This window comes from Algibacter pacificus (assembly GCF_008033385.1).
GTDB classification, from domain to species: domain Bacteria; phylum Bacteroidota; class Bacteroidia; order Flavobacteriales; family Flavobacteriaceae; genus Algibacter; species Algibacter pacificus.
On sequence record NZ_VOGY01000007.1, the window covers coordinates 57,672 to 115,342 of the forward strand.

The 57,671-nt window shown below is 34.0% G+C and carries 52 protein-coding genes and 3 tRNA genes (2 of these 55 cut by a window edge); 30 read left to right on the top strand and 25 right to left on the bottom strand.

The window, feature by feature from the left end; genetic code table 11:
- From fusA to rpsL, 3 genes are all read right to left on the bottom strand, one after another.
- A protein-coding gene (gene fusA / locus FQU21_RS11625; RefSeq protein WP_147678175.1) for an elongation factor G crosses the window boundary here: on the bottom strand, positions 1-377 show its 5' end (the start). It extends 1,750 nt beyond the left edge of the window; only the first 377 of its 2,127 coding nucleotides appear in the window; its start codon is at positions 375-377; its stop codon lies off the left edge, out of view.
- Between the two features lie 6 nt (positions 378-383).
- Positions 384-860 (bottom strand): 30S ribosomal protein S7, encoded by a 477-nt coding sequence (rpsG, locus tag FQU21_RS11630; protein WP_147678176.1) that lies wholly within the window; start codon positions 858-860, stop codon positions 384-386.
- A 97-nt stretch (positions 861-957) separates the two neighbouring features.
- Positions 958-1,332, bottom strand: coding sequence for a 30S ribosomal protein S12 (rpsL, locus tag FQU21_RS11635; protein WP_042499114.1), 375 nt, complete (start codon positions 1,330-1,332; stop codon positions 958-960).
- A 182-nt stretch (positions 1,333-1,514) separates the two neighbouring features.
- Here rpsL and FQU21_RS11640 point away from each other — a divergent pair, with 182 nt between their 5' ends.
- The 3 genes from FQU21_RS11640 to FQU21_RS11650 all read left to right on the top strand — a co-directional run bounded on the left by FQU21_RS11640 (position 1,515) and on the right by FQU21_RS11650 (position 8,093).
- The gene (locus FQU21_RS11640) at positions 1,515-3,209 is read left to right on the top strand and encodes a POTRA domain-containing protein (protein WP_147678177.1); all 1,695 of its coding nucleotides are present in this window, start codon (positions 1,515-1,517) and stop codon (positions 3,207-3,209) included.
- Positions 3,210-3,483: 274 nt separating this feature from the next.
- Positions 3,484-6,606, top strand: a complete 3,123-nt coding sequence (locus FQU21_RS11645) for a SusC/RagA family TonB-linked outer membrane protein (protein ID WP_147678178.1) — start codon at positions 3,484-3,486, stop codon at positions 6,604-6,606.
- A gap of 11 nt (positions 6,607-6,617) precedes the next feature.
- Positions 6,618-8,093, top strand: a complete 1,476-nt coding sequence (locus FQU21_RS11650) for a SusD/RagB family nutrient-binding outer membrane lipoprotein (RefSeq protein WP_147678179.1) — start codon at positions 6,618-6,620, stop codon at positions 8,091-8,093.
- Between the two features lie 171 nt (positions 8,094-8,264).
- On the opposite strand, the gene FQU21_RS11655 is transcribed toward FQU21_RS11650, so the two are convergent.
- From FQU21_RS11655 to FQU21_RS11670, 4 genes are all read right to left on the bottom strand, one after another.
- Positions 8,265-8,924, bottom strand: a complete 660-nt coding sequence (locus FQU21_RS11655; RefSeq protein ID WP_246124828.1) for a class I SAM-dependent methyltransferase — start codon at positions 8,922-8,924, stop codon at positions 8,265-8,267.
- 94 nt (positions 8,925-9,018) lie between these two features.
- Positions 9,019-9,846: a hypothetical protein gene (locus FQU21_RS11660; protein WP_147678180.1), complete on the bottom strand. Its 828-nt coding sequence runs from the start codon at positions 9,844-9,846 to the stop codon at positions 9,019-9,021.
- Position 9,847: 1 nt separating this feature from the next.
- Positions 9,848-10,387 carry a TrmH family RNA methyltransferase gene (locus tag FQU21_RS11665; protein WP_147678181.1) on the bottom strand — a complete coding sequence of 180 codons (540 nt, stop codon included), beginning with the start codon at positions 10,385-10,387 and terminating at the stop codon, positions 9,848-9,850.
- A gap of 74 nt (positions 10,388-10,461) precedes the next feature.
- On the bottom strand, positions 10,462-10,893 hold the full coding sequence (locus FQU21_RS11670) for a DUF1573 domain-containing protein (RefSeq protein ID WP_147678182.1): 432 nt from the start codon (positions 10,891-10,893) through the stop codon (positions 10,462-10,464).
- A gap of 155 nt (positions 10,894-11,048) precedes the next feature.
- Here FQU21_RS11670 and mutS point away from each other — a divergent pair, with 155 nt between their 5' ends.
- The 4 genes from mutS (at position 11,049) to FQU21_RS11690 (ending at position 16,925) form a co-directional block, all read left to right on the top strand.
- Positions 11,049-13,661: a DNA mismatch repair protein MutS gene (gene mutS, locus FQU21_RS11675; RefSeq protein WP_147678183.1), complete on the top strand. Its 2,613-nt coding sequence runs from the start codon at positions 11,049-11,051 to the stop codon at positions 13,659-13,661.
- Positions 13,662-13,759: 98 nt separating this feature from the next.
- Positions 13,760-13,831, top strand: a tRNA-Gly gene (locus tag FQU21_RS11680).
- Between the two features lie 29 nt (positions 13,832-13,860).
- Positions 13,861-13,944: transfer RNA gene (locus FQU21_RS11685), tRNA-Leu, on the top strand.
- Positions 13,945-14,303: 359 nt separating this feature from the next.
- On the top strand, positions 14,304-16,925 hold the full coding sequence (locus FQU21_RS11690; RefSeq protein WP_147678184.1) for an MGH1-like glycoside hydrolase domain-containing protein: 2,622 nt from the start codon (positions 14,304-14,306) through the stop codon (positions 16,923-16,925).
- Between the two features lie 75 nt (positions 16,926-17,000).
- Here the strand turns inward: FQU21_RS11690 and folK are convergent, their stop codons facing one another.
- Positions 17,001-18,131 carry a 2-amino-4-hydroxy-6-hydroxymethyldihydropteridine diphosphokinase gene (gene folK, locus FQU21_RS11695; RefSeq protein WP_147678185.1) on the bottom strand — a complete coding sequence of 377 codons (1,131 nt, stop codon included), beginning with the start codon at positions 18,129-18,131 and terminating at the stop codon, positions 17,001-17,003.
- Between the two features lie 73 nt (positions 18,132-18,204).
- On the opposite strand from folK, the gene FQU21_RS11700 reads away from it, so the two are divergent.
- Both FQU21_RS11700 and FQU21_RS11705 read left to right on the top strand, forming a co-directional pair.
- Positions 18,205-18,909, top strand: coding sequence for a queuosine precursor transporter (locus tag FQU21_RS11700; protein WP_147678353.1), 705 nt, complete (start codon positions 18,205-18,207; stop codon positions 18,907-18,909).
- A gap of 82 nt (positions 18,910-18,991) precedes the next feature.
- The gene (locus FQU21_RS11705; RefSeq protein ID WP_147678186.1) at positions 18,992-21,667 is read left to right on the top strand and encodes an AsmA-like C-terminal region-containing protein; all 2,676 of its coding nucleotides are present in this window, start codon (positions 18,992-18,994) and stop codon (positions 21,665-21,667) included.
- Between the two features lie 220 nt (positions 21,668-21,887).
- Here FQU21_RS11705 and FQU21_RS11710 read toward each other — a convergent pair whose 3' ends face one another.
- Positions 21,888-22,325, bottom strand: a complete 438-nt coding sequence (locus FQU21_RS11710; protein WP_147678187.1) for an exosortase F system-associated membrane protein — start codon at positions 22,323-22,325, stop codon at positions 21,888-21,890.
- Positions 22,318-22,869: an exosortase family protein XrtF gene (gene xrtF, locus FQU21_RS11715; RefSeq protein ID WP_147678188.1), complete on the bottom strand. Its 552-nt coding sequence runs from the start codon at positions 22,867-22,869 to the stop codon at positions 22,318-22,320. The genes FQU21_RS11710 and xrtF overlap by 8 nt, the downstream gene beginning before the upstream one ends.
- A gap of 72 nt (positions 22,870-22,941) precedes the next feature.
- Between xrtF and FQU21_RS11720 the strand changes: the two genes are divergently transcribed.
- The 10 genes from FQU21_RS11720 (at position 22,942) to rpe (ending at position 33,365) form a co-directional block, all read left to right on the top strand.
- Positions 22,942-23,397, top strand: a complete 456-nt coding sequence (locus FQU21_RS11720; RefSeq protein ID WP_147678189.1) for a GAF domain-containing protein — start codon at positions 22,942-22,944, stop codon at positions 23,395-23,397.
- Positions 23,398-23,651: 254 nt separating this feature from the next.
- Positions 23,652-25,184, top strand: coding sequence for a bifunctional phosphoribosylaminoimidazolecarboxamide formyltransferase/IMP cyclohydrolase (gene purH, locus FQU21_RS11725; RefSeq protein WP_147678190.1), 1,533 nt, complete (start codon positions 23,652-23,654; stop codon positions 25,182-25,184).
- A gap of 191 nt (positions 25,185-25,375) precedes the next feature.
- Positions 25,376-26,404, top strand: a complete 1,029-nt coding sequence (locus FQU21_RS11730) for a rod shape-determining protein (RefSeq protein ID WP_147678191.1) — start codon at positions 25,376-25,378, stop codon at positions 26,402-26,404.
- A 23-nt stretch (positions 26,405-26,427) separates the two neighbouring features.
- Positions 26,428-27,249: a rod shape-determining protein MreC gene (mreC, locus tag FQU21_RS11735; RefSeq protein ID WP_147678192.1), complete on the top strand. Its 822-nt coding sequence runs from the start codon at positions 26,428-26,430 to the stop codon at positions 27,247-27,249.
- A gap of 142 nt (positions 27,250-27,391) precedes the next feature.
- Complete coding sequence (locus tag FQU21_RS11740) at positions 27,392-27,748, top strand: rod shape-determining protein MreD (RefSeq protein ID WP_317130661.1); 357 nt, start codon at positions 27,392-27,394, stop codon at positions 27,746-27,748.
- A complete protein-coding gene (gene mrdA / locus FQU21_RS11745; protein ID WP_147678194.1) occupies positions 27,745-29,682 on the top strand; it encodes a penicillin-binding protein 2 in 1,938 nt (645 codons plus the stop codon). The genes FQU21_RS11740 and mrdA overlap by 4 nt, the downstream gene beginning before the upstream one ends.
- On the top strand, positions 29,682-30,959 hold the full coding sequence (gene rodA / locus FQU21_RS11750) for a rod shape-determining protein RodA (protein ID WP_147678195.1): 1,278 nt from the start codon (positions 29,682-29,684) through the stop codon (positions 30,957-30,959). Before mrdA ends, rodA begins: the two co-directional genes overlap by 1 nt.
- Positions 30,960-30,993: 34 nt before the next feature.
- Positions 30,994-31,629, top strand: a complete 636-nt coding sequence (gene def, locus FQU21_RS11755) for a peptide deformylase (protein WP_147678196.1) — start codon at positions 30,994-30,996, stop codon at positions 31,627-31,629.
- Between the two features lies 1 nt (position 31,630).
- The gene (gene murI, locus FQU21_RS11760; protein ID WP_147678197.1) at positions 31,631-32,410 is read left to right on the top strand and encodes a glutamate racemase; all 780 of its coding nucleotides are present in this window, start codon (positions 31,631-31,633) and stop codon (positions 32,408-32,410) included.
- Between the two features lie 292 nt (positions 32,411-32,702).
- A complete protein-coding gene (gene rpe / locus FQU21_RS11765; protein ID WP_147678198.1) occupies positions 32,703-33,365 on the top strand; it encodes a ribulose-phosphate 3-epimerase in 663 nt (220 codons plus the stop codon).
- Here the strand turns inward: rpe and FQU21_RS11770 are convergent.
- The 3 genes from FQU21_RS11770 to FQU21_RS11780 all read right to left on the bottom strand — a co-directional run bounded on the left by FQU21_RS11770 (position 33,362) and on the right by FQU21_RS11780 (position 34,474).
- Positions 33,362-33,781 carry a CBS domain-containing protein gene (locus tag FQU21_RS11770; protein ID WP_147678199.1) on the bottom strand — a complete coding sequence of 140 codons (420 nt, stop codon included), beginning with the start codon at positions 33,779-33,781 and terminating at the stop codon, positions 33,362-33,364. The two genes, rpe and FQU21_RS11770, sit on opposite strands and share 4 nt — an antisense overlap.
- Positions 33,782-33,927: 146 nt before the next feature.
- Positions 33,928-34,001 (bottom strand) — tRNA-Arg (locus tag FQU21_RS11775).
- Positions 34,002-34,024: 23 nt separating this feature from the next.
- On the bottom strand, positions 34,025-34,474 hold the full coding sequence (locus FQU21_RS11780) for a GatB/YqeY domain-containing protein (RefSeq protein WP_147678200.1): 450 nt from the start codon (positions 34,472-34,474) through the stop codon (positions 34,025-34,027).
- Positions 34,475-34,666: 192 nt separating this feature from the next.
- Between FQU21_RS11780 and FQU21_RS11785 the strand changes: the two genes are divergently transcribed.
- Positions 34,667-35,530: a sigma-70 family RNA polymerase sigma factor gene (locus FQU21_RS11785; protein ID WP_147678201.1), complete on the top strand. Its 864-nt coding sequence runs from the start codon at positions 34,667-34,669 to the stop codon at positions 35,528-35,530.
- A gap of 37 nt (positions 35,531-35,567) precedes the next feature.
- On the top strand, positions 35,568-35,762 hold the full coding sequence (gene rpsU / locus FQU21_RS11790; RefSeq protein ID WP_147678202.1) for a 30S ribosomal protein S21: 195 nt from the start codon (positions 35,568-35,570) through the stop codon (positions 35,760-35,762).
- A 61-nt stretch (positions 35,763-35,823) separates the two neighbouring features.
- On the opposite strand, the gene FQU21_RS11795 is transcribed toward rpsU, so the two are convergent.
- Positions 35,824-36,615 carry a DUF2797 domain-containing protein gene (locus tag FQU21_RS11795; RefSeq protein WP_147678203.1) on the bottom strand — a complete coding sequence of 264 codons (792 nt, stop codon included), beginning with the start codon at positions 36,613-36,615 and terminating at the stop codon, positions 35,824-35,826.
- A 45-nt stretch (positions 36,616-36,660) separates the two neighbouring features.
- On the opposite strand from FQU21_RS11795, the gene FQU21_RS11800 reads away from it, so the two are divergent.
- Positions 36,661-38,175, top strand: a complete 1,515-nt coding sequence (locus FQU21_RS11800; protein ID WP_147678204.1) for a GH3 auxin-responsive promoter family protein — start codon at positions 36,661-36,663, stop codon at positions 38,173-38,175.
- Positions 38,176-38,255: 80 nt separating this feature from the next.
- On the opposite strand, the gene clpX is transcribed toward FQU21_RS11800, so the two are convergent.
- The 6 genes from clpX to FQU21_RS11830 form a co-directional block, all read right to left on the bottom strand.
- The gene (gene clpX / locus FQU21_RS11805; RefSeq protein ID WP_147678205.1) at positions 38,256-39,488 is read right to left on the bottom strand and encodes an ATP-dependent Clp protease ATP-binding subunit ClpX; all 1,233 of its coding nucleotides are present in this window, start codon (positions 39,486-39,488) and stop codon (positions 38,256-38,258) included.
- Between the two features lie 72 nt (positions 39,489-39,560).
- A complete protein-coding gene (gene clpP / locus FQU21_RS11810; RefSeq protein WP_147678206.1) occupies positions 39,561-40,235 on the bottom strand; it encodes an ATP-dependent Clp endopeptidase proteolytic subunit ClpP in 675 nt (224 codons plus the stop codon).
- Between the two features lie 129 nt (positions 40,236-40,364).
- On the bottom strand, positions 40,365-41,693 hold the full coding sequence (gene tig, locus FQU21_RS11815) for a trigger factor (protein WP_147678207.1): 1,329 nt from the start codon (positions 41,691-41,693) through the stop codon (positions 40,365-40,367).
- 294 nt (positions 41,694-41,987) lie between these two features.
- Positions 41,988-42,341: a phage holin family protein gene (locus FQU21_RS11820; protein WP_147678208.1), complete on the bottom strand. Its 354-nt coding sequence runs from the start codon at positions 42,339-42,341 to the stop codon at positions 41,988-41,990.
- A gap of 12 nt (positions 42,342-42,353) precedes the next feature.
- On the bottom strand, positions 42,354-43,133 hold the full coding sequence (locus FQU21_RS11825; protein WP_147678209.1) for an alpha/beta fold hydrolase: 780 nt from the start codon (positions 43,131-43,133) through the stop codon (positions 42,354-42,356).
- A 117-nt stretch (positions 43,134-43,250) separates the two neighbouring features.
- Positions 43,251-43,964 (bottom strand): pyridoxine 5'-phosphate synthase, encoded by a 714-nt coding sequence (locus FQU21_RS11830; protein ID WP_147678210.1) that lies wholly within the window; start codon positions 43,962-43,964, stop codon positions 43,251-43,253.
- An 86-nt stretch (positions 43,965-44,050) separates the two neighbouring features.
- Between FQU21_RS11830 and FQU21_RS11835 the strand changes: the two genes are divergently transcribed.
- The 7 genes from FQU21_RS11835 (at position 44,051) to FQU21_RS11865 (ending at position 51,754) form a co-directional block, all read left to right on the top strand.
- On the top strand, positions 44,051-44,710 hold the full coding sequence (locus tag FQU21_RS11835) for a CBS domain-containing protein (RefSeq protein ID WP_147678211.1): 660 nt from the start codon (positions 44,051-44,053) through the stop codon (positions 44,708-44,710).
- A 2-nt stretch (positions 44,711-44,712) separates the two neighbouring features.
- Positions 44,713-45,600 (top strand): NAD kinase, encoded by an 888-nt coding sequence (locus FQU21_RS11840; protein ID WP_147678212.1) that lies wholly within the window; start codon positions 44,713-44,715, stop codon positions 45,598-45,600.
- A gap of 370 nt (positions 45,601-45,970) precedes the next feature.
- On the top strand, positions 45,971-46,657 hold the full coding sequence (porG, locus tag FQU21_RS11845) for a type IX secretion system protein PorG (protein WP_147678213.1): 687 nt from the start codon (positions 45,971-45,973) through the stop codon (positions 46,655-46,657).
- Positions 46,658-47,398 (top strand): isoprenyl transferase, encoded by a 741-nt coding sequence (locus FQU21_RS11850; RefSeq protein ID WP_147678214.1) that lies wholly within the window; start codon positions 46,658-46,660, stop codon positions 47,396-47,398.
- Complete coding sequence (bamA, locus tag FQU21_RS11855; protein WP_147678215.1) at positions 47,331-49,982, top strand: outer membrane protein assembly factor BamA; 2,652 nt, start codon at positions 47,331-47,333, stop codon at positions 49,980-49,982. Before FQU21_RS11850 ends, bamA begins: the two co-directional genes overlap by 68 nt.
- Positions 49,983-50,233: 251 nt before the next feature.
- Positions 50,234-51,217: an OmpH/Skp family outer membrane protein gene (locus FQU21_RS11860; RefSeq protein WP_147678216.1), complete on the top strand. Its 984-nt coding sequence runs from the start codon at positions 50,234-50,236 to the stop codon at positions 51,215-51,217.
- Between the two features lie 30 nt (positions 51,218-51,247).
- On the top strand, positions 51,248-51,754 hold the full coding sequence (locus FQU21_RS11865; RefSeq protein WP_147678217.1) for an OmpH/Skp family outer membrane protein: 507 nt from the start codon (positions 51,248-51,250) through the stop codon (positions 51,752-51,754).
- Positions 51,755-52,016: 262 nt separating this feature from the next.
- On the opposite strand, the gene FQU21_RS11870 is transcribed toward FQU21_RS11865, so the two are convergent.
- From FQU21_RS11870 to FQU21_RS11885, 4 genes are all read right to left on the bottom strand, one after another.
- Positions 52,017-52,394, bottom strand: a complete 378-nt coding sequence (locus tag FQU21_RS11870) for a heavy-metal-associated domain-containing protein (RefSeq protein WP_147678218.1) — start codon at positions 52,392-52,394, stop codon at positions 52,017-52,019.
- 24 nt (positions 52,395-52,418) lie between these two features.
- Positions 52,419-54,659, bottom strand: a complete 2,241-nt coding sequence (locus FQU21_RS11875) for a TonB-dependent receptor (RefSeq protein WP_147678219.1) — start codon at positions 54,657-54,659, stop codon at positions 52,419-52,421.
- A 35-nt stretch (positions 54,660-54,694) separates the two neighbouring features.
- Positions 54,695-55,408 (bottom strand): heavy-metal-associated domain-containing protein, encoded by a 714-nt coding sequence (locus FQU21_RS11880; protein ID WP_147678220.1) that lies wholly within the window; start codon positions 55,406-55,408, stop codon positions 54,695-54,697.
- A gap of 76 nt (positions 55,409-55,484) precedes the next feature.
- Complete coding sequence (locus FQU21_RS11885; protein WP_407921760.1) at positions 55,485-55,874, bottom strand: HYC_CC_PP family protein; 390 nt, start codon at positions 55,872-55,874, stop codon at positions 55,485-55,487.
- 153 nt (positions 55,875-56,027) lie between these two features.
- Here FQU21_RS11885 and rlmB point away from each other — a divergent pair, with 153 nt between their 5' ends.
- A complete protein-coding gene (gene rlmB, locus FQU21_RS11890) occupies positions 56,028-56,768 on the top strand; it encodes a 23S rRNA (guanosine(2251)-2'-O)-methyltransferase RlmB (RefSeq protein WP_147678221.1) in 741 nt (246 codons plus the stop codon).
- A gap of 218 nt (positions 56,769-56,986) precedes the next feature.
- On the opposite strand, the gene FQU21_RS11895 is transcribed toward rlmB, so the two are convergent.
- Positions 56,987-57,671: the 3' portion of a rhomboid family intramembrane serine protease gene (locus FQU21_RS11895; RefSeq protein WP_147678222.1), read on the bottom strand. Its footprint extends 53 nt past the window's final position; only the last 685 of its 738 coding nucleotides appear in the window; the start codon falls outside the window, past its right edge — the gene reads right to left on this strand; it ends in the stop codon at positions 56,987-56,989.

Sequence of the window (57,671 nt, forward strand, 5' to 3'; positions counted from 1 at the left end):
TGTGGTTCAACACCATCAACTGCACTAAATAAGAATACTAAACCATCAAGTACACGTAAAGATCTATTTACTTCAACAGTAAAATCTACGTGGCCCGGAGTATCAATAATATTAAAATGATAGCTTTGAGCTTCATCAGTTGGTTTTCCATTTTCTTGAGGAAATACCCAATCACAAGTTGTTGCAGCAGAAGTAATTGTAATACCTCTTTCAGCTTCTTGTTCCATCCAATCCATTGTAGAAGCACCATCGTGTACCTCACCAATTTTGTGTGAAACGCCTGTATAAAAAAGGATACGTTCGGTAGTTGTTGTTTTACCAGCATCAATATGAGCCGCAATCCCTATATTTCTAGTTAATTTTAAATCTCTTGCCATGTTTTATTAAAATCTAAAGTGAGAGAATGCTTTATTAGCCTCTGCCATTTTGTGAGTATCTACTCTTTTCTTAACTGCTGCACCTTCTTCTTTAGCTGCTGCTAAAATTTCAGAAGCTAAACGTAAGGCCATAGACTTTTCATTTCTTTTTCTTGAATAGCTAATTAGCCATTTCATTGCCGTAGATACTTTACGGTCTGGACGAATTTGCATTGGAATTTGGAATGTTGCTCCACCAACACGACGACTACGTACTTCTACGTGAGGCATAACGTTAGATAAGGCATCTTTCCATATTTCTAAAGCTGTTTTTTCTTCGTCTGTTTTCTTTTCTTCTACAATGGCAATCGCATCATAAAATACTTTGAAAGCTATCGACTTTTTTCCATCCCACATCATCATGTTAACGAAACGTGTTACTAACTGATCGTTAAACTTTGGATCTGGTAAAAGCGGTCTTTTTTTCGCTGCTCTTTTTCTCATGTCTTCTTTTTGAGTTTTTTGTTGTTTGTTTTTTGTGGGTTAGATTTCGTTTTATTTCACACCAAATACAAACCTACACGTTACTTACAACTTGTTTTTACTTCTTAGGGCGTTTTGCACCATACTTAGATCTACGTTGTGTTCTACCTGCAACACCTGCTGTGTCTAAGGCACCACGAACGATGTGATATCTAACTCCTGGTAAATCTTTTACCCTTCCACCTCTAACCAATACTATCGAGTGCTCTTGTAAATTGTGACCTTCACCACCGATGTATGCATTAACCTCGTTACCGTTTGTTAAACGAACCCTTGCTACCTTACGCATTGCTGAGTTAGGTTTTTTAGGTGTCGTTGTGTAAACACGAGTACACACACCACGTCTTTGCGGACACGAATTTAAAGCAGCCGATTTACTCTTCTTGGTTATTTTGGCTCTTCCTTTTCGTACTAATTGTGAAATTGTTGGCATATATTCCTATATAAATTTTATTAATCCTCTTCTTAGAGGGCTGCAAATGTAATGATTAAAATTAATTATTCAAATCGTAATTGGTTAATTTTTAAGAGTTTTAGAAAAAGATAACTTTTAAGATATTAAATCTGAGCTTTTTCCGTTAGATTTACACTAAGAAAAACTACTGAAAATCCATTTTGCAAAAAAAAATCACTTCCTTCCTTATTATATATGTATTCTTTTCTACGGAAGTATTTTGTCAAAACTTAACCTTAAATATCACGGGGAAAAACGAGACTGAAACTCAAGTTATAGACGCCTTAAATTATTTAAAAACGCACAAAGATGTTTTATCGATAACATCGGAAATTGCTTTTATTCAACAAATTATTTTCAAAAAAGGTTATATTGAGAATGAAGCCTCTGAATTGCTAAAAATTAACGACTCTCTTTTTTCGGTTAAAATGAGTTTAAATAAAAAATTTAACAGCATCCATATTTATTATGATAACGCGTTAATCCAAAAGCAAATTTTAAATAAAATTTCAGGACATGTTTTTAAGGATTATTTTGAATTATCTTTTTCTGAAATTGAAAACGCTCTAAATTTTATTAATTCTAAAATTTCTGAAGAAGGCCATCCGTTTTCAAAATTACAACTACAAAATATTAAAACTGAAAACGACACCATATTAAAAGCTAATTTAAGGATTGAATCTTCCGAAGAAAAAAGAAGGATAAACAACATCATCATTAAAGGGTATGAAAAATTCCCTCGTTCCTATTTAAAACATTATTTAAAAATTAAAAAAGGACAAATTTTCGATTTAGCCTCCATAAAAAATAAAACGGAACAACTGAAGGATTTACAATTTGCAAATCAAATAAAATCGCCCGAAGTTTTATTTTCTAAAGATTCCACGTCCTTATATATATACCTAAAAAAATCACAAAGCAATACATTCGATGGCTTTCTTGGTTTTGGAACCAACGAAAACACCAACAACATTGAATTTGATGGGTATTTAAACTTAAGCCTAACTAATAATTTGAATTTCGGAGAATCGTTTCGGTTATTATACAAAAGCGACGAAAACGATCAAAAAACATTCGATATCAATGCGACGCTCCCCTATTTATTTAAAACCCCCATTGGTGCCGATTTTCAATTACGTATTTTTAAACAAGATTCATCGTTTACAACGGTAAACCAATCGGTTAAACTTCATTATCAAATCAACTCAAAACACAAAGTTTACGCCGGCCTAACCAATTTAGAATCGAATAATTTACTATCCTTAAATAGCGTATCAAACATTAGCGATTACAAAACCGCCTTCTACACCTTAGCTTATCAATACATAAAACCACAAGCTTCCAATTTACTATTTCCAATTAACAGCCAATTCTATTTGGAAACTAATTTTGGGAACAGAAAACAAACCAATGCATCGCAAAAACAAACACAATTAACCATTAACGCTTTTAAAATATTCAATTTAAACCAGAGAAATAGTATTTATACGCGAATAAATGGCGCCGTATTATCATCGGACAACTATCTAGAAAACGAACTATATCGCTTTGGGGGTATAAACTCTATTCGAGGTTTTGAAGAAAATAGTCTTTATGCTTCTCTTTATGGATTAATAAATACGGAATACCGCTACCAAGTTAGTAATTCAATTTACATTCATTCTATTGCCGACGCTGCATACTATGAAAACCAACTAACAAAAACCAAAGAAAAACTATTTGGATACGGCTTTGGTTTTGGTTTAATAACAAAAGCGGGGCTATTTAAATTTAATTATGCCAATGGCAAATTGCAAAATCAAAAATTTAAATTATCAAATTCTAAGATTCATATTAGCATAACCACAACTTTATAGAATTTATTATCACAATTTAACAAAACACTAAATTTAAAACGCCTCCAAATTAATAGATTATATTACTCCATTCAACCGATAGTTATGCATGCATAATAAAATGTTATCAAATAAATAACTTTACAAGCAAAACTTTCACATAACTACAATTTTAAGCGCAAAAAGTGTTTTTTACATAAAAAAGGAAACAAAAAACAGGATTTTAACAATTATTTGTTGCTTATTTAACCTTTTATTAAGATTTTTGGCGTTGACTAATTCAAATAATTATAACATGAAAACAAAGTTTAGTGGAATACTAACGCTATTCCTAGCGTTTGTCGTGCAATTAACATTTGCACAAGAAAAGACAATTTCCGGTACAGTATCAGATAATTCTGGCTTACCTTTACCTGGAGCAACTGTCTTAGTTAAAGGAACCTCTTCTGGTACATCAACAGATTTCGATGGAAACTATGCTATTAAAGCTAGTCAAGGGGAAACCCTTGTATTTAGTTTTGTTGGATACGCAACAAAAGAAATTGTAGTTGGATCTTCAAGTACAATTAACCTAAAAATGGAAGAAGACGCTGAAGGTTTAGACGAGGTTGTAGTAACAGCTTTAGGTATTTCAAAAAAAGAAAGAAGCCTTGGGGTCTCTATTGGCGAAGTGGATAGCGAAAGTTTAACTAGAGCTAGAAGTGCCAGTCCAATAGATGCGCTATCAGGTAAAGTATCTGGTTTAAAAATCACGCAACAATCTGGAACACCAGGAGGTAGTTCTTCTATAATTATTAGAGGAGCAACATCATTATCAGGTAGCAATCAACCAATTTTCGTTATTGATGGTATGCCAATAAGTAACCAGTCCTTAAATCAAGATGGTATTACAGGTGGTGTAGATGGAGGAAATAGAGCTGGTGATTTAAATCCCGACGATATTGAATCTGTTTCTGTATTAAAAGGGGCTTCTGCTAGTGCTTTATATGGAGCTAGAGCCAAAAATGGAGCTATTGTTATTACCACTAAAAGAGGGAATAAAAATAGTGGGTTAAAAGTAGAAATAAACTCTTCGCTTCGCTTTGATTCAGCATTAAAACTTCCTGAATATCAAAATGAGTATGCCCAAGGGACTACAGGAACGTATGACAAAGATAGTTCTAACGGTTGGGGACCTAAAATTTCGGATGTTTCGGGTCAAACTTTTACAGATTTCAAAGGAGATGATGTTACGTTAACAGCTAAACCTAATAATGTAGAAGATTTTTTTGAAACAGGAATCACTAAGATAAACACCTTAGCACTTTCTGGTGGAGATGCAAAATCAGACTATAGACTTTCATACACTAATACAGATGTACAAGGAATTGTACCTAACAGTATTTACAAAAAGAACAATTTTGCGATAAATGCAGGAAGAAATTTTACAGATAAATTTTCTGTAAGAACAAACGTTAATTACATTAGTTCTTCATCTAATGGTAGAACTCAACAAGGATCTAATGATGGAAATGTAATTATTGATGATATTTTAGGTATGTCTAGAACCATTTCATTCGATGATTTGAAAAACAATTACATTAATGAAGCTGGAGATCAAATACCTCTAACAGAAAGAACAAACAACCCATATTGGGTTTTAAATCAAAACCCTTTCTCTATTGATGTAGAAAGATTTATTGGTAGTACTACATTTGATTATAAAATAACGGATAACCTGAAAATAGTAAATAGATTAGGTACAGATTTTTATAATGAATCTAGACAAAAAAAATATGCTGTTGGGAGTTTAGGAACCTTAGCTGGTAGTTTTACTAACTGGGATTACTATAACCAAATAATTAATAATGATTTATATTTAGCATATACAAAATCCAATACAGAAGGTGTTTCTGTAAACGCCATTCTTGGTCATAACGTGTATCAAACAAAATATGAACGTACAACATTAACTGGGGATAACTTAACAGTGCCAGGTCTTTATGTACTAGGTAATGCTGAGGCATTAACAGGAACAGACTATAGTTCTAAACAAGAATTATATGGTATTTATGCCGATATTAATTTAGATTATAAAAACACTTACTTTTTAAACATAACTGGTAGAAACGACTGGAGTTCTACTTTGCCAGCTGATAACAACTCTTACTTTTACCCATCGGTAAATGGAGCTGTTGTGTTTACTGAATTTATAGAAAATAAAGATATCTTTACATTTGGTAAAATTAGAGCTGGATATGCGGAAGTAGGATCAGACGCAAACCCTTACAGTCTTTTATTTGGTTTTATACCTTCTGACGACTACTACGTGCAATACAGTTTAAGTAACTCTTTACCACAAGGTGGGATTATCGGATTTGAAGCTCCAAGAGTACTTCCTAATGCCGATTTAAAACCACAAAGAAAAAAAGAGTATGAACTTGGTTTAGACCTTAAATTGTTTAGAAATATCGTTGGAATTGGATTTACATACTATAACTCTGATACATCAGACCAATTAATAAACATTGATGTCCCTGAAAGTACCGGATTTTTTAGCAAAACATTAAATGCAGGTAACGTTAATAATCAAGGTATAGAATTAGATGTTAACATATCACCATTCATCAACAGTTATGGTGACTTCCAATGGGACTTAGGAATTGTATTTAATAAGAATACACAAAAAATAACAAGTTTAACAGAAGGCTTAGAAGAATTTCAATTACAAAGTGGTTGGTCTGGCCTAACTATTAAAGCTGCTCCAGGTGAAGAATTTGGTTTATACGGTACAAAGTTTAAGAGAACTGATGATGGTGAATATATAATCAACGCAGGGACTGGCTTAAAGGAAATTGAAACCGGACAACGCTTAGGTGATACTGCTCCAGATTGGACAATGGGTATAAATAATACTTTCACTTATAAAAACTTCGGATTCGGATTTTTAATTGATATTAAACAAGGTGGGACTTTATATTCAGGAACTACAGCTGCTTTAAGATCTTCAGGTTTAGCTATAGAAACCTTAGCTAATAGAGGAGAAACATTCATAGATACAGGTGTTAATGAAGTAATTAATGCTGATGGAACTGTAACCTATACAGAAAACACAAAGTCTGTTGAATCTATGGAAGACTATTGGGCACATCAAAGTGCAACTTCAAATACAGAAGGTAATATTTTTGATGCCTCTTATGTTAAATTAAGAGAGGTTAGCTTTTCATATAGTGTACCAACTAAATTACTTGAAAATACAGGAATTTCAAAACTAAGATTTGGAGTAGAGGCACGTAATCTATGGATTATAGATGACCATGTACCACACATTGATCCTGAAGTAAACTTTTTTGGTACAGGGGGACCTGGTGCAACTGTAGAGTTTGCAAGTGTGCCTTCTGTAAAATCAATTGGTTTTAATGTAAACTTAACCTTTTAAAAAAAACACAGATGAAAATTAAAAATATAATTTTATGTATAAGCGGTATTTTACTCACACTAACATCTTGTGATAGTGAAGAACTGCTAAAGGTAAATGAAGATCCAAATGTTGCAACCTCAATCGACCCTGATTACCTTTTAGGTTTTGCAGCATATTCATGGACAGGAAACAGAACCGGAGGAGATTTATTTCTACCTGTAGGTTGGGCTAGTCAAGTCTTTTCAACAGGAGGAAACACAGGCTGGGGTTATGCCGAAGACAGATATGATATTAGCCCATACTCCACAGGAAACACATGGAAATCTTACTTTGTAAGTATTGGAAATAACTTAACCATTGCTATTGACCAAGCAGAATCTGCAGTCCCAGCAAATAACAATGGGGCAGCTCAATGTAAGCTCATGCTTGCTAATGCTATGTATGAAAACACAATGATCTTTGGAGATATTCCTTATAGAGAAGCTTGGAAAGCTAGTGAATTTACAAATCCTACTTTTGATTCTCAAGAACAAATATTGAATGATTTATTGCTACTGATTGATGAAGCAATAGCACAAATTGAACCAAATTCTTTAGTGAAAATTTCTAATAATGATCCTTTTTATAAAGGTGATATGGTGAAATGGCAAAAATACGGAACGTCATTAAAATTAAAAATTTTAATGACAATGGTGGACAAAGATCCGAGTAAAGCGAGTGATATAGGAACACTAGTTACCTCTTCAGATTTAATAACATCGTCTTCTGATAACTTCCAAATAGCTTATTATGATGAAACAAATTCTGAAAATCCAAAATTCAAAATATTCAAAAACTACTCAGGTGGTTTTAACGAATGGGTATTTGCTAACACTATAGGATTCACCTTTATGGATGATCGATCTGATCCAAGAATTCCAATATACTTTGACGCAAATGACAACGGTGACTACATCCCTGTTGATACTGCTACAGATGCACTGATTGATGCAGATGCAAACTTACTATCTTCGCCGATAAGTGTAGATAATTTATGGAAAGCAGACTCTCCTGACTTAATTTTAAGTGCTTCAGAAATACAATTATTAAGAGCAGAAGTATACGCAAGAGGACTTGGTGTTACTGCGGACTTAACTATGGCTAATACCATATACAAAGCAGGTGTAAAAGAATCTCTAATGTATTATGGTGTATCTGAATCTGATGCTACAACATATGTTAATACTGATTTACCAGACATTTCTACAATGGCTTCCAATGATGCTAAAAAAGAAATTCATGTACAACAATGGATCGATTTTCAAGATAGAACACTTGAAGCATGGGTAAACTGGCGTAGATCTGGATCTGAAGGTAATGAAGTACCGGATTTACAATTACCTGTAGGCGCACCTGCTGGAGGTTTATTTAGAAGATATCCTTATCCTCCAAATGAATTATCCGCTAATACAAGCGCTCCAACGGTAGAAGCTAAAATATACGATAATTTATGGTTTGACCTATAGTCACTCATAATTTGATATAATAAAAAAGCCTGGACAATTAACGTTGTTCAGGCTTTTTTCCTATATACTTTTAACTAAATTCTATTATTCTTACAACTACAAGCAGTTAGAAATTTCCACTACCCCAACCTTAAACTCATTATATTTCAAACTTATAGACGCACTTCTTATTTAGAACACCTCATATAACAAAGTCACAATCCTTCCTTTTCCATCTTTCAATACAAATTCCCCCAATACTATTTGCTCCTTAATTAATAAATTAAACGGTGCTTTCAACAAATCAACACCACTCCCCTGTTTCAGTCTAATACCTTGCCCAGAAATAATATCTTTATTCGGTATAAAGCCGCCTAAAGGCACATGTTCAGTTAAAATAATATATTTATAATGTGTAAGCTTTTTAACGACTGCTTGTATTTCTGCATTAGATAAATGCTGTAATACTTGCCTTAAAATAACACAGTCTGCCATTGGGAGATCATCTTTAGCAATATCCAAACATTGGAATTCTAAATTATCGGCTTGATACCATTTTTTATTTCTTTCAATAAGCTTTTCCACAATATCGATAGCCCAATATTTTTTAGTGTATTTGATAAGTTTACTGCCAACGTTAAAATCCCCACAACCCAAATCACAAACGGTCAAAGTACTATTATGTTTCTTCAAAAAAAACTGAATAACTTCTAAATACGGATTTACAATTTCGGCTTCGTGCGAGCCTGCTCCAGAATAAAAATCAAACGCCTTTCCTCCCCAAAGGTTTAGTTCATAAATCTGACTCATAGCATCTTTCGTTGGCCATGGTTTTTTATTTCTTTTAGTCACATTTTCAATTTTAAAAATCTATAAACACAAATTGCTAACTTAGTTTATGGGAACCAAAAGTTAGCAATTTATATTCTGTAATACAATTTTAAGATTATTCGTCGTTGGTATTATGAGTTTTCAACCATTCTTCCCCATCTTTATCAACAAAGAAATCCATCCAAACATAATACATTTCATTATTAGCATTTACACTCACAGAATGGCTAGATCCGCGTGGAATATGAAGTAGCGAATACTCGGGAAAATCAACCTGAGCCTCATCGGCATAAACAACACTATGGTTATCGGTAAGCCCTAAAAACAGTTGCTCTAGCATACCATGCACATGCGCACCAACTTTATCTGGCCCAATAGTTCTCACCGTTCCCATGGCAACTCTTGGAATATATTTATTAGGCAATATCGTTCTACTAGTAGTTTGCGGACTCTTTATTGGTTCCGTATACGATTCGCAATCTGCAAACTTCTTAAAGTAAATAGTATTTATGTTTTCTTTAGGAAATGTTTCAATATCCTCTAGATCTAATGCTGTTTGCAAGACCGTTATTTTAAGGTAATGTAATGTTTCATTGTTATTTGGTTTAAATTCAATATCATGAACATTGTTGGGCGACATAATAGTTTCCGGAACAATATCATAAGTTTTGCCGCCAGATGTTAGTGTGGCATTACCTGTAATAAATAAATAGATTGTTTTGTTCAACGTATCTACTTCTACTTTTTTAGTAATATCACTATTAATAGTAATGTGTTCGGTGGTTACCCCATCAATTTCATTATTTAAAATAGTTTTAGACTGCTCTTGCTGATTTGCTTTCAATTCCATATCGAGAATTTTGATTGGAATTTCTTGAGCATAAAGGGTTATAGCAGAAAAAAGAGTAACTGCTAAAATGGAAAAATTTAGTTTAGTTTTCATATTATTTAAATTGGTTAACCAATTTACTAAATAAATCCCAAACTACAACACCACAACTCACAGAAATATTTAAAGAATGCTTAGTCCCAAACTGAGGAATTTCAATAACTACATCACTAACACTTACAACATCTTGAGCTACTCCCTTAACTTCATTACCAAAAACCAGCGCATATTTAGTATCTGTTTCTGGTGTAAAATTGTTTAACATGGTTGCCTTTTCAGCCTGTTCTATTGCACAAATTCTAACATTTTCTGCTTTAAGATTCTCAACCAAGTCCATGGTATTTTCTACATATTCCCACGCCACTGTATCGGTACTTCCTAAGGCTGTTTTATGAATATCTTTATGCGGTGGCGTTGCTGTAATCCCGCAGAGATAAATTTTTTCAATTAAAAAAGCATCGCTCGTTCTAAATACAGAGCCTACATTATTTAAACTTCTAATATTATCAAGTACAATAATAATAGGTGTTTTTGCTGTTTTTTTAAAGTCCTCAACACTTAATCGGTCTAATTCGCTGTTTTTTAATTTTCTCATAACACAAATATTCAAAAAAAAAGCTTCCTTTTTAAGGAAGCTCTAAAATATTTTAAAACTGATAATTTAATAGTCTACTTTGCTACAGGTGGTTTTACTGTACCTTTAATTCTAACCACTTTCGTTGGAGCATTTACAGCATTAGAAGTTAAGGTTATAGATTTAGAAAAACTTCCTGTTCTGTTTGTTGCATAACGTACTTTAATAACCGAAGATTCTCCTGGTGCAATAGCTTCTTTAGGCCAAGTTGGCACGGTACACCCACAAGATCCTTTTGCGTTAGAAATTACTAAAGGCGTATTACCGGTATTAGTAAATTTAAATTCTCTATTGCCATCGGCATTATTTTCAATGGTTCCATAATCAATGATTTCCGTTTCAAACTCTATCTTTGCTCCATCCGCAGTAGTTTGAGTAGTTTCTACCTTTGCTGGTACTGAATTTTGAGCTATCCCTGTTGCTGTTATTGCAAATAAAGCAAAACTTAATAAAAATAATTTTCTCATTTTATATTATAATTTTTTTGAATAAATAAGATATCTCAAAATTACTAAAACAATACCCATTTAAACATCCATTTTTATTTTTAACATTATTTTATAACAACTTTTAATTTAGCTAAATTCGCATTCAAATATTTATACAAAAAAAACACTTTCCCTTGGCAAAAAAAGCAAAAAAAGTAACACCGTTAATGAAACAGTACAACGCCATCAAGGCTAAATACCCTGATGCTTTACTGCTCTTTAGAGTGGGCGATTTTTACGAAACCTTTGGGGCAGATGCCGTTAAAACCGCTGGTGTTTTAGGTATTATTTTAACCAAACGTGGTGCTGGAAGTGAAAGCGAAATTGAATTGGCAGGTTTTCCTCACCATTCACTTAACACGTATTTACCCAAATTGGTAAAGGCTGGCGAACGTGTTGCTATTTGCGACCAACTCGAAGACCCGAAACAAACCAAAAATATTGTAAAACGCGGGGTAACCGAATTGGTAACGCCAGGTGTTGCTTTAAACGACGAAGTTCTAATCTCTAAATCGAACAACTTTTTATGTTCGGTTTATTTCGATAAAAAGAATATTGGCATTTCCTTTTTAGATATTTCTACCGGTGAATTTTTAACCTCGCAAGGCAATGCGGAGTATATCGATAAGTTACTTCAAAATTTTTCTCCCAGTGAAGTTTTAGTTTCAAAACAGAAACGCGCGAAGTTCAACGAGACTTTTGGCGAAGATTTTCATACCTTTTATTTAGAAGATTGGGTCTATCAAACCGATTACGCCTACGAAACTTTAATAAAACATTTTAACACCAAAACACTAAAAGGTTTTGGGATTGAAGACTTAAGTGAAGGGATTATTGCTTCCGGCTCAATTCTTCATTATTTAGGTGAAACCCAACATCATAAATTACAACATATAACCTCCATTGCGCGAATAGCAGAAGATGATTATGTATGGATGGATCGTTTTACCATTAGAAATTTAGAACTCTATAATTCCACCAACAACAACGCGGTAACGCTTTTAAACGTTATCGATAAAACCACCTCACCCATGGGTGGTCGTTTGCTTAAACGTTGGTTAGCATTACCATTAAAAAGCGTTGATAAAATAAAACAGCGTCACGAGGTAGTGAAATTTTTAACTTCGGAAGATGTGACGCTTCAAACCATTCAAAACCATATAAAAAGCATTGGCGATTTAGAACGGTTAATATCGAAAGTAGCAACAACTAAGGTAAATCCGCGCGAAGTAATTCAGCTTAAAAACTCTTTAGAAGCTATTGTTCCTATAAAAACATTAGCGTCCGACTGTGATAACGAATCCTTAAAAATTATTGGAGACACATTGCAAAGTTGCGACGTACTTCGGGCGAAAATAAAAGAAACGTTAAATGAAGAAGCTCCGGTAAACGTATTAAAAGGTAACACGATTGCCTTAGGGTTTTCGAAGGAATTAGACGAATTACGCGCATTGTCAACCTCTGGAAAAGATTATTTAAATGATATGTTGGCCAGAGAAAGTGAACGTACTGGAATTACATCGCTAAAAATAGCATCCAACAATGTATTTGGTTATTATATTGAAGTTAGAAATACCCACAAAGACAAAGTACCAGAGGAGTGGATTAGAAAACAAACCTTAGTAAACGCCGAGCGTTATATTACTGAAGAATTAAAAGAATACGAAGCCAAAATTTTAGGTGCCGAAGATAAAATACAAGCCATAGAGCAAAAACTATTTGCCGAATTGGTAAGTTGGATGGCACAATATATAAAAGCGGTGCAGCAAAATGCCTATTTAATTGGACAAATAGATTGTTTGTGTGGTTTTGCTCAGTTGGCAAAAGACAATAATTACATCTATCCAATCATTGATAAATCGCACGATTTAGAAATTAAAGACGGGCGCCATCCGGTTATTGAAAAACAATTACCTATTGGTGATGCTTATATTGCTAACGATGTGTTTTTAGATAGAACCACCCAACAACTTATCATGATTACGGGACCTAACATGTCTGGTAAGTCGGCTATTTTACGCCAAACAGCCCTTATTGTACTTCTGGCACAAATGGGGAGTTTTGTACCTGCAAAAGAAGCCAGAATAGGTTTAGTGGATAAAATTTTTACACGTGTTGGTGCCAGTGATAATATTTCAATGGGCGAATCTACCTTTATGGTTGAAATGAATGAAACGGCTTCCATTCTAAATAACATCTCCGAACGCAGTTTAGTGCTTTTAGATGAAATTGGCCGTGGAACCAGTACTTACGATGGTATTTCGATTGCTTGGGCTATTAGTGAGTATTTGCACGAACATCCTGCAAAACCGAAAACACTGTTTGCAACCCATTACCATGAGCTGAATGAAATGACAGAAACTTTTGGGCGTATTAAAAACTTCAACGTTTCGGTAAAAGAATTAAAAGACAATGTTCTTTTCTTAAGAAAGCTAGTTGAAGGAGGTAGCGCACATAGTTTTGGTATCCATGTTGCAAAAATGGCGGGCATGCCACAGCAAGTTTTGCACCGAGCTAACAAAATTTTACAAAAATTAGAACAGTCGCATTCTAGTGAAGAACTCACAAATAAAGTAAAATCGTTGGAAGATGATATGCAACTCAGTTTTTTTAATTTAGACGATCCTTTATTAGAAAATATTAAAGAAGAAATTTTACACACTGATATTGACACACTTACACCAGTAGAAGCCCTCATGAAACTCAATGAAATTAAGCGTATGTTGGTTACTAAAAAACAGTCTTGAAAAAAAAATTAATATTTTTCTCAAAAAGGCTTTGCAAACTCAATAAAAGTCTTAAATTTGCAACCGCAATAGCAATATTGCTCGTTCTTTAAAAGACTGCGAAAGTAGCTCAGGGGTAGAGCATCACCTTGCCAAGGTGGGGGTCGCGGGTTCAAATCCCGTCTTTCGCTCTGAGATTTTTCCTTTAAAATATTCCAATGCTGAAGTGGTGGAATTGGTAGACACGTTGGACTTAAAATCCAATGTCCATTAGGACGTACGGGTTCAAGTCCCGTCTTCAGTACTAACCTCTTGTTAATCTTATGATTTTCAAGAGGTTTTTTTATTTATCTCCTTTATATAGGTCTCAAAAAATTTTGAAATAGATATAAACCTTCCATCTATAATCTATTTTGTACTTTCATAAATACGGTACACACCTAATACAACTTCCGCAATATATCTTTCATTTTTTAAAAACAAATCAATAGAAAACTCTAAAAACCTTTAAAAAAGAAATACTTCTCCATCAAACCTCAACTTAATTAAAAAAGTTTTATTTTTATTAAAAGGCAGACCCGTTATAACCTCTATTTTAATTCGCACTTAATAGGATTACTTTATTTAGGGTTTCTACTTTACTAACTATTATATTTAAAACTTATGGCTGATAAAAATCCAGAATCAGAGCGCTTAGCAACCCCTAACAATTACAGAAACTGGAAAAACTGGGGACCTTATTTAGCCGAAAGGCAATGGGGAACTGTGAGAGAAGATTATAGTGAACACGGAGAGTCTTGGGAGTTTATAGATCATGAAAAAGCCAGAAGCAATGCGTATAGATGGGGTGAAGAAGGTATTGGTGGCTTTTGCGATGCCAAAGAAATTTTGTGTATGGCTCCTGCTTTTTGGAACGGAAACGATACCATTTTAAAAGAACGCTTGTTCGGACTTACCAATAACCAAGGGAATCACGGCGAGGATGTTAAGGAACTCTATTTTCATCAAGTATCTACACCAACACATTCCTACAATAAATACCTCTATAAATATCCGCATAGTAAATTTCCTTACGGTGAATTAGTCGAAGGAAATAGAAAAAGTCGAGATGAAGATGAATACGAATTATTAGACACCGGCTGTTTTAAAGATAGTGCGTATTTCGATTGCTTTATTGAATACGCTAAAGGAGATATTAACGATATTCTTATGAAAGTTACCGTGATAAACCGAGGCTCGAAAGCAGCAGAAATTCACGTATTACCCCATGTTTGGTTTAGAAATTTTTGGAAACACAACAAAAAATTTCAACGCCCCATTATAAAATCGACCAAAACGGGTTACGCACACACAAGTAGTAGCCGAAATGGCAAATACCATTTATATTACGAAAATGGAACACCGCTATTTTGTGAAAACGAAACCAACAACGAACTTATTTATAACGTAAAAAACGAAGTACCTTTTGTTAAAGACGGCATCCATGAGCATGTTGTCAATCAAAAAGACACCGTAAACCCGAAGAAAGAGGGTTCTAAAATGGCGGTTTGGCACAAATTTAAATTGGAAGCAGGTGAAGAAAAAAGTGTTAAAATTCGACTTAGTCAAAATGAATTAGAGCATCCGTGGGAAGCCTTTGATACTATTTTTGACCAAAGAAAAGCCGAATGTGAAGATTTCTACGCAACCATTATAAATAAAGATTTACCCGAAGCACGACAAGATCTCGCTAAAAAAGCTTTTTCTGGATTGTTATGGACTAAACAATTCTATTATTTTGATGTTTTTAAATGGCTCTTTGGTGGGCCGGGAGAAGGCAAACCCAACAGAACCAATATGCGAAATTATAGTTGGCAACATCTTACCAACAGGCATATTATTTCTATGCCCGACAAATGGGAATACCCCTGGTATGCCGCTTGGGATTTAGCTTTTCACATGGCTTCCTTTGTAGAAATCGACCCTTATTTTGCAAAAGATCAATTGTTATTGGTACTTCAAGAAAACTATATGCACCCTAACGGACAAATTCCTGCTTACGAGTGGAATTTTAGTGATGTTAATCCACCTGTTCACTCCTACGCCGTTTGGAAAGTTTACGAAAAAGATAAAGAAAAAACCGGTAAAGGTGATATCCCGTTTTTAGAAAAAGCCTTTCAAAAACTTATGGTGAATTACACCTGGTGGGTAAATCAAAAAGATAAAAATGGTACCGACCTTTTTGAAGGTGGTTTTTTAGGCTTAGACAATATTGGGGTTTTCGATAGAAACCATATGCCTCCAGGTATTACCAGAATGCAACAAGCCGATGCTACGAGCTGGATGGCCATGTTTTCTATAAATATGCTACACATGTCTTTAGAGCTTGCGAAAAACAATAAAGTTTACGAAGAGTCTGCGGCCAAATTTTTTAGACATTTTCTAAATATCGCTTGGGCCATGCACCATATTGGCAAAAAAGACATCTCACTTTGGGATGATGACGATAATTTCTATTATGATGTGGTTGAAATGGATAACGGTAGCACCGACCGCCTTAGAGTACGCTCCTTAGTAGGTGTTATCCCAATGTTTGCCGTAGAAATTATTAATAAAGATTTATTTGAAGAATTAAAAGAATTTAGAAGACGAGCCAATAACATTATAAAAACACGTCCCGATTTAGCCTCCTTAATTTCAAATTTAGAAAAAGCCAACGAAGACGGAAACTTTATGTTTTCTATTATGCGAGGTTTCAGATTAGAACATTTGCTGAAGCGTTTATTGGATGAAGGTGAATTTTTATCCGATTTTGGAATTCGATCTCTTTCTAAATACCACGAAAAATACCCGTTTGTTTTTCACCACCATGGGCACCATCAAATTCAATACGAACCTGGAGAAAGTCGTTCTAATATGTTTGGTGGTAATTCCAATTGGCGTGGCCCCATTTGGATGCCTTTAAATTATATGATTATTCAATCGTTGCGTAAATATTATACGTTTTATGGCGATAAATATATCTATGAATTCCCAACAGGTTCTGGCAACAAACTTAATTTAAAGCAAATTGCTAACGAACTGACTAAGCGATTAATAAAACTTTTTGAACCTAATGAAGATGGTAAATACCAATATCATTCTGATGATCCCGATAAAGTTTTCACCAAAGATGACCATTTTAAAAAGGAACATTTTTTCTATGAATTTTTTGACGGCGATACTGGCCGAGGACTTGGCGCATCGCACCAAACTGGGTGGACATCGCTTATTTCGAATTTAATTATGGAAATGGACGAGGATTAATTTCTTCTGAAAAACAAGATATATACGCCATTAGCTTATCTTAAAAGATATCCTAATGGCGTTATTATTTTATAATCATTCGGAGCAAATTTCACCTAAAACCCACAAATAATCACTTCTATTGGAAACAAAATCCCGATTAGAAACATCAATAATTTTCACATTAAAGTCCTTCTGACTTTTAAGAAACTCTAAATATCCCGAGTTTATTTTATCCAAATAATCGTCGGCTATATTCTGCTCGTAATCGCGGCCACGTTTTTTAATATTTTCCTGTAAACGTTGGGTGTTTTGGTATAAATAAATATATAATTCTGGTTTCGGAATGTCTTTATACATTAAGTAAAACAACTTGCGATACAAACTATACTCATCTGTATTCAAGGTTATTTTTGAAAAAATAAGCGATTTAAACACATCGTAATCACTAACAACAAATTGCTTAAATAAATCGAGCTGTGCTAAATCTTCCGATATTTGCTGATACCTATCCGCTAAAAAAGACATTTCCAAGGTAAAAGCATAACGCTGTGCATCTTCGTAAAATTTTGGTAAAAACGGATTATCAGCAAAACGTTCCATAAGCAGTCTCGCATTAAAATCCTGAGCAATTTTATGAGCCAAACTTGTTTTCCCTGCACCAATATTGCCCTCTATCGCAATATAATTATATTTCGAAAAATCGATATCTATATTCGGGTTCGTCAAACTATCACTTATAGATTCCAAAACAGAATCGTCTTTACAAGTTTGTAATAATTCTGAAACGGTTTTCCCTAATTTAGCATGCTTCATTTTGGGAGCTACATCATTTAGCGGCAACAACACAAACTTACGCTTTTGCATTTCTGGGTGCGGCACTTGTAAGGTTTCGGTACTTATTATGTTATCTTCAGCAAAAACAATATCTAAATCTATGACTCGTGCTTCGTAAGTATCTTTCAATTTTCGGGTTCTACCCAAATCAGTTTCAATAGTTAATAACATATCCAGCACCTCTCGGGGTTCTAATTCACTTTCTAAAACCAAGCAACAATTAAAAAAATCGTCACTTTCAAAACCAAAAGCAGGCGATTGATAGACTTTGGAAATCAACTTAATACTGCCTATTCGAGAATAAATAGCATCGACGGCCTGTTGTAAATTTTTTAATTTATCGCCTTTATTACTTCCTAAAGCAATATGAAATGTTGTTGGTTTCGTCATAAGTACTTGCAAAATAATGAAAACTAAATGGTTTCATTGTATATTTACACGAGGTATTTATTCACAACTTTATATGACTTTAAAAGACAAACTCGCTGCCCAACGAATTTACATGCTTTTGGGGGCTTTATTTATTACCTCATTGGTAGTTTCTAACCTTATTTTTCAGAAATTTTTCTATTGGTATCCCTTTAATATTGAACTTTTTGGAGCCAAACTATTTGAGGTTTCCGTAGGCATACTGCCCTACCCCATCACTTTTTTAATCACCGATTTAATTAGTGAAATTTATGGAAAAAAGCGCGCCAATCAAGTCGTTAAAGCCGGCATTTTTGCCTCTTTCTTTTCGCTTTTAATTGTTTACATATCCAGTATGGTGCCAGCAACTCCATGGTCGCCAGTGGATAATAATTTATTTAACACCGTTTTTGGTAATACTATTTTAGCGGTTTTTGCGAGTATGATGGCTTATTTATTTGCTCAATTTATAGATATTCAAATCTATCATTTCTGGAAACAACTCACTAAAGGCAAACATTTATGGCTACGGAATAATTTTTCCACCTTCCTTTCTCAATTTGTCGATACATTTACCGTCGTTGGTTTACTATGCAGTTTCGGAATTATTGCATGGGACCGATTTTTAGGGTTACTTTTAAGTGGTTTTATATTTAAAATTATCGTTGCTTTCTTCGATACACCTTTTCTATATCTTGGTGTGTTTTTGTTCCGAAAACGTTTCAATTTAAAAGTAAATGAAGAAATAGAATTACTTTAATTTTTCGTTAAATTAAACTTAAACCCACTAAAAACAGCAACCTTTACCCACGTTTTTACGTATATTTTCACAAACAGCGACTATGAAAAAAATATTGAAAATTTCAGGTATTATCCTAATAACAATTATAATTTTATTAATTGCAATTCCTTTTGTGTTCCAAGGAAAAATTCAAGGCATGGTTAAGCAATTTATAAACGACAATGTCAATGCTCAAGTAGAATTTAGCGATGTAAACTTAAGTTTTATCCGCAGTTTTCCAGAAGCCTCTGTTGGAATAAACGATTTTGTAATTACCAATTTCGAACCTTTTAAAGGCGACACTTTGGTAGCCGCAAAATCCATAGAATTTACGGTATCTATTCCCGAATTATTTAAAACAGCAAGCGAAGACCCCATTGTTATAAATAGTATTTCTATAGACGAAGCCTTAGTGACCATAAAAACCAATGCCGAAGGCCAAACCAATTACGATATTGCAAAACCTACAGAAACCGAAACTTCTACTAACACAGAAAGTGGCAGCTTTGCTTTTAGCATAGACGATTACAGCATAGAAAATAGTGCCTTTTATTACATTGATGAAGCCTCTAAAATGACCATGCAAATTTCTGAATTAAACCATAAAGGTAGCGGGATATTTTCCGGAGACACCTCGGAACTGGATACCGAAACAGACGCGAATGTGAGTTTCACCATGGATGGCACAAATTACCTAAACCATAATGCTATAAAACTGGATGCTTTAATAGATTTAGACTTAAACAACAGTAAATATACCTTTAAAGAAAACACAGGTTACATCAACAAATTACCTATAGAATTTAATGGTTTTGTGAAATTATTGGATAATGGCCAAGAGATTGATATCACTTTTAAAAACCCAGAATCGGATTTTAAAAATTTCTTAGCTTTAATTCCGGAAGCTTATTCCGGAAGTCTCGATGGTGTTCAAACCAGTGGCGATTTCACCATTAACGGTGTGGTAAAAGGGATCAATTCCGATGAAACAATCCCAACATTAGATATTAATATCGCATCAAACAACGCGTCTTTTAAATATCCCGATTTACCAAAAAGCGTAAAAAACATTGTTATAAATACCACTATTAAAAACACTACCGGTATTCTAGACGACACCTATATTGATATAAAAACATTGAATTTTAAAATTGATGATGATGTTTTTAAATCCTCCGCAAGTATAAAAAACATCACTAAAAACATGCTTGTAAATGCCAATTTAGACGGTGTTTTAAACTTAGCAAACATTTCGCAAGCCTATCCTGTGCAGTTAGAGAATGAACTCACCGGAATTTTAAAAGCCAAACTAAATACGGCTTTTGATATGAATGCTATTGAAACCAATGCTTTCGAACGTATTAAAAGCAGTGGAACAGCCAGCATTAGTAACTTTAATTACGACTCGGAAGACATGGCAAACCCACTTACTATTTCCGAAGCCGATTTAACGTTTAATTCCCAATCCGTTACCCTTAATAAATTTAACGCGAAAATAGGCGAAAGCGATTTAAGCGCAAATGGAACAATTAATAACTTGCTTGGTTTTATGCTTAGCGACACTACTTTAAAAGGGAATTTCGATTTAAACTCAAACCTCTTTAAAATGAGTGATTTTATGTCGGAAACCGAAACCTCAACAAGCAGTAATACAACCGCAACCAGCAACGAAGCTATAAAAATTCCGGCTTTTTTAGATTGCACCATAAATGCAAATGCTAAAACCGTGGTTTATGATAATTTAAACTTAACCAACGTCACCGGAAAACTCCTAATTAAAAACCAAAAAGCCACATTAAGCAATGTAACTTCAAGTATTTTCGATGGGGCACTTTCCGTGTCTGGAGATGTTTCTACAAAAGATGAAACGCCAACCTTTAATTTCAGTTTAGGCGCTGATAATTTCGATATTTCAAAATCCTTTCAAGGCTTAGAACTATTGCAAAATCTGGCTCCAATTGCAAAAATATTACAAGGAAAACTTAATACAACCATTAATTTATCGGGGAATTTAGATAATGAATTTATGCCAAATTTCAGCACACTTTCAGGTAGTGCCTTAGCCGAGTTATTAACTACAAATTTAGATCAAAACGAAAACAGTCTATTAAGTAAACTGGAAAGCTCCATCAATTTTATCGACTTTAGCAAACTCGATTTAACCGACTTAAAAACAAAAATAGAATTTGCAAACGGACAAGTAAGCGTAAAGCCTTTCGACCTCAAATACAAAGATATTGCCATCACCGTTTCAGGTTCGCATGGTTTCGATAAAACCCTAAATTACAACGCCGTTTTTAATGTGCCTGCAAAATATTTAGGATCCGATGTCACATCGCTTCTCAGTAAAATCGATAGTGAAGACGCCAACAACATCACCATTCCGGTAACCGCAAATATTGGCGGATCGTACACCAGCCCAACGGTAAAAACCGATTTAACCAGTGGCGTTTCAAACTTAACAAAACAACTGGTTGAAATAGAAAAACAAAAGCTACTTAACCAAGGAAAAGATAAAGTTACCGACCTTATTAGTGGCGTGATAAGCAAAAATAAAACAAAAACAGACTCCACTAAAACCGAGCAAACCAACGCTGTAAAAGACGTTTTGGACGGTATTCTTGGTCATAAAACCACCACAAAAACCGACTCCACAAAAACAACAAACACCACGAATGCCGTTAAAAATGTGCTTGGTGGCCTATTGAAGAAAAAAACAAAAGACACCGTAAATTAAACTATTTTGGGCGTTACCCTTGCTTCGCTGAAAAAAGCGAAACAAGGGTCGCGCTTTCACTACTCAATCTTTTTTATGCTTAAAGTATAGTAAAACCAATTATGTTTTGCTTAACCAAACGGTTTGTATTTATCAATAACCAAAAGCCACATAAAAAAGGATTTCAAACAAACCGATTCAATCGCTAACGCAACTATCAGCGAAGTAAAGTAAAAGCAGTTTATTCTTGCTCCTTTGTTATTTTATGGTAATAAAAAGCAGGTAGCAATACAATTAAAATAATAGGCTGAATTAAAAAGCGCCTTAAATTAAAAAACAGGTAATAATCGGATTGCTTTGGGTTAATTACAAAATAGAGATAGCCGCAAATTAACACCACAAATGCCAAAGTATAAATTATTGCAGAAAACCGAATCATACTGCTATCTTTAAAAGCGACATAAAGAATTCCTAAAGAAATAATACTATTGAGCGCATATCGCAACGTCGTAAAACTTACTAATTTTAACACTTCACGACGCGGACTATCAATATATAAATAGTCCTTATGAAAAAAACTTAAATAAGGATCGTAAAATAATTCATTTTCAAACCATCGAATTACAACCAATAGTCCAAACAATAAAAAAGCTAAAATATAACGGCTTGTTTTACCCATGTTTTTTATTTAATTTAGAAAACCGATTCACCCAAAAAACCCAAAGTAAAAACACAACACCATAAATAATAGCAGGAAATACCACTTCGTGTAAAACATCGGCTTGTTTTGGATAACTATAAATCCCGATGGATAAAATTACAATACGTATAATATTAACCACATAAATAAGCACGCTTCCGGCAAGTATATAAAAAAAGGTTGTTTTTAATTTTCCGGAAAAAGCAATAATAAATGAAGTAAATAAAATGAGTATGCTTACGCCATTGCAGCCTTCAATAATTCTTGCCACATACACGTTATTCAAAATCAGTTTTAAAGATGGCTCCGCCTCGTGGGGTAAAATTTGAGTGGCATATCCTAAATTATTTAGTATATCGCTACTTTGTAATCCAACCAAATGCGTAAAATAATCCGGATAAAAATTAGATCCATCCGAAAATTGCAAGTAAAATTTATAAAGCACAGAAAACAGAATATACACCAACAAAAATGTAAGTATAAACCTAATAACCGATTTGTATTTTATAAAAAGTAGTTTCAATCCTAAAAATGCCTAATAACAAGTACCGAAATTACATCTTTTTAAATACTTTTACCAAAACTTTTTTATTTTATGATTTTAGAAACTTTAAAACCCCAAGTACAAGCCATTATTTCTAACAGCGAAAGCGACAAAGATGAGCGTTTATTAAAAATTTGCGAGTTGCTTAAAGAAAATATTTCATACTACAATTGGGTAGGCTTCTATTTTAGAAATGGCAAAAAAGAAGAATTACTACTGGGGCCATATGTTGGCGCGCCAACAGACCACACGGTTATTCCGTTTGGAAAAGGAATTTGCGGGCAGGTAGCAGTAAGCAACGAAAACTTTGTAGTTCCGGATGTAGCCGCTCAAGATAATTACATTGCCTGTAGCATCACAGTAAAAGCAGAAATTGTAGTGCCTATTTTTGTTAACGGCGAAAATATTGGTCAAATTGATATCGACTCGAACACGCCCGATCCTTTTACTGCTGACGATGAGCATTTTTTAGAGTTTGTTTGCTCTCAAGTTGCTAGCATTTTATAGTAAATTTACAACTCGAATACTCCGGCTTTAAATCGTTTTTTTAGGTCTAAATTTATGAGTCTTTAAGTTTCCTTTCTACTTATTAACAACTTCGTTTTTTAGTAAAAAAAAGCCTTGGTTTTTTTCAGAATACACCTCCTGTTTTTTAAAGTAAAATACCTACTTTTGCAAATATTTTAAATTTTCAGTGTAAAACCCTGAAAAACAATAAAATTTCAAATTTAAAAAGGATTCTTAAACACAACACAACTCTAATGAGCAACGAAAAAACCATTAAATCGGCACTAATTTCTGTATTTAGTAAAGACGGATTAGAACCTATTGTAAGAAAGTTAAACGAACAAGGCGTAACCATTTATTCTACTGGTGGAACCGAAAAATTTATTAACGATTTAGGCATCGATGTTGTTCCTGTTGAAGATGTGACGTCTTACCCTTCTATTCTTGGTGGTCGTGTAAAAACATTGCACCCTAAAGTTTTTGGAGGTATTTTAAACAGACAAAACCATGCTGGTGATGTTGCTGAATTAGCAGAATATGAAATCCCACAAATTGATGTAGTGATCGTCGATTTATATCCATTTGAAAAAACAGTAGCTTCCGGAGCTAGCCAACAAGATATTATTGAAAAAATTGATATCGGAGGAATCTCTTTAATTCGTGCAGCAGCTAAAAACTTTGCCGATGTTATTTGTGTATCTTCAGTTGATGATTATGCTGAATTTTTAGACATCATTTCAGAAAATAACGGAAGTATTTCAGAAGAAAACAGAAAACGTTTTGCAGGAAAAGCATTTAATGTGTCTTCGCATTACGATACTGCTATTTTTAACTACTTCAACCAAAATAATGAAGAAACCGTTTTAAAAATTAGCGAAACAAACGGTAAGGTGTTACGTTACGGCGAAAACCCACACCAAAAAGGATTTTTCTATGGAAAATTCGATGAGTTATTCACTAAACTTCACGGAAAAGAATTAAGCTATAACAACCTTTTGGATGTTGATGCGGCAGTAAACTTAATGTTAGAGTTTAAAAATGATGCCCCAACATTTGCCATTTTAAAACATAACAATGCTTGTGGATTAGCACAACGCGACACCTTACACCAAGCCTATGTAGATGCCTTAGCTGGCGATCCTGTTTCTGCTTTTGGTGGTGTTTTAATTAGCAACAAAGAAATTGATTTAGCAACAGCTGAAGAAATTCACAGTTTATTCTGCGAAGTAGTCATTGCACCATCATTTGCTACCGATGCTTTAGAGGTATTGAAAGGTAAAAAGAACAGAATTTTATTAGAAATTCACGATATAGACATGCCTAAAACAAACGTAAGAAGTTGTTTAAACGGCGTTTTAGTTCAAGATAGAAACAACATTACAGATCAGGCTGAAGATTTAAAAACAGTCACCACTTTAACACCAACAAGCGAACAAGTAGACGATTTACTTTTTGCTTCTAAAATTTGTAAGCATACTAAATCTAATACTATTGTTTTAACAAAAAACAAACAATTATTAGCCAGTGGAACTGGACAAACTAGCCGTGTAGATGCTTTAGAACAAGCCATACACAAAGCACAAACTTTTAAATTCGATTTAAATGGTGCTGCCATGGCGAGTGATGCATTCTTCCCATTCCCAGATTGTGTAGAAATTGCTAAAAATGCAGGAATTGCTTCGGTAATTCAACCAGGTGGCTCAATAAAAGATCAATTAAGTATCGATTATTGCAATGCCAATGATGTTGCGATGGTTATGACAGGAACACGCCACTTTAAACACTAATTTTTTACGGACGGTTTAAACTTTTATCATGAAACTAAAGTTTAAACCGTCCGTAAACTAATTTACTACGTATAACTTTAGAATACTTTTGGTAAATCGAATTTTTGAGGTCTGTAAAACTTAGATATTTAGTAAGTTTTAAGTACTTTTACAGGATTCGTTTTCTAACCACAATTAATTATTAATAGCACATGGGATTTTTTGACTTCCTTACCGAAGATATAGCCATTGATTTAGGTACCGCAAACACGCTTATTATTCATAACGATAAAGTAGTTGTAGATGCACCATCTATCGTAGCACGAGATAGAATTTCTGGAAAAATTATTGCCGTTGGGCAAGAAGCCAGTTTAATGCAAGGTAAAACCCATGAAAATATAAAAACCATCCGTCCGTTAAAAGACGGTGTTATTGCAGATTTTGATGCTTCAGAACAAATGATAAGTATGTTTATCAAAAACATACCCGCATTAAAAAAGGCATTTTTTACACCCGCTTTACGCATGGTAATTTGTATTCCTTCTGGAATTACAGAAGTAGAAATGCGAGCGGTAAAAGAAAGTGCCGAACGCGTCAACGGTAAAGAAGTATACTTAATTCACGAACCTATGGCTGCTGCCATTGGTATTGGCGTAGATATTATGCAACCAAAAGGTAACATGATTGTGGATATAGGAGGAGGAACAACCGAAATTGCGGTTATTGCACTTGGTGGTATTGTTTGCGATAAATCGGTTAAAATTGCAGGCGATGTTTTTACAAACGATATTGTGTATTACATGCGTACCCAACACAACTTATATGTGGGAGAACGTACTGCTGAAAAAATAAAAATTCAAATTGGTGCTGCTACAGAAGACTTAGAATTACCTCCAGAAGATATGAGCGTGCAAGGACGTGATTTACTAACTGGAAAACCTAAACAAGTACAAATTTCATATAGAGAAATAGCAAAGGCTTTAGATAAATCTATTTTACGTATTGAAGATGCCGTAATGGAAACCTTATCTCAAACCCCTCCAGAATTAGCGGCCGATATTTACAACACAGGTATTTATTTAGCAGGTGGTGGCTCTATGCTTCGCGGTTTGGATAAACGTTTATCTTTAAAAACAGATTTACCTGTTTATATTGCTGAAGATCCTTTACGTGCTGTAGTACGTGGTACTGGTATTACACTTAAAAGTTTACCTAAATACAAAAGTGTATTGATAAAATAAAAGCATAAAATAGGTCTCACCACATGCAACAGATTATTAATTTTATAATAAGAAACAAAAACTTTTTGTTATTCTTGTTGCTGTTTTCTATTTCCATTGTATTTACAATTCAGTCGCATTCATATCATAAAAGCAAATTTATAAACTCGGCCAATTTTTTAACAGGTGGCGTTTATAATTCTGTAAATAACATCTCAAATTATTTTAGCCTAAAATATCAAAACAATTTATTAACTGAAGAAAACAATCATTTAAAATCCCTATTATACAATCGCACAGAAAAAGATTCGATTTATATTGACAGTGTCACTTTCGATAATCAATATAAATTTACCTCGGCGAATATAATTAAAAACAGCTACTCACTTTCAGATAACATTTTACTTTTAAATAAAGGAGCAAATGATAACATACACGAAGATTTTGGCGTTATTTCTAGCCATGGTATTTTAGGAATTATAAATGAAACAAGTGAAAATTTTTCAACAGTTATTTCTATTTTAAACACCACCAGTAACATTAGTGCCAAATTGAAATCGAGCAATCATTACGGCTCATTAAAATGGAACACAAAAGATCCAAGAATAACACAACTAGTTGATATTCCTAAAATAGCAAGTTTTAAAGTAGGCGATACCATTATTACCTCGGGCTTATCTTCCATTTTCCCTAAAGGCATTCCTATTGGTACTGTTCACGATTTTAAACTCGATAATACCGAAAATTATTATGAAATAAATGTGTTATTATTTAACGACATGACCAATATTGAGCATGTTTATATTATAGAAAACCTAAACCTTCCAGAAATTAGTAACCTTTTAAACGGCAACAGCAATGAATAGTTTATTTTTCGCCCAAGCAAGCCGGTTTATAATATTGGTGTTTTTTCAGGTATTAATATTCAATCATATTAATTTTCTGGGCTATATAAACCCTTATATTTATATTCTATTTATTGCATTTTTCCCCGTTAGAAATAACCGGATGACTATCATTCTTATTAGTTTTTTCTTAGGGTTATCTATTGATTTATTTTTAGATACTGGCGGTATTCACGCTGCTGCATGTGTATTTACAGCATACATTAGACCTGTTCTTTTAAAATCATCTTTCGGAATGATTTACGAACACCAAACCATTCGATTCAACACCGTAGATTTTGAAGCCAAGCTTAGCTACATTTCACTACTTACATTAACGCATCACTTGATACTTTTTTGTTTAGAAATTTTTAGCATTTCAAAAGTAATTTTAACACTTCAAAAAACTTTATTCTCAAGTATATTTAGTATAATACTAATTATATTAATAACCATTATTTTTAGTAAAAAAATGAAATGAGAAAATTTTTGCTTTTCGCTTCCATAATACTTGCGGGAATTATATTTATCTCTCGGCTTTTTTATCTTCAAATTTACAGCCCGCGTTCGCAGAGCATTTATGATGATAACGCCATTAGAAAAGTTTGGGATTACCCTAAGCGTGGTTTTGTGTACGACAGAAATGGTTCGCTATTAGTTTCTAATCAACCCTCATACGACGTCATGGTTATCCCCCGTGAAGTAGAACCTCTCGACACTTTAGAGTTTTGTAAGCTTTTAAAAATAAATAAAAAAGAATTTTTAAAAACTTTTAATAAAGCCAAAAGCTATTCACCAAGGTTACCATCGGTTTTTGTTCCGCAATTATCCAAATCTGATTATGCGGTATTACAAGAAAAAATGCGAAAATTTAAAGGATTCTACATCCAAAAACGCTCTCTTAGACATTATGAAACCACTATTGGCGCAAATGTTTTAGGTGATATTGGAGAAGTTAATAATGCCATTATTAACCGTGATGATTATTACCAAATGGGAGACCTTATTGGTAAGCAAGGTGTTGAAGCTTCATACGAAAAAACATTACGAGGTGTTAAAGGTTTAAAATTTATTCAAAAAGATCGTTTTAACCGAAACATTGGTCCGTATAAAGATGGCGCCCTAGATAGAGCTCCAGAACAAGGTAAAGACATAAAGATCACTATTGATGCCGACTTACAAGCCTATGGCGAACTACTTATGCAAAATAAACGCGGCGGCATAATAGCCATTGAACCGGCATCTGGTGAAATTTTGGCCATGATTTCTGCTCCAACCTACGATCCTAATATTTTAGTAGGGCGAAGTCGTTCTAAAAATTTCACGAAACTCTATAACGATTCGATAGCAAAGCCTCTTTTTAACCGAAGTTTACAAGGGGTTTACGAACCTGGTTCGCCCTTTAAATTAATGAATGCTTTAATTGCCTTGCAAGAAAAAGTAATTACACCAAACGAAACGGTAACTTGCTATGCTGGTTATAAATATGGAGGTCGATTTATGAAATGTCACTGCCACAGTGGTACTAGAAACGATCTCGTTGGAGGGATCCAACGCTCTTGCAATGCTTATTTTGCATCAACTTATCGAAAAATTCTTGATAAAAACGGTAATGCTTCCGACGGTATAGATACTTGGAGCAAACATGCCAAAAGTTTTGGACTTGGAGATTTTTTACACAACGATTTATACGTAGGTCAAAAAGGTAGAATTCCAGACCGAGCTTATTATAAACATATTTACCCAAACACCTTTTATTCTACCTATACTATTTCTAACGCTATTGGCCAGGGTGAAGTAGCAACTACACCAATCCAATTAGCAAATATGGCTGCGGCCATTGCAAACCGCGGCTTTTATTACACACCACATATTATTAAAAATATTGAAAACGAAACCCTTCCAGAACAATTTACTAAACCAAAATACACCTCAATAGACCAAGAGAATTTTGAACCGGTTATCGAAGGCATGTACCAAGTTTACAAACAAGGAACGGCAGCCTCTTTACAAGTAAAGGACATTGATATTTGCGGAAAAACAGGAACGGTAGAAAACTTTGTTAAAATTGATAGTGTTAGAACACAACTTACAGACCATTCGATATTTTTAGCTTTTGCCCCAAAAGATAATCCTAAAATAGCTATTGCTGTTTTTGTTGAAAATGGCTATTGGGGAAGTCGATTTGCCGGACGAATTGCAAGTTTAATGATTGAAAAGCACATTAAAAAAGAAATAACACGAACCGATCTAGAAGAATGGATTTTACAGCACAGTCTTGAAAAAGAATACGCCAAACCTTACTCTGGAAAACCCTTTGGCATAAACCAACAAACTACTTTAGAAGTTGTTGATAATAAAGAATACAACCGCCTAAAAACAAAGCTGAACGACATTAATAACACAGCAAATTAATGGTTAGAGAAACGAACAGACATTTTAAATTTGATTGGATTACCATTATTCTATTTTTTCTATTGGTTAGCTTTGGTTGGCTTAACATTTTGTCGGCATCGCATATAGGCAGCACTGTAGATTATTTCGATTTTTCACAACCTTATGGAAAACAACTTATTTTCATCTTACTAACCCTCGGATTAATTGTTCTATTATTGGCTATAGATGCTAAGTTTTACGAAAGATTTTCCAGCCTAATTTATGTTATTTCAATGCTCTCATTGGTTGGACTTTTTATATTCGGAAAAAACGTAAATGGGGCCACCTCGTGGTATGGTATTGGGGGCATGACACTGCAGCCCAGTGAGTTTGCCAAAGTAGCTACAGCATTGGCCGTAGCCAAATATATTAGTGATTTAAACACAAACATAAAAAACTTTGGCGATCAACTAAAAACATTTGCAATAATTATTACTCCTGCCCTACTCGTACTACTTCAAAATGACACAGGGAGTACTATTGTTTACGGCGCATTCTTTTTTGTTCTGTATCGAGAAGGCTTACCAAAATATTATTTAAGCATAGCTATTTCCATTATTTTACTCTCTATTTTATCCTTAAAATTTGGAGCCGTAATTACATCTGCAATAGCTATTGCTGTCATTATGGCTTATCATTTTTTAAGTAAAAAGAAACTTAGGCTCTATGAATCAATGCTTATTCTTATTGCATCACTATCGATTTCTATAGGCGTAAAGTTCTTCTATCAAAATGTGTTACAACCCCACCAACAAGATCGAATAAGCCTGTGGTTGCGTTTAGAAAAAGACCCCGCTAAACTCCAACGCATGAAACAAACCTTTGCTTATAATTTAAACGAATCTGAAAAAGCAATAAGCTCTGGTGGACTTTCTGGAACAGGATTTATGGAAGGCACTCGAACCACAGGCAAATTTGTCCCCGAGCAACACACCGATTATATTTTTAGTACCGTTGGCGAAGAGTGGGGCTTTATAGGCAGTACATTGGTAGTCATCGTTTTTGTTTTGCTTTTACTCCGTATTTTACACCTTGCCGAATTACAAAAATCGCAATTCAGTCGGGTTTACGGGTATAGCGTAGCTGGCATTATTTTTATTCACTTCCTTATTAATATCGGGATGGTTATGGGGTTAATTCCCACAATAGGGATTCCACTACCTCTTTTTAGTTATGGTGGATCGGGGCTTTGGGCTTTTACCATTTTAATATTTATTTTTATTAAATTAGATTCCAACAGAATTAACGAGTGGTAAATTACCAATCGCTCAGCTTTTTAGGTTTACGCTTATGAAAAAACAGCTTTTTATACTATCCCTAATACTCATGCTAGCCGCCTGCACGAGCTGTAAAACCTTTGTAAACCAAAGTTTTTCACCAAAAGAATTAAGTCTCATTAACGCTTCCGATAGTTTAACACCTATGCGGATTTACAAAATAACCAACCAAACAGACTCGCTTTTACTCCGTTCAAAAAGTACATTTATAAAACCAGACCCAAAAAACAGTATTCTTAAAACCTTTATAAACAGACTATACAACACGGTTCGCGATAGCATATCCATGGGTGTAGGCATTGCAGCACCCCAAGTTGGCATTCTTAAAAATATTATTTGGGTGCAACGTTTCGATAAAGAAAACTTACCTTTCGAAGTGTATTTAAACCCCAAAATCACAAACTATTCGCAAAAAAAACAATCCGTAAAAGAAGGCTGTTTATCTATTCCAAATCGTAGTGATATGCTCAACAGCCGATCCTTTTTCATAGATATCGAATACGATACCATGAACGCCGAGCATAAATCAGAAACCATTAGCAATTTTACAGCTGTGATATTTCAACATGAAATCGATCATTTAAATGGTATTCTATATTTAGATCATTTAAAAAACGACATTTCAAAGGCCAAAAAAAACAAAAAATAATATGTGTAAAAAACCCATTGGTATTTTCGATTCTGGAGTTGGAGGCACTTCCATTTGGCACGAAATAAACCAGCTTTTACCCAACGAAAACACAATTTATCTAGCCGATAGTAAAAATGCGCCCTACGGTTCAAAAGGAAAAGATGCTATAATCGATTTAAGCATAAAAAACACCGAATATTTACTCAACCAAAATTGTAAAATAATTGTAGTTGCTTGTAATACAGCAACCACAAATGCTATAGATTATCTGCGCAAAAATTATCCAGTTCCGTTTATAGGCATAGAACCCGCCATAAAACCCGCTGCCCTGCAAACCAAAACAAACGCCATTGGTATTTTAGCAACCCAAGGCACATTAAGCAGTGCTTTATTCTCTAAAACAGCCAGTATGTTTTCTAAAAGCGTTAACATTATTGAGCAAGTTGGCGACGGTATAGTAGATCTTATTGAAACCGGAAAATTACAATCGCCAGAAATGAAAGCCCTGCTCACCATATACCTCACCCCTTTGATAAATGCCAACATCGACCACCTCGTTTTAGGCTGTACGCACTACCCGTATTTAATGCCTTTACTACTCGATATCCTTCCAAAACACGTAAAAATAATAGATTCTGGACAAGCCGTAGCACGGCAAACTAAAACTGTTTTACAACAAAATAATTTATTAAACACAGAAATAAACACCAAAAAAAACACGTTTTTAACCAACGGAAACCCCAAAATAATATCCACCCTTTTAAAAAGCACATACCTCGTAGAAACGTGTAACTTTTAATTAAAATAATTTTGGGCGTTACCCTTCGGGTCGCGCTTTCCAATACAAGTCCTCGCAATCCCGATTCCATCGGGACTACTGTGGGCTTTCCATTACAATCGCTAACGCAACCATCTACCAATTACGGTATTTATCCTAAACTATTGTCTTTTTTGTTTTTTCAGTAAAAAACTATTTTCTTTCCTCAATAAATTTTAACCAAAAAGTAACTCCACTTTTAAAATTCAAACTAAATAGGAATTTATATATTTGCACAAATTATTAAAAACACAACCATTTACATCATACGCCTATGAATTCAAAACTAATTGCTCCATCTATGCTTGCTGCCGATTTCGGCAACCTTCAACGCGACACCGAAATGGTAAATAATAGCGATGCCGATTGGTTTCATATCGATGTAATGGACGGGCATTTTGTACCAAACATTTCTTATGGAATGCCAGTAATTGCAGCCATAAAAAAACACGCTACAAAACCGTTGGATGTGCATTTAATGATTGAAAAGCCCGAACGCTATATTGAAGAATTTGCAAAAGTAGGCGCCGATATTATTACCGTACACCACGAATCTACCGTGCATTTGCACCGTACCCTTACACAAATTGAAGACGCCGGTTGTAAAGCTGGTGTGGTTTTAAACCTAACCACTCCGGTTTCTGTTTTAGAAGATATCTTACCTAAATGCCATATGGTACTGCTTATGTCTATTAACCCTGGTTTTGGAGGCCAAAAATTTGAAGACATGACCTATAATCGCGTAAAAAAATTGCGCGCCATGATAGACCAACAAGGTTTAAACACCCGAATAGAAATTGATGGCGGCGTTACCGATAAAAACATTAAACAACTGGCTAAAGCAGGTGCCGATGTTTTTGTAGCCGGAAGCCATGTCTTTAAAAGTGAAAACCAAACAGAAACTATTAAGCAATTAAAAATGCTTGCTAATTCCTAAGCCTCTTTTAAAAAATAGTTTAACAAATCTCTAGTAGTAACAATACCCAACAAAACACCGTCCTTTTCAATAGGTAAAGAGTGAAACCCTTTATTAGCTAAAATTGAAGTTACCTCTTTTATAGTGGTTTCTGGATCTATGGTGGTAATATCTTTCGCCATAACCTGGTCTATAGTAAAGTTATTAGGCACCTCGCTATCTAAACTGTGTTTATCGCCTGCAATAACTTTAGGTATACTAATACGCATTAAATCGGTATAACTTATCATCCCGATAATGCACTCGCCTTCAACCACAGGAATGTGCTTAACTCGATACCTATTAAAAAGCATTTCGGCGCGTTTTAAATCATCTTCTCTAGTTAAACCTATAATTTTTTTAGTCATTATGGTCGATATGGGTGTGTTCAATGTCATAATCTAATGTTTTAAAAAAGTAAATTTAAACAAGAAAAATAAAGGAATATATGATATATATCACATAACCTAAAAGCTCAAAAGCTAAACCTATAAATTAAAAAAGCGAAACATATTATAAATAAACATGCCTCGCTTTAATTTAGTGACCGCGAAGGGATTCGAACCCCCAACCCTCAGAGCCGAAATCTGATATTCTATCCAGTTGAACTACGCAGCCATTTTCCGTTTAAACGATATATTTTAACTTAATTTTTGTTTTACTATTGATGAAATGGTTTTACCATCGGCTTGACCTGCAAGTTTACCACTTACAATGCCCATAACTTTACCCATATCTTTCATGCCTTCTGCGCCTACTTGAGCTATGGTAGCTATAACTACTTTTTCAATTTCATCTTCCGATAAGGCTTCGGGCAAAAACTGAGAAATAACATCAGCCTCTGCAATTTCAGGAGCAGCTAAATCTTCTCTTCCTTGTTCTAAATAAACGGCTGCACTATCACGACGTTGTTTTACTTGTTTTTGAAGTATTTTAAGTTCTTGATCTTCAGTTAAATCTTCTTTAGCTCCACTTTCTGTTTGTGCCAACAAAATGGCCGATTTTACAGCACGTAAAGCTGCAAGTGCGGTTTGATCTTTAGATTTCATTGCGTTTTTAAGCGCCGTCATTACTTCGTCTTGTAAACCCATTGTTCAATTTATTTAGTATGCGAAGATAAAAAAAACTTAGTATTATCAACTACTATTCTAACATAAACTCGATACAGAAAGCATATTAAAATAACGGCCTACTTTATAATAAAAATAAAATAACTTCAATAAAATTAGGTTTTCACAAAAATTCTATTAAATTAATCCAGAGTCTAATTCTAAAAATACTACATGAGGCAATTAAAAATTACGAAACAAGTTACCAACCGCGAGTCAAAATCCTTAGACAAATACCTCCAAGACATAAGTAAAATACCATTAATTACAGCAGAAGAAGAGGTAGAATTAGCCCAATTAATAAAAAAAGGCGACCAAAAAGCTCTAGATACGCTCACAACGGCCAATTTAAGGTTTGTAGTTTCTGTCTCAAAACAATATCAAAATCAAGGTTTAAGTTTGCCCGATTTAATCAATGAAGGCAATGCTGGCCTGGTAAAAGCGGCGAAACGCTTTGATGAAACTCGAGGTTTTAAATTCATCTCTTATGCCGTTTGGTGGATTCGTCAAGCAATTCTTCAAGCTTTAGCCGAACAATCTCGAATAGTTAGATTACCTTTGAACAAAATTGGCTCGATTAATAAAATTAATAAAGCCTATTCATTTTTAGAACAAGAAAACGAAAGAGCACCAAGTGCGCAGGAAATTGCTAGTAAATTAGATCTTACGTTAAGCGATGTTAAACAGTCTATGAAAATTTCGGGACGCCATGTTTCAATGGATGCTCCGTTTCAAGAAGGTGAAACATCAAATTTGTATGATGTAATAAATTCTGGCGAATCACCAAAACCAGATTCTGGTTTAATGCAGGATGCCTTAAATATTGAAGTTAACCGGGCTTTAAATTCCCTTTCGGAAAAAGAAGCAGAGGTTATTCGCCATTATTACGGCATAAGTAGAAAACAACCCATGAGCCTCCAAGAAATTGGCGACTCTTTTGGTTTAACACGAGAACGTGTAAGACAAATAAAAGAAAAAGGCATTCGTAGATTGCGACAAGCCTCGAAAAGTAAAGTATTAAAAACGTATTTAGGATAAGCCTAAAACTTAAAATCAATTATTAAAAAGAGTATCTATGTTAAAGATTATTGTAAAAGATGGTGAAAATATAGAGCGTGCCTTAAAACGCTACAAAAGAAAACACCGTAACATTAAAGTAATGCAAAATTTACGTGAGGGGCAATTTTTCACCAAACCATCGGTTAAACATCGTCGTCAAATTCAAAAAGCAGCTTACATTCAAAATTTAAGAGACCAAGAAGAAGTATAGTCTTTTATAGTTTGAAGCTTATAAAAAATCCCATTCGATTTATTCGTAATGGGATTTTTTATTATAACGTGATTCTTACCACCAAGCCTTCATTAGAACGAATATTAAAAACGATACCATCTTCAAAAATAAGATACTGTCCTTTAATGCCCACTAAGGTCCCTGTGTACTTTAAATCTTTTTTAATATTTAAACTCTTTGGCTTCTCTGGGTATTTATTTACCGGAAATTGAATATGTGTTTCTTGATTATTTTCTATAAAATAAGGTTTCGCTTCCTCTGGTATATATTGTTTTAAACGATCGCGCCATTCCAATAAATTTTCGTCTTCAATATCGTTTTTAAGCATTTTACGCCAGTTTGTTTTATCTGCCACATAATCTTTTAAAGCCACCTCTGTAATACCAGCTAAATACCTGTTAGGTACTTCTACAATTTCAAGTGCTTCGTGTGCTCCCTGATCAATCCACCGTGTTGGTACTTGAGTTTTTCTAGTAACCCCCACTTTTACATTGCTAGAATTTGCCAAATACACAATATGCGGTTGCAATTGCACCTTTTTTTCGTATTCTAAATCGCGATCTTCTTTACCTAAATGCGCGGTACTTAATTCGGGACGCATAATCCAATCGCCGGTTTGTGCTAAGTTATAAAAACACTGTTTATCATAACCTTGACGAAAAATAGGTTTATCCATTCCACAGTTTAAACATTGGTATTTTACAAACTCAATATTCAAGGTTTTTCCAAGTAATTGATTCATGTTTAAGAAATCAGATTCGAAAACCAAATAGTATTGAATAGGAGTGGTAAATTCCGTTTCCATTTTTGTTAAAACACCTTCGTAAGTCATAAAAAAAAGTCTTATTTTTAATAAAAATTAAAGATAAAAATAAAAATGTCAATTCTCATGGTAAATTCAATTGCATCTTGGTTTTTAAAAAAACGATTTCATCAAATAGAATTGTTTTTAAAATATCCAAATGAAGTACAAAATGAATTGCTACAAAGTTTGTTACATACGGCTAAATACACGGAATTAGGTAAAAAATACGATTTTAAATCTATAAAAAATTACCAAACTTTTGCTGAACGTATTCCTATACAAAATTATGACAATTGGCAAGATATTATTGAGAGATCCCGTAAAGGGGAAAATAATTTATTTTGGCCAACACCTATAAAATGGTTTGCAAAATCGAGTGGTACAACCAGAGCAAAAAGCAAGTTTATTCCGGTAAGTCAAGAATCTTTAGAAGATTGCCACTATGCCGCAAGCAAAGATTTGTTATGTATGTATTTAAACAACAACGAAGATTCGCAATTATTTACAGGAAAAAGTTTACGCTTAGGCGGAAGTAAGGAGTTATATAAACGAAATGGCACTTCTTTTGGCGATTTATCAGCCATATTGATTGATAATATGCCATTTTGGGCAGAATATAGCAGTACTCCCAGTAACAAAGTATCATTAATGAGTAATTGGGAACACAAAATGCAAGCTATTGTTGATGAAACCATACACGAAAATGTTACCAGTCTAGCTGGTGTACCATCCTGGATGTTAGTCCTGTTAAACAATGTATTGGAAACTACCCACAAGAAAAGCCTTCATGATGTTTGGCCTAACTTAGAAGTTTATTTTCATGGTGGCGTGAGCTTTTCACCTTACATAGACCAATACCAGAAAATACTTCCAAAATCGGACTTTAAATATTATGAAATTTATAATGCTTCGGAAGGATTTTTTGCTATTCAAGATCGAAATGATTCTGATGAATTACTACTTATGTTAGATTATGGTATTTTTTACGAGTTTATACCTATGGATATCTATGCCACGCCCGAGGAAAAAGCAATTCCTTTAAGCGAAGTAGAACTATATAAAAACTACGCCGTTATTATTACCACCAATGCTGGATTATGGCGTTATAAAATTGGCGATACGGTTCGCTTTACTAATTTAAGTCCGTACAGAATTAAAATATCTGGACGTACCAAACACCATATTAATGTTTTTGGCGAAGAGCTTATTATGGAAAATGCACAGGATGCCCTAAAGCAAGTTTGTGCAAAAACAGAAGCTGAAATAGTAGATTATACCGCTGCTCCTATTTTTATGGAAGGCAGAGAAAAAGGAGCTCACGAATGGCTTATTGAATTTAAAACACCTCCTAATGATATCGAATATTTTAATGAATCTTTTGATAATGCTTTAAAGTCTTTAAACTCAGATTATGAAGCAAAACGCTTTAATAATATTACTTTAAACAGGCCTAAAATTAACGTAGCGAGAAAAAATTTATTTCATGATTGGCTTAAGAAAAACAACAAACTAGGCGGCCAACATAAAGTCCCCAGACTCTCAAATACCAGAGATTATTTAGAAGAATTATTACTATTAAATTCTTAAAATAACCCTATAACATATCAATAAAAAACCACGCTTATGGCATGGTTTTTTATTGATATATGTAAAACTAAATCTTCTTATTAAGACACTGCTTTCAATTTCTTAAGAGCTGTTTTAGTCAATTTATCTTCAGCGTAAGCTTTAGTAACTTTTAATTCTTTATCCTCGCTACTTGGTAATTCAAACATAGCATCGGTTAAAATTTCTTCACATAAAGAACGTAATCCTCTAGCTCCTAATTTATATTCAATGGCTTTTCCTACAATAAAATCTAAAGCACCATCGGTTATAGAAAAATCTACTTCATCCATAGTAAACAGTTTTTTATACTGCTTAATAATAGCATTTTTAGGCTGTGTTAAAATAGCTCTTAATGTTTTTGCGTCTAAAGGATCCATGTAAGTTAGGACAGGAAGACGACCAATAATTTCCGGAATTAACCCAAAATCCTTTAAATCTTTAGGAATAATATATTGCAATAAATGGTTTTTATCTACCACATCATCAGAAATTGATGCGCTATAACCAACCGCTTGCATATTTAAACGTTTAGAAATAACACGTTCGATTCCATCAAAAGCACCACCGGCAATAAACAAGATATTTTCGGTATTCACTTCAATAAATTTTTGATCTGGATGCTTACGTCCTCCTTTTGGTGGTACATTAACAACCGTTCCTTCTAATAATTTAAGTAAAGCTTGCTGAACACCTTCACCAGAAACATCTCTAGTAATCGAAGGGTTGTCACTTTTACGAGCTATTTTATCGATTTCATCAATAAAAACAATCCCTTTTTCGGCCTTTTCTAAATTGTAATCTGCCGCTTGTAATAAACGGGTTAAAATACTTTCAACATCTTCACCAACATAACCAGCTTCGGTTAACACCGTAGCATCGACAATAGCTAAAGGCACATTAAGCATTTTAGCTATGGTTTTAGCCATTAAAGTTTTACCGGTACCGGTTTGCCCAACCATAATGATGTTACTTTTTTGAATTTCAATATCATCATTTGTTGGAGGCTGCAATAAACGTTTGTAGTGATTATATACCGCAACAGACATCACTTTTTTAGTCATGTCTTGCCCAATAATATATTCATCTAAAAACGATTTAATATCTAAAGGCTTACGCAACTTTAATTCAGCCGATAAATCGCCGCCATCGCTTTGTTTAGATTCCTCTATAACAATGCCATGCGCCTGCTCTATACATCTATCGCAAATGTGTGCATCTAATCCTGCTATTAATAAGTTTGTTTCGGATTTTTTACGACCACAAAACGAACATTCTAATTCTTCTTTTGCCATTAATTTTTTTTTCAGAGGTTAAAAACCCTCAAATTACTTTATATCAACACTTTAAAATTAGCGTTTTTTTTATTAATTACGCGCCAAAATCTCGTCAATCATACCGTATTCTTTAGCTTTATCTGCTTTCATCCAGTAATCTCTATCACTATCTTCGTAAACTTTGTCGTAATCCTGCCCAGAGTGCTTACTTATAATATTATATAGCTCTTCTTTTAATATTAAAATTTCTCTAGCCGTAATTTCAATATCACTAGCTTGTCCTTGGGCACCACCTAAAGGTTGGTGTATCATAACACGAGAATGTGTTAAACCACTACGTTTACCTTTGGCACCTGCACATAATAAAACCGCTCCCATAGAAGCCGCCATACCTGTACAAATAGTTGCTACATCTGGCTTTATAAATTGCATGGTATCGTAAATACCTAAACCAGCGTATACACTTCCTCCTGGAGAGTTGATGTACATTTGAATATCTTTGTTAGCATCTACACTTTCTAAAAACAATAACTGTGCTTGTACAATATTAGCAATATTATCGTCTATTCCTGTTCCTAAAAAAAGGATACGATCCATCATTAATCTTGAAAACACATCCAATTGAGAAATGTTTAACTGACGTTCCTCAATAATATAAGGCGTCATGTTTTGGGGCATCATACTACTTACAATTTTATTGTAATATGTACTGCTTATTCCTTGATCTTTTATCGCGAATTTTTCAAATTCTTTTGCGTAATCCATATCTTATTATATTATTTTTTTCGATTAACACTTTGATTGACATCTAAATGTGTTAAAACCTGTATTTTGAACAAAAAAGCGCCTAAATCAAATAGATTTAAGCGCCTAAGATAAACATTTATTATTTATTTATTTGTCGCCATAAACTTCTTTAACAAAGTTTTCGTAACTTAATTCTTTAACTTCAAGGTTTGCTTTTTCTTTGTAAACCGATAATAATTTCTGACTTACTAATTGCTCTGAAATACGACGTGCTTCTTTTTGATCTGATAATACACGCGCAGCAATATCGTCTAATTCTTTATCTGAAGGATTTAATTGACCAAATTGAGCCATTTGTCCTTTAATCATTTCTTTGGCATGATTTTTAATATCGTCCATAGTAACTTGCACGTTATTACTTTCGATTAATTTACCTTCAATTAATTGGTAACGTAAGCTTTTTTCAGACTTCTCATACTCTTCCTTAGCTTGGTCTGCATCAATTGGTTGCTCACCTGCAGTTTGCATCCATTTTGTTAAAAACTCTGCTGGTAAATCGAATTTAGTATTTTCAACTAAATATTCAGTCACATCGTTTAATAACTTTTGGTCTGCTTGTTGTGCAAATTGCTTTTCAGCATCTTCTTTTATTTTAGCTCTAACTTCTGAAACCGATTTTACTGTACCTTCTCCAAAAAGCTTATCGAATAAGTCTTGATCTAAATCGGCTAATTCTCTTTTATTAATTTCAGAAATAGTAAAAGACACTTCTATATCTAAACCATGAACTTCATCGTGACCTAATTTTAATGCATGCATTAAATCGTGATCATCTTCAAAAAGACCTTTGGTTTGTAACACAATAACATCTCCTGCTTTTGCACCAATAAATTGTTTTGCTGTTGCTTCGCCTTTAAATTTATCTAAAGTTAAAGTTACTGTATTATCAACTTCTTTTTCTTCGTTAGTATAAGTTCCGGTAATTTCGCTATCGGCATCCACAACATCTTGAGGAACTAACTCACCGTATTGTTTTTGAATACGCTCAATTTGCTCGTCAATCATTTTATCATCTGCAATAATATTGTATTGCGTGATCGCTTTATCCCCTTTTATCTCTACTTCAAATTCTGGTGCTAAACCTAATTCAAATTCAAATGAAAACTTATCGGCATCCCAATCAATTTCATCTTGAGTTTTTGGTAATGGTTGCCCAAGAACATCCAATTTCTCTTCGGTTAAATACTTGTTTAAAGCATCTTGTAAAAGCTTGTTTACTTCATCAACTAAAACCGCTTTTCCGTATTGTTTTTTAACCATTCCCATTGGCACATGCCCTTTTCTAAATCCAGGAATATTTGCTGTTTTGCGGTAATCTGTTAATATTTTTTCAACTTTATCGCTATAATCTTCTTTTGCGATATCTACTTTTACCACAGCATTTAATGCATCAACGTTTTCTCTTGTAATATTCATTTTTAATGATATAAGCCTGAAAAGGCATTTAACAATTAGGTTTAAAAACCTTATATAATTTTTAGTTTCCTATTTTAAATTGAAAATTATTATTTCTGAAAAAATAATCTAATATTTTATTAAAAAATTTTCGCAATTAAAAACGGGATGCAAAAGTACAATATTTTTAAATCCCAACAAAGTTTTTAATTTGCTGATTTTATGAGGTTTCCTTTACACACACCACATAACGACAAGTCCGTTTATCGCTCTACAAGATTATCCGTTTAGAAACTAGAAAAGTTACCCTAATTTTTAGGACTCCTTGGTATCCTTTCCAATAAAAGATTGTAAAAGGGATTGAAGTATAGATAAAAGCACGCTAAACAATATAGCCCACCAAATACTATCTACTGAAAACCCACCAATAAACTCACTTGCTAAAAGGATTATTAAGCCATTTATTACCAACAAAAACAGTCCTAAAGTAAGTACGGTTACTGGTAATGTAAAAATGACTAAAATAGGTTTCACCAAAAGGTTTAAAATGGATAACACTACAGCTACAATGACGGCAGACAGATAACCATCTACATGAACGCCCGAAAGCACATTGGCTAATACAAATACGGCTATCGCATTTACTAAAAGTTTAATTATTATATTCATAATATTTATGTTTTAAGATTTAACAAAATGAATCAAAGCCTCAAAAAAATCTTTCGGATTTTCGGCATGCAACCAATGTCCAGCGTTTGAAATGGTAACAATGTTAACATCTGAAAAATGATTTTTAATATTACTTTCATCGCCAACACCAATATATTCCGAGCGATCGCCACGTAAAAATAAGGTTGGTTTATTAAAAGTATCATAGCTTGGTAAAGCTTCACCTACTTCGGAAACTTCTTCTTTTAAAACTTCAAGATTAATTCGTAATGCCAGTTTTCCTTTTTCTATCCAATACAAATTTTTCAATAAAAACATACGCGTTCCAGCATCATCAACATAAGTACTTAAAGCCATATCGGCTTCTGCTCTTGTTTTTATAATATCAAAATTCATAGCACTTAATCCATCCAAAATACTATCGTGATGCACAGGATAAAAACGCGGAGAAATATCGGCAACTATTAATTTTGAAACCATTTCGGGATATTCGCAAGCAAAAAGCATCGCCGTTTTTCCACCCATAGAATGCCCAAGTATAATAACATCATCCAGGTGATGTGCTTCGCAATAGATTTTTAAATCTTTAGCCAGCAATTCATAACTAAAATTTGCATCCCAAAAACTTCTACCGTGATTACGTTGATCTACTAAATGCACCTCGAAACCTTGTTCTGCAAGATGTTTTCCATGGGTTTTCCAATTATCACTCATCCCTAAAAAACCATGTAAAATTATAAATGGTTTTCCTTCACCTAAAATATTTGAATGCAACAATCTTTTTTCTTCCATATACTTTTTATCCTTTCAAAACTCGTAACAGCGTAACTTATTCCATTACTACTTATTCAGCCTTTCCTCTAAATTCTGAACTCTTTTTTCTATATTCTAATATCTACCTTCTAGGATTTACTTCAATTTTCGTAAATACATTTGTATTACATTCTCTACGCCTAAATATAAACTTTCAGCAATTAAGGCATGCCCGATAGAAACCTCTAATAATCCGGGGATATTTTGTTTAAAAAAAGCCGTATTATCCAGAGATAAATCGTGTCCCGCATTAATACCTAAACCTAAATTATTTGCCAATTCGGCACTTTCAATATAAGGTTTTATTGCACCCTCGTTACCTAAACCATATTGATGCGCAAAGGCTTCGGTATATAATTCTATTCGGTCTGTTCCTGTAGCTTTAGCGCCTTCAATCTGTTCCAAAACAGGATCTACAAAAATAGAGGTTCTAATACCATTGTTTTGAAATTCCTTAATAACATCAACCAAAAAATCTTTATGTTTTATGGTATCCCAACCCGCATTACTAGTAATAGCATCTTCGGCATCTGGCACCAAAGTTACTTGTGTCGGTTTTACTTCTAAAACTAATTTAAGGAACGATTCTACAGGATTACCTTCTATATTATATTCTGTGTAAACCACCGATTTTAAATCTCGGGCATCCTGATATCTAATATGGCGTTCATCTGGTCTAGGGTGTATAGTAACGCCTTCGGCACCAAAACGTTGCACATCTTTAGCAAACTCAACAACATTAGGCACATCGCCTCCTCTAGAGTTTCTTAATGTGGCTATCTTATTTATATTAACACTTAACTTTGTCATAAATCCATTTTAAAACACAAAAATACAAAGTAGAACAGCCATAATTGCTATTTTTTTGATTAATTTGCATACCTATAAAAGGCGTTATGAAACTTTCGGAATACATTATAAACGACATAAAACCACTAAAAAACACCAGCAAAATTGGTGAATTGCAACTACTGTTCAACCAGTTAACCTTTTCCCATATCCCGGTATTAAATGCAGAAGGCACTTATTTGGGTAGTTTTTCCGAAACAGACGCCCATTGTTTCGACAGTCAAAAACAACTATTAGAATACCAGTATACCTTCGAAGATTTTTTTGTTCGCGACACCACCGTTTGGCTAGACGTTTTAGAAGCATTTGCTAAAAATTCTACCAATATTATGCCTGTTTTAAGCGAACAAAACAAATACTTAGGCTATTATGAAGTTAATGATGTTATTAACATGTTTAGCGACTCGCCTTTTTTCTCAGATCCAGGCGGAATTATAGTGGTTGAAAAAACAATTAACGATTATTCCTTTAGTGAAATTAGTCAAATTGTAGAATCTAACGGTGGTAAATTACTTGGCGCCTTTATATCAAAAATGAATAGCAATTTAATACAAGTGACACTAAAAGTAGGTAACACCGGACTTAATGATATTATTCAAACCTTTAGACGATACAGTTATATTATTGTTTCTGGTCACGAAGAAGATAGTTATATGGAAAGCCTAAAAGAACGATCGGATTATTTAAATAAGTACTTAGACATATAACTATGAAAGTTGCAATTTTTGGACGCTTTTACAACAAAACTACTACAACTTCTGTAGAAACCCTGCTTCATTATTTACTAAAAAAGGAATTCGATGCTTATATAGAAACCGAATTCTCGAACCTTATAAAAAATGAATCGCAAAACGGAAACGACTATTCCTCTTTTAAAACCTTCGACGCACTCGATAGCAGCTTCGATTTACTCGTTAGTATTGGTGGCGATGGTACCATCCTGCGCGCCATTACATACGTAAAAAACCTAGACATCCCCATTATTGGTATCAATACTGGCCGCCTTGGATTTTTGGCAACCATACAAGTAAATCAAATAGAAAATGCCATGCAAAACATTATCGATGGCAACTATAAAATATCCGAACGCACTTTACTTTCAGTAGAAACATCGCCGGAAAACAACGAAATAACCACCATGAATTTCGCCCTAAACGAAATTTCTGTAAGTCGAAAAAACACAACCTCCATGATAACCGTGGAAACCTATTTGGACGACGAATTCCTAACCACCTATTGGAGCGACGGCCTCATTGTATCCACCCCAACAGGATCTACCGGATACTCCCTAAGTTGCGGTGGCCCAGTAATAACACCAGGCGCCAACAGTTTTGCACTAACCCCAATTGCACCACATAATTTAAGCGCGCGCCCTTTAATAATACCCGATTCCACAGAAATACAACTAAAAGTAAACGGCCGCGAAGAACAACATTTAGTATCCCTAGATTCACGAATTGCAACCTTAGACAACGGCACCATTATTAAAATAAAAAAAGCCGATTTCAAAATAAAAATGATCGATTTACCAAGCGAAAGCTTTCTTGTCACCCTTAGAAAAAAACTACTTTGGGGCGAAGACAAACGCAATCAATAATTAATTTTGGGCGTTACCACAAGGGTCGGGCTTTCCGCTATATCTTTTTACGGCGTGTTCTGTTTTTCCTTTAAAGCTTCGTTTAAATTAAAAATCCGTTTATCAGTAAAACCACAGACTTCATTTCCGTAAAAAGGATGCCGCTGCAATCCCTAACGCACCCATCAGCAATGGATTATACTTAGCACAAACAGCATTTTTTTTTCAACATACATTATTTAAAAGATCTCCTTTTCATCCCGTAATCAAAAACGTTATCATAGCAAATAAAACAATAATTTTTAATAAAAACAGTTCTACATCCATACTGTTAACATCAAATTATAACAGTCCATTCTTATTTATTATATTTGCAAACTTTTAAACATCTATGAGATATTTAATTATATTGATATTAAGCTTATTATGCTCACAAATAAACAACGCTCAAATTAATGAAATTGGGGTGTTTGCTGGAGGCAGCAATTTAATTGGAGACGTTGGAGCCACAACTTATATTGCACCAAATAGTCTAACCTTGGGGCTATTATATAAATATAACCGAAGCGCAAGACACTCGTACAGACTTTCTGTAATACACGCCAACCTAAGAGCTCAAGATAGCGATTCCAGCGATCCGAGACGTTTAGAACGCGGGTATTCCGTAGATACTAAAATACTAGAATTTGCAGCCGGCATAGAATTTACTTTTGTAGATTTCAATCTTCATGAAGGCCGCACCATAGGAACTCCTTATATATATAGTGGCATTACGGCAACACGGCATAGCAATAATTATTATTTAAACAATACTCAAATGTCTGAAGGGGCTAAAGGTTGGGCCGCAGGTATTCCTATGACTTTAGGTTACAAAACAAATATTTTAGGTAAATTTATCCTCGGTTTCGAAATTGGAGCTCGATATACCTTTACAGATAATTTAGATGGTAATTTTCCAGAAAACGAAAGCAACCAACTATATCGGTTTGGAAATATAAATAATAATGACTGGTACACATTTACAGGAATTACCTTAACTTACACCTTTGGAATTAAACCCTGCTATTGTAACGATTAAATGAATTTGAAAGAAAACATACAACTCGAAAAACTACCAAAACACATTGCCATAATTATGGATGGAAATGGGCGTTGGGCAAAAAAACAAGGGATGATTCGCGCCTTTGGGCACGAAAACGGCACAAAATCTGTAAGAACAACCGTAGAAGCTTGTGCAGAATTGGGCGTAGAAAACCTTACACTTTATGCCTTTTCTACAGAAAACTGGAACCGACCTAAACTAGAAGTGCAAACACTTATGAAACTTTTAGTGTCCGCTTTAAGAAAAGAAATTAAAACATTACAAGACAATAATATTAAACTCCTCGCTATAGGTAACTTAACAACCTTGCCTCAAAAAGCCTACAAAGAACTACATGAGGTAATAAACAAAACTAAAAACAACTCGCGAATGACACTAACCCTAGCACTTAGCTACGGTTCGCGCGAAGAAATCATAAATACTGTTAAGGAGATTAGTATTAAAGTTAAAAATAATATAATTTCGCCCGAAATAATTGATGAATCAATTATTAATGAGCATCTTTACACGCAAAATTTACCAGATGTAGATTTGTTAATAAGAACTAGTGGCGAGCAACGTATAAGTAATTTCTTGCTTTGGCAAATTGCCTATGCCGAATTATATTTTACAAATGTACTTTGGCCAGATTTCACAAAGGAACATTTGTATGAAGCTATTATTGAATATCAAAAAAGAGAACGAAGATTTGGGAAAACAAGTGAACAACTTAGTTAATTTACTAGCTTTTAAAACATACTCCAAATGCTACTTAGCATTTCTAATTATTGCAAGTTGTTTTAATATTCAAGCACAAGATTTAGATTATAAAAATGGTAAAACATATACCTTAGGCAAAATTACGGTTACTGGTAACACAAATTTCAACGACCAAACTATTGTAGCATACTCTGGTTTAAGTAAAGGAAAAGAAATTAAAATCCCAGGGGAAGACATTCGTGATGCCATTAAAAAGCTATGGAAGTCCAATCTTTTTAACGATATAGAGGTTTATATTACCGATATAAAAGATAATGTGGCATCCTTAGAAATTCATCTATCCGATTTACCTCAACTTAACGAACTGAAAATTTACGGCGTTAAAAACGGAAAAAAAGAAGGCATTATTGAGGATAATAAATTAAAAAGAGGTACTAAAGTTACCGAAAACCTAATTACTACTACAAAAAATTATCTAACCAATAAATACAAAAAAGATGGTTTTTTAAACACCAAAGTACATATTAATACTATTGAAGTTCAAGATTCTATTCAAACGAGTAGAGTAAATATGGTGCTTAATATTGACAAAGGCGAAAAAGTTAAAATTGACGATATTATATTCAGTGGTGATTCTGTTCTAAGCGAAAAAAAGCTTAGAAAAAGCATGAAAAACACCAAAAAGAAAAATCCTATTCGCCTTCTAAAACGTTCTAAATACATTGAAGAGGATTATAAAGAAGATTTGGTAAGTTTAATAGATACCTACAAAGAAAACGGATATAGAGATGCTCGTGTACTTTCAGACAGTATCATAGTTAACGATGACAAAACCATTTCACTTAAAATTAATTTAGAAGAAGGTGATAAATACACCTTTGGGGACATTACTTTTATAGGAAACACAATTTATTCAAACCAACAACTAAGTCGTTTATTACGTATCAATAAAGGCGATACTTATGATGGGGTTACCCTCTCTAAACGTATTGCAGATGACACAAAACCAGATGCCAACGACATTACAAATTTATATCAAAACAACGGGTATTTATTTTCTAATATTAACGCTGTAGAGGTAAGTGCCGACAACAATATTATCGATATGGAAATTAGAATAACCGAAGGGAAACCGGCTTATTTTAATAGTGTATCGGTTGTAGGAAATGATAAAACAAACGATCACGTTGTATACAGAGAAATTCGTACACGCCCAGGACAATTATACAGTAAAGCCAACGTAGTACGTACCGTAAGAGAGCTTGGTCAATTAGGCTTCTTCGATGCTCAAGAAATTACACCCAACTTTAACAACCCAAATCCAAACGAAGGAACAATCGATATGGAATATGTGGTTAAAGAAACTGGATCGAGCCAAATTGAATTACAAGGTGGCTACGGTGGTGGTGGCTTTATTGGAACTTTAGGACTATCATTCAATAACTTTTCAATCAAAGACATGTTCAAAAAAGAGGCTTACAAACCAATACCTATGGGAGATGGTCAAAAACTAGCACTTCGTTTACAAGCCAGCCAGTTTTACCAAACCTATAGTTTCTCTTTTTCCGAACCTTGGCTAGGCGGAAAACGCCCCGTGCAATTTTCAACTTCGTTATCGCATACCAAACAGTTTTTATATGATTACACCTCGTATAAAGCAGATAAAAGTAGAAGTTTTAATATTACAGGTATTACTGTTGGCTTAGCAAAACGTTTATCAGTACCAGATGATTTCTTTGTACTATCGCAATCATTAAGTTACCAACGTTACGATTTAAATAATTATACAACGAGCTTATTTACTTTTGGAAATGGTTTTTCTAATAATCTATCTTACTCAATAGGTTTAAGCAGAAATAACACCAGTGTAGATCCCGTTTATCCAACGGCCGGTTCCAACTTCTCAATTACAGGAAAATTCTCGTTACCGTATTCATTATTTAATGGTATAGATTATTCGGCTTTAAAAGAAGATAGAGATGCTAACTTTAACAGCCAATCGGATACAACTTTAAGCATTGCTGCACGCCAGGCGGCCGCAGATGAAGTTTCTAGAATAGATCAAGAACGATACAACTGGCTAGAATTTTATAAAGTCAACTTTAAAGGCACATGGTACACGCAAATTACCAAAGACTTGGTATTACGTCCTAATGTTGAATTTGGCTTCTTAGGGGCTTACAATCAAGATAGAGGCGTGATTCCTTTTGAAAGATACTTTTTAGGTGGTGATGGATTAGCAAATTACAGTTTAGATGGTCGTGAAGTTGTACAATTACGTGGTTACCCTAACCAATCTCTTTCTAGCGAAGATGGAGGATCTATTTACAATAAATTCTCTTTAGAGTTACGCTACCCAATTACATTAAAAGCGTCGGCAAAAATATATGCTTTAAGTTTCATTGAAGGAGGAGCATCTTTCGATAATTTTAGAGATTTTAGCCCTTTTGATTTAAAACGTTCTGCTGGTTTAGGTATTCGCATTTTTATGCCAGCCTTTGGTTTATTAGGTATCGATTTTGGTCATGGATTTGATTCTATCGATGATAGTGGCGTTAAAAACGGCTGGGAAACTCACTTCATTATTGGTCAACAATTTTAATCTCTATTATATTTTGGCACGATATTTTCTATTAACACTTTGATGATTTGAATATGAATTGAAATTTTTATGATTAAATTTCGTTAATTTTGAAATGAATAGCGAAAATGTTTATTTTGCAAGCTATTATAGCAGGTAAAATTAATAAATTCAATCACATAAAAAACAATTCATAAAAGTGACAGCAACAAAATTAATCGTCTGTCGTTTTTATAATTTATAGACTATAAATGATAAAAATATTTAAACAGATGAAAAACAACGTTCTTTTTTTATTGACCCTAGTTTTTATATTGCCCCTGTCGTTCCATGCGCAACGGGGAGTAAGTCTTGCCTATATTGATAGTGAATATATTTTAGAAAATGTACCCGAATATCAAGAAGCAACAAAACAACTAAATGATAAAGCTGATAAATGGAAAAATGAAATTCAAGAGCAATTAGCTGCTATTGAACAAAAACGAAAAGACTTAAGTAACGAAAAAGCCTTATTGACAACAGAACTCATTAAAGAACGCGAAGAAGATATTACTTTTGAAGAAAATGAAATTTTAGATTATCAACAAAAACGTTTTGGTCCAAATGGCGATTTGTTTATTCAACAAAGACAATTAATGCAACCTGTTCAAGACCAGATTTTTGCAGCTGTACAAACCATTGTTGCTGCTAGAAAATACCAAATAGTATTGGATAAAGCCAATGGAGGTATGCTTTATGTCGCAAATTCTTTAGATATTAGCGACCAGGTTTTAAGAAGTATAACTAGAACATCAAAAAGAAAACAAGTACAAAACAAAGCTGAACGTAGAGCAGCAGAAAAAGAAGATATCGTTCCTGAAGTAAACCTAGAACTAGAAGCAAGACAAAAAGCACTGGAAGAAAAAAAAGCAGAAAGAGAAAAGGCTATTGAAGCCGCTAGACAAAAAAAATTAGATGCCCGAGCTGCTAAAATTAAAGCCGCAGCCGATAGACGACAAGCTATATTAGATGCACGTAAAAAAGCAACAGAAGCCAAAACAACAGAAACAACTGAAACAACTGAAACAGAAAATACTGGTAAAACTGAGGCTAAAACAAAAATAGAGCAAACTAAAAAAACAAGAGCTGAACTTATTGAAGAAAACAGATTAAAAAAATTAAAAGCACGCGAAGAACGTATTAAAGCCTTAGAAGCCAAAAGAAAAAAAATATTAGAAGATCGCCAAAAGGCAAAAGATAGTTTAAACAACAATTAATAATTTATAACACACAAATACTATTTACAAATGAAACATTTTAAAACACTTTTATTAGCAACGGCTTTATGTATTGGAACTATAAGTTTCACTCAAGCTCAATCTAAGATTGCTCATATAAATACTCAAGAATTAATTAAAGCAATGCCAGAAATGAAAGCGGCACAAGCAGAATTAGAAGCTTTAAGCAAAACATATCAAACAGATATGCAAAGTTCTGTTACCGAATTTCAAAACTTACAAAAACAATACGAAGCAGAAGCTAAAAACAAAACAGATGAAGAAAACCAAAAACGTATTTTAGAGTTACAAGAAAAACAACAACGTTTGCAACAATTTCAAGCAGATGCTCAAAAAGATTTACAATCTAAAGAAATAGCTCTTTTACAACCTATAACAGAAAAAGCAAAAGCAGCTATCTTAAAAGTTTCAAGAGCTCAAGGATTTGACTATGTTTTAGACTCTGGAGTTGGTGTAACGATTCTTGCTGATGGTAAAGATTTATTAAACGATGTAAAAAAGGATTTAGGTATCTAATTTCTTCATTTATAAAAATAAAAAACCTGTAAATTTAGTTTTACAGGTTTTTTTATGCCCTAAACCGAACTAAGCTATTTTAAAAAATACAGGTGAGCCCTTTACTTCAATTCTAAAAACACACATCCTGCACAGCTTAATTATACACATACTTTATAAAATGGTAAACGACATTCTAATCGCTATCTGTATTAAACAACATCAAAAAGATTCAACTTAAATTTAAGATAAACCTTTTTAATCAACATTAAAGCGTTAACGTTTACTCATTATTATTGTCATCTTGATCATCTTTATGATCGTCAATAACATCAATATCTCTATAACGACAACACGGGTGCAAAGAAGCATAGGCTTCATCTGTGGCTTTAAGCCCCATAGTGTCATGACCAACCGCTAAAACACTAGACTTAATAGAATCTAGATTAGTTTTTCGCGCATCATAAATTAAACTTAACTCATGGGTTTTTACACTCCACACTGCCGATTTAACGCCCTTGGTTCTAATGGCACCTTTTTCTATTCTCGCTTTGCACATGGCACAAACCCCATCCACTTCAATAGTTGCTCTTTCATTTTTATTCTGTGAAAAACTTAGTGTTGTGGTTAATAGTATTGCAATAATTAATAGTTTTTTCATAATATATATTTTAAGTTGTTATTATTAAATAATTTTAAATCGTAATCCCATATAGTAATTAGAACCAAAAATTGGTCCGTAAACAAAAGTGGAGTCGAAATTTGCTCCAAAAGGATCATCGGCCCCTAGAATAGGCTGGTCTTGCCTTACATTGGTAATATTTTCACCGCCTAAATACACTTCAAACTTAGGCGAAAACACATGAGTAACCTGCGCATTTAACGTGCCTATAGTTGGAGAATATTCGGGTAATTGATATTGAAACGGATTGGATGCTGTAGATGAAAAGCGTTGCTGACTTACCCAATTAAACGTGGCATCAAATTTCCAATGTGCATTGTTTATACCTTTTGCCACCGTTTCATAAGAAGCATTGGCGAAAAACCGGTTTTTAGGAACCAAAGGCTTCTCTAGTTTACCCGATTTATAATCGGTTTTAACATCATAAAATTTATATGCCAATCGTAAATCGAACAGATTAAATGGATTGTAATTTAGTTCTGCTTGAAAACTATTCGCATAACTTTTACCTTCTAAATTATAAAAACTAATGTCTTGCGGATTTTCATAATCGACCACCACTTGATTTTTAAAATCTGTTTTATAATAATCGAAAGTCACATCGGCTTTTCTTCCAAATAAATTAAAACCTTGAAGATAGGACACGCCGTAATTCCATGCAATTTCAGGATCTAAACCATAAATATTTCCACCCGTATTCAAAATATTAATAGATCTTGAGGTTGCAAACATTTGCTGGTTTTCGGTAAAAATATTAGCACTTCTTTTTCCGCGTCCAAAAGACGCTCGAATAGCCGATTTTTCCCATGGCGTATAACGCGCATGTACCCGCGGTGTAACAAAATTACCCAATAAATTATGATGATCTACTCGCAGTCCTGCAGTAACATTCAATTTATCTAAATTATCAAAGTTGTATTCAAAAAAGGCACCAACCGAATGTTCTGTACGTCCATAATCCTCGAGGTTTACCATTTCATCATAATGATCGTAAGTATAGCTTACACCCGTTTTTACTTTATGGCGAGAATCACTAATTATACTGTTATAAATAGCATTGGCATACAGGCTATTGTGTGTAATATCATATTGGTTTAATCCAAAATAAGAATCCTGAACATGGTGACTAAAAGCCGTTTGCACACCAATACTTTGATAAGGAATTTCTGGATTGACATAACCTAGTTTTGATGAAATTTCATAACGCTTCGTATCAATTTCACTACCCCAAGCATTTTCAGTTAACTTATCTGTTTCTGGGTCAAAATCCAATTCACCCATTTGTTTTTCATCGTTTAAAACCTTCAAATTAATAAAACTAACCCATCCTTTTTCTAAATTAGTATACTGCCAACGGTTCATCAGATTTATTTGACTATACAATGGCATATCCAAAAAATTATCATGGTTAACATCGTGTCGTTGATTGTGCGCATTACCATGCAAATACAAACCAGTGCTCCATTTATTAGATACTTTAGTATTCAAATGTGTGTTTAACTCAAAACGTCCAGCCACATTCCCAAAGAGATTAACAAACAACTTATTATCGGTTGTTGGTTTTACTAATTCCGTATTAATCTGTCCGGCAATACTTTCATAACCATTCACCACCGAGCCAGCGCCTTTGGTTATTTGAATACTTTCAACCCAAGTACCAGGAATAAAACTCAATCCAAAAGCTTGCGATGCCCCCCGAATAGACGGGATATTTTCGGTGGCTATTAAAATATACGGACTTGTAAGGCCCAGCATTTTTATTTGTCGCGTACCCGAAACGGCATCGGCAAAATTAACATCAATAGAGGGATTGGTTTCAAAACTTTCGGCTAAATTACAGCAGGCCGCTTTTAAAAGTTCGCCACTGCTAACCGTAAAAACATTCTGAGATTGCATATAGGATTTTGAGGTGGCCTGTTTTCTAGACGTGAGCGTAACAGCATCCAAATCACTCGTTGGACGTAACCAATGTTTTATAGCCTTAGCAGAATTTACGGTTATCGTATCGGTTTTAAAACCTACGTAACTCACAATTAATTTTTTATAATTAGCCTCATAAGGCAGGCTAAATTTACCATCCATATCGGTAACCGCACCAATACTCGTGTCTAGCCAATATACGTTTGCACCGGCTAAAGCAAGCGATTTGTTATTCTCATTAGCTTCCAAAATAGTCCCTGTTATTTTCTTTTGAGAAAACAGCACTAACGGAAAGCATAACATAATATATAGTATATGTTTCATATTTATTTTATAGTAATTTGGAAAACAACCTGGCTTTAAGCAGACATTACTAACATCATAATAGCCATAACAATCATAATGCTGTTTTCAATAAAAGTGGCTTTGGTCATTGGCAATTTTAAAGCCGTCCCCAAACAAGCACACTGAATAGATTTTTTATCTAAAAGCGTTTTTATTACGCCAATCGTGGTGATTCCTAAAATGATTAAAGTAATAATTAATGCCGCCGAAATCTCGATACGCATTAAAAACATAACACCCAAAACCACCTCGATAAAAGGATAAACCCAACCGTAAAAAGGAACTGCTTTTGCAAGCGGATCGTACATTTTAAAACTTTCCGGAAACCCTTTTAAATCTAGCAATTTAAAAAAGCTAAAGACCACATAAAATAGCCCCATAAAATCGAGCATAAATCCTGTACCATTCCAAGGCGAATAATTTAATAAAATAGCAGCAACAGTGATATATCCAAAAATTAAGAACAGTGGAAACAGTTGTTTTAACTCAGATGTTTCTGAGGACATAACATTCTTTTCACCCGTCTCATTTTTAGTTATTGTGTATTTATTAGACAGTGCTTTTTGAAACGTTTCTATTGAAATATGCTGTTCCATGTCGATTACAGCTTCCAATGTTTCTAGTGAAACCGTGGCCGTTTTAACCCATGGCATGGCATTCAATTTATCTTCTACCGATGTACGGCAGCCGTTGCAAGTCATGCCTGCAACTTTATAAGTATGTATCATTTTTTGAAATGTATTTGAATAATTTTAGAGCATGATGAAATCTACGCTTTCGCGGAAAAAACAAGGATCCTATTTATCAAATAATGAAAACTTGGTCTAGTACCAGAATATCGGCAACCAAAAGAGGTGGAGCATAATCTTTATGCGGAACAACCTGTGTTTCTAACCCCTCAAAAAGATTAATAAATGTATAAGAAAATGCGGTGATAAACTGCTGTTGAATAAAATCTAAATCGTCGAACGATGATACCTTTAAATCTTTCTGTCCTTTAACAACATCGACCTCATCTTTACAACAGGATTTTTTTTCGAGAACAACTCCCGAATCCTTGCCACATTTTTGAGCTTCGGAAAACAAAGACACATCAACTAAAACATCTCCACAAAAATGCTTTTCAATGGTAAAAGACACCGTTGAAAACAGTACTAAAAATGTCATTAGTACAGAAAAACTTTTATGTAGCATTATTTTTATCACGCAACAAAATTACAAAAAACAATAGTTCCTTTTACCAGTTTCACTTTCTTTAACATTTACAAACGCTATTTTTAGATTATTTTAAAGAATGAATTATAAAACACCACACATTTAAGACGGCTTTTTTTATACCTTTGCAGCATGCAAGAACAAACACAAATTTTTGGTATTAGAGCCATTATAGAGGCCATTAACGCTAACGAAACTATTGATAAAGTATTCCTTCAAAAAGGATTGGATGGCGATTTATTTAATGAATTAGAATCTTTATTAAATAAAAAATCGGTTAACAAATCTTATGTTCCTGTAGAAAAACTGAATAGATTAACCAAAGGCAACCACCAAGGTGCCGTGGCGCAAATATCTCCCATTGAATTTCATGATATGGAAACTTTAATTGAAGAAGTTGTGCAATCGGGAAAAACACCTCTTTTTTTATTACTCGACCAGTTGAGTGATGTACGTAATTTTGGTGCTATTATCCGTACGGCAGAATGTACAGGGGTTAACGGAATAATCATTCAGAAAAAAGGTGGCGCTCCAGTAAATGGCGACACGATTAAAACCAGTGCTGGCGCGGTGTTTAAAATTCCCATTTGTAAAGTAGACCATATTAAAGATGCCGTGTTTTACATGCAAGCATCGGATATAAAAGTGATTGCAGCAACCGAAAAAACAAACAATACCTTATACGATGTTTCTTTTGTGGAACCTTGCGCAATTATTATGGGATCGGAAGGTAGAGGGATTAATCCTTCCACGTTAAAAGTGGTTGATGCTAAAGCGAAACTCCCTTTATTGGGTGACATTGAATCGCTAAATGTTTCCGTGGCTTGTGGTGCTTTTTTATACGAAGCCGTAAGACAGCGCATGGCTAAATAGTTGTTGGTTGTTGGTTGTTGGTTGTTGGTTGTTGGTTGTTGGTTGTTGGTTGTTGGTTGTTGGAAAATAACCAATTCATTCTGAAAGCAAAAACAACTTATTAAAAACTTCCAAACCAAACACGGCAACTGCGACTGTGACTGCGACTGCGACTGCGACTGCGACTGAGACTGCGACTGCGACTGCGACAAAATCAAAAAATCAACCTAAGCCACCAATTACTCCTCTTTATTTTCTTTAAAAATATACTTAACAGAAAGCGGCTTTGGCTCCTCCTCTATTTCTAGTGCTTCTTGAGTTTCAATAAAATTTCCATGTTCGTCAAAGTGCTGTAAAAAAGGATCGTTTTCTTCGTTATAATTTTCCTGCTCCCAAGCATATCCTTTTGGTTTTGCGATTTCTTTTTTAAAAACAAGTGCAAATACTAAACCTGTAATTAAACCCGAAAGATGCCCTTCCCATGAAATGCCTTCTTCTATGGGGAAGGTGTACCAAATCATGCTTCCGTACAGAAAAATGACTAAAAGTGATAAAGCTATTAAGCGATAGTGTTTGGCAAAAATCCCTTTAAAAAAAGTAAAACTGAATAAGACATAAATAAGTCCGCTAGCCCCAATATGATAAGATGGCCGTCCAATACACCAGGTTAAAAACCCCGACATTAAAACACCTAAAAACAAAACACGCCAAGCAATAGGGCGGTAAAAATAAAACAAGGCTGTAGAAAGCACAAAAAGCGGTATGGTATTATGATAAATATGCTCAATATTACCGTGTAAAAACGGACTAAAAACAATGCCACGGAGTCCTTTAAAGGTTTGTGGATAAATGCCGTATTTACTTAGGTTAAAGCCAAAACGAACTTCGAACCAAAAGACGAGCCAAATGCTAAGCACGAAAAAC

Bases quoted from the DNA above. Each gene is read 5' to 3' on its own strand.
- rpsG (WP_147678176.1), bottom strand. From the start codon at position 860: ATGAGAAAAAGAGCAGCGAAAAAAAGACCGCTTTTACCAGATCCAAAG.
- rpsL (WP_042499114.1), bottom strand. From the start codon at position 1,332: ATGCCAACAATTTCACAATTAGTACGAAAAGGAAGAGCCAAAATAACC.
- FQU21_RS11645 (WP_147678178.1), top strand. From the start codon at position 3,484: ATGAAAACAAAGTTTAGTGGAATACTAACGCTATTCCTAGCGTTTGTC.
- FQU21_RS11650 (WP_147678179.1), top strand. From the start codon at position 6,618: ATGAAAATTAAAAATATAATTTTATGTATAAGCGGTATTTTACTCACA.
- FQU21_RS11660 (WP_147678180.1), bottom strand. From the start codon at position 9,846: ATGAAAACTAAACTAAATTTTTCCATTTTAGCAGTTACTCTTTTTTCT.
- FQU21_RS11665 (WP_147678181.1), bottom strand. From the start codon at position 10,387: ATGAGAAAATTAAAAAACAGCGAATTAGACCGATTAAGTGTTGAGGAC.
- FQU21_RS11670 (WP_147678182.1), bottom strand. From the start codon at position 10,893: ATGAGAAAATTATTTTTATTAAGTTTTGCTTTATTTGCAATAACAGCA.
- FQU21_RS11690 (WP_147678184.1), top strand. From the start codon at position 14,304: ATGGCTGATAAAAATCCAGAATCAGAGCGCTTAGCAACCCCTAACAAT.
- folK (WP_147678185.1), bottom strand. From the start codon at position 18,131: ATGACGAAACCAACAACATTTCATATTGCTTTAGGAAGTAATAAAGGC.
- FQU21_RS11700 (WP_147678353.1), top strand. From the start codon at position 18,205: ATGACTTTAAAAGACAAACTCGCTGCCCAACGAATTTACATGCTTTTG.
- FQU21_RS11705 (WP_147678186.1), top strand. From the start codon at position 18,992: ATGAAAAAAATATTGAAAATTTCAGGTATTATCCTAATAACAATTATA.
- FQU21_RS11710 (WP_147678187.1), bottom strand. From the start codon at position 22,325: ATGGGTAAAACAAGCCGTTATATTTTAGCTTTTTTATTGTTTGGACTA.
- FQU21_RS11720 (WP_147678189.1), top strand. From the start codon at position 22,942: ATGATTTTAGAAACTTTAAAACCCCAAGTACAAGCCATTATTTCTAAC.
- purH (WP_147678190.1), top strand. From the start codon at position 23,652: ATGAGCAACGAAAAAACCATTAAATCGGCACTAATTTCTGTATTTAGT.
- FQU21_RS11730 (WP_147678191.1), top strand. From the start codon at position 25,376: ATGGGATTTTTTGACTTCCTTACCGAAGATATAGCCATTGATTTAGGT.
- mreC (WP_147678192.1), top strand. From the start codon at position 26,428: ATGCAACAGATTATTAATTTTATAATAAGAAACAAAAACTTTTTGTTA.
- FQU21_RS11740 (WP_317130661.1), top strand. From the start codon at position 27,392: ATGACTATCATTCTTATTAGTTTTTTCTTAGGGTTATCTATTGATTTA.
- mrdA (WP_147678194.1), top strand. From the start codon at position 27,745: ATGAGAAAATTTTTGCTTTTCGCTTCCATAATACTTGCGGGAATTATA.
- rodA (WP_147678195.1), top strand. From the start codon at position 29,682: ATGGTTAGAGAAACGAACAGACATTTTAAATTTGATTGGATTACCATT.
- def (WP_147678196.1), top strand. From the start codon at position 30,994: ATGAAAAAACAGCTTTTTATACTATCCCTAATACTCATGCTAGCCGCC.
- murI (WP_147678197.1), top strand. From the start codon at position 31,631: ATGTGTAAAAAACCCATTGGTATTTTCGATTCTGGAGTTGGAGGCACT.
- rpe (WP_147678198.1), top strand. From the start codon at position 32,703: ATGAATTCAAAACTAATTGCTCCATCTATGCTTGCTGCCGATTTCGGC.
- FQU21_RS11770 (WP_147678199.1), bottom strand. From the start codon at position 33,781: ATGACATTGAACACACCCATATCGACCATAATGACTAAAAAAATTATA.
- FQU21_RS11780 (WP_147678200.1), bottom strand. From the start codon at position 34,474: ATGGGTTTACAAGACGAAGTAATGACGGCGCTTAAAAACGCAATGAAA.
- FQU21_RS11785 (WP_147678201.1), top strand. From the start codon at position 34,667: ATGAGGCAATTAAAAATTACGAAACAAGTTACCAACCGCGAGTCAAAA.
- rpsU (WP_147678202.1), top strand. From the start codon at position 35,568: ATGTTAAAGATTATTGTAAAAGATGGTGAAAATATAGAGCGTGCCTTA.
- FQU21_RS11795 (WP_147678203.1), bottom strand. From the start codon at position 36,615: ATGACTTACGAAGGTGTTTTAACAAAAATGGAAACGGAATTTACCACT.
- FQU21_RS11800 (WP_147678204.1), top strand. From the start codon at position 36,661: ATGTCAATTCTCATGGTAAATTCAATTGCATCTTGGTTTTTAAAAAAA.
- clpX (WP_147678205.1), bottom strand. From the start codon at position 39,488: ATGGCAAAAGAAGAATTAGAATGTTCGTTTTGTGGTCGTAAAAAATCC.
- clpP (WP_147678206.1), bottom strand. From the start codon at position 40,235: ATGGATTACGCAAAAGAATTTGAAAAATTCGCGATAAAAGATCAAGGA.
- tig (WP_147678207.1), bottom strand. From the start codon at position 41,693: ATGAATATTACAAGAGAAAACGTTGATGCATTAAATGCTGTGGTAAAA.
- FQU21_RS11820 (WP_147678208.1), bottom strand. From the start codon at position 42,341: ATGAATATAATAATTAAACTTTTAGTAAATGCGATAGCCGTATTTGTA.
- FQU21_RS11825 (WP_147678209.1), bottom strand. From the start codon at position 43,133: ATGGAAGAAAAAAGATTGTTGCATTCAAATATTTTAGGTGAAGGAAAA.
- FQU21_RS11830 (WP_147678210.1), bottom strand. From the start codon at position 43,964: ATGACAAAGTTAAGTGTTAATATAAATAAGATAGCCACATTAAGAAAC.
- FQU21_RS11835 (WP_147678211.1), top strand. From the start codon at position 44,051: ATGAAACTTTCGGAATACATTATAAACGACATAAAACCACTAAAAAAC.
- FQU21_RS11840 (WP_147678212.1), top strand. From the start codon at position 44,713: ATGAAAGTTGCAATTTTTGGACGCTTTTACAACAAAACTACTACAACT.
- porG (WP_147678213.1), top strand. From the start codon at position 45,971: ATGAGATATTTAATTATATTGATATTAAGCTTATTATGCTCACAAATA.
- FQU21_RS11850 (WP_147678214.1), top strand. From the start codon at position 46,658: ATGAATTTGAAAGAAAACATACAACTCGAAAAACTACCAAAACACATT.
- bamA (WP_147678215.1), top strand. From the start codon at position 47,331: ATGAAGCTATTATTGAATATCAAAAAAGAGAACGAAGATTTGGGAAAA.
- FQU21_RS11860 (WP_147678216.1), top strand. From the start codon at position 50,234: ATGAAAAACAACGTTCTTTTTTTATTGACCCTAGTTTTTATATTGCCC.
- FQU21_RS11865 (WP_147678217.1), top strand. From the start codon at position 51,248: ATGAAACATTTTAAAACACTTTTATTAGCAACGGCTTTATGTATTGGA.
- FQU21_RS11870 (WP_147678218.1), bottom strand. From the start codon at position 52,394: ATGAAAAAACTATTAATTATTGCAATACTATTAACCACAACACTAAGT.
- FQU21_RS11875 (WP_147678219.1), bottom strand. From the start codon at position 54,659: ATGAAACATATACTATATATTATGTTATGCTTTCCGTTAGTGCTGTTT.
- FQU21_RS11880 (WP_147678220.1), bottom strand. From the start codon at position 55,408: ATGATACATACTTATAAAGTTGCAGGCATGACTTGCAACGGCTGCCGT.
- FQU21_RS11885 (WP_407921760.1), bottom strand. From the start codon at position 55,874: ATGCTACATAAAAGTTTTTCTGTACTAATGACATTTTTAGTACTGTTT.
- rlmB (WP_147678221.1), top strand. From the start codon at position 56,028: ATGCAAGAACAAACACAAATTTTTGGTATTAGAGCCATTATAGAGGCC.